At 36.9% G+C, this 53,441-nt stretch carries 45 protein-coding genes and 2 pseudogenes; 28 read left to right on the plus strand and 19 right to left on the minus strand.

Going from position 1 to position 53,441, the window contains the following annotated elements; all coding sequences use genetic code 11:
• Positions 1-240 precede the first annotated feature (240 nt).
• Positions 241-5,778 (plus strand): translocation/assembly module TamB domain-containing protein, encoded by a 5,538-nt coding sequence (locus tag H6F45_RS19430; RefSeq protein ID WP_190348127.1) that lies wholly within the window; start codon positions 241-243, stop codon positions 5,776-5,778.
• Positions 5,779-5,912: 134 nt separating this feature from the next.
• On the opposite strand, the gene H6F45_RS19435 is transcribed toward H6F45_RS19430, so the two are convergent.
• The 3 genes from H6F45_RS19435 to H6F45_RS19445 form a co-directional block, all read right to left on the minus strand.
• The gene (locus H6F45_RS19435) at positions 5,913-6,302 is read right to left on the minus strand and encodes a hypothetical protein (RefSeq protein ID WP_096565732.1); all 390 of its coding nucleotides are present in this window, start codon (positions 6,300-6,302) and stop codon (positions 5,913-5,915) included.
• A 229-nt stretch (positions 6,303-6,531) separates the two neighbouring features.
• Positions 6,532-7,458, minus strand: coding sequence for a sugar ABC transporter permease (locus H6F45_RS19440; RefSeq protein WP_096565733.1), 927 nt, complete (start codon positions 7,456-7,458; stop codon positions 6,532-6,534).
• A 1,101-nt stretch (positions 7,459-8,559) separates the two neighbouring features.
• Positions 8,560-9,948, minus strand: a complete 1,389-nt coding sequence (locus H6F45_RS19445; protein ID WP_137667420.1) for a UbiA family prenyltransferase — start codon at positions 9,946-9,948, stop codon at positions 8,560-8,562.
• A gap of 261 nt (positions 9,949-10,209) precedes the next feature.
• Between H6F45_RS19445 and uvrA the strand changes: the two genes are divergently transcribed.
• The 3 genes from uvrA (at position 10,210) to H6F45_RS19460 (ending at position 14,532) form a co-directional block, all read left to right on the plus strand.
• Positions 10,210-13,158, plus strand: a complete 2,949-nt coding sequence (gene uvrA, locus H6F45_RS19450) for an excinuclease ABC subunit UvrA (RefSeq protein ID WP_190348148.1) — start codon at positions 10,210-10,212, stop codon at positions 13,156-13,158.
• A 121-nt stretch (positions 13,159-13,279) separates the two neighbouring features.
• Positions 13,280-13,834, plus strand: coding sequence for a Uma2 family endonuclease (locus tag H6F45_RS19455; RefSeq protein WP_190348128.1), 555 nt, complete (start codon positions 13,280-13,282; stop codon positions 13,832-13,834).
• A 143-nt stretch (positions 13,835-13,977) separates the two neighbouring features.
• The gene (locus tag H6F45_RS19460) at positions 13,978-14,532 is read left to right on the plus strand and encodes a Uma2 family endonuclease (protein WP_190348129.1); all 555 of its coding nucleotides are present in this window, start codon (positions 13,978-13,980) and stop codon (positions 14,530-14,532) included.
• 1 nt (position 14,533) lies between these two features.
• Here the strand turns inward: H6F45_RS19460 and H6F45_RS19465 are convergent, their stop codons facing one another.
• Positions 14,534-14,689 (minus strand): hypothetical protein, encoded by a 156-nt coding sequence (locus H6F45_RS19465; RefSeq protein WP_190348130.1) that lies wholly within the window; start codon positions 14,687-14,689, stop codon positions 14,534-14,536.
• On the opposite strand from H6F45_RS19465, the gene H6F45_RS19470 reads away from it, so the two are divergent.
• Complete coding sequence (locus H6F45_RS19470) at positions 14,679-14,909, plus strand: hypothetical protein (protein ID WP_199301861.1); 231 nt, start codon at positions 14,679-14,681, stop codon at positions 14,907-14,909. The genes H6F45_RS19465 and H6F45_RS19470 overlap by 11 nt on opposite strands.
• Positions 14,906-15,310, plus strand: a complete 405-nt coding sequence (locus H6F45_RS19475) for a type II toxin-antitoxin system VapC family toxin (RefSeq protein WP_096565743.1) — start codon at positions 14,906-14,908, stop codon at positions 15,308-15,310. Before H6F45_RS19470 ends, H6F45_RS19475 begins: the two co-directional genes overlap by 4 nt.
• Positions 15,311-15,937: 627 nt before the next feature.
• Here H6F45_RS19475 and H6F45_RS19480 read toward each other — a convergent pair.
• Complete coding sequence (locus tag H6F45_RS19480) at positions 15,938-16,357, minus strand: DUF2358 domain-containing protein (protein ID WP_190348131.1); 420 nt, start codon at positions 16,355-16,357, stop codon at positions 15,938-15,940.
• Positions 16,358-16,601: 244 nt separating this feature from the next.
• Here H6F45_RS19480 and H6F45_RS19485 point away from each other — a divergent pair, with 244 nt between their 5' ends.
• Together H6F45_RS19485 and H6F45_RS19490 are read left to right on the plus strand one after the other, a co-directional pair.
• The gene (locus H6F45_RS19485; protein WP_190348132.1) at positions 16,602-17,462 is read left to right on the plus strand and encodes an alpha/beta hydrolase; all 861 of its coding nucleotides are present in this window, start codon (positions 16,602-16,604) and stop codon (positions 17,460-17,462) included.
• A 305-nt stretch (positions 17,463-17,767) separates the two neighbouring features.
• Positions 17,768-18,241 (plus strand): pentapeptide repeat-containing protein, encoded by a 474-nt coding sequence (locus tag H6F45_RS19490; protein ID WP_137668882.1) that lies wholly within the window; start codon positions 17,768-17,770, stop codon positions 18,239-18,241.
• Positions 18,242-18,523: 282 nt separating this feature from the next.
• Here H6F45_RS19490 and metK read toward each other — a convergent pair whose 3' ends face one another.
• Together metK and H6F45_RS19500 are read right to left on the minus strand one after the other, a co-directional pair.
• Positions 18,524-19,798: a methionine adenosyltransferase gene (gene metK / locus H6F45_RS19495; RefSeq protein WP_137668883.1), complete on the minus strand. Its 1,275-nt coding sequence runs from the start codon at positions 19,796-19,798 to the stop codon at positions 18,524-18,526.
• A gap of 215 nt (positions 19,799-20,013) precedes the next feature.
• Positions 20,014-21,018: a phosphoribulokinase gene (locus H6F45_RS19500; protein WP_096565751.1), complete on the minus strand. Its 1,005-nt coding sequence runs from the start codon at positions 21,016-21,018 to the stop codon at positions 20,014-20,016.
• A gap of 777 nt (positions 21,019-21,795) precedes the next feature.
• On the opposite strand from H6F45_RS19500, the gene petH reads away from it, so the two are divergent.
• Both petH and H6F45_RS19510 read left to right on the plus strand, forming a co-directional pair.
• A complete protein-coding gene (gene petH / locus H6F45_RS19505; RefSeq protein ID WP_190348133.1) occupies positions 21,796-23,112 on the plus strand; it encodes a ferredoxin--NADP reductase in 1,317 nt (438 codons plus the stop codon).
• Positions 23,113-23,223: 111 nt separating this feature from the next.
• Positions 23,224-24,513, plus strand: coding sequence for a homoserine dehydrogenase (locus tag H6F45_RS19510; protein ID WP_190348149.1), 1,290 nt, complete (start codon positions 23,224-23,226; stop codon positions 24,511-24,513).
• Positions 24,514-24,750: 237 nt separating this feature from the next.
• Here the strand turns inward: H6F45_RS19510 and H6F45_RS19515 are convergent, their stop codons facing one another.
• Positions 24,751-25,188, minus strand: a complete 438-nt coding sequence (locus H6F45_RS19515; protein WP_096572570.1) for a CAAD domain-containing protein — start codon at positions 25,186-25,188, stop codon at positions 24,751-24,753.
• A 225-nt stretch (positions 25,189-25,413) separates the two neighbouring features.
• Positions 25,414-25,788, minus strand: a pseudogene (locus H6F45_RS26690) (transposase); the annotation flags it as partial.
• 209 nt (positions 25,789-25,997) lie between these two features.
• Here H6F45_RS26690 and H6F45_RS19525 point away from each other — a divergent pair.
• Positions 25,998-27,734, plus strand: coding sequence for an ATP-binding protein (locus H6F45_RS19525; RefSeq protein WP_190348150.1), 1,737 nt, complete (start codon positions 25,998-26,000; stop codon positions 27,732-27,734).
• A gap of 213 nt (positions 27,735-27,947) precedes the next feature.
• On the plus strand, positions 27,948-30,278 hold the full coding sequence (pcrA, locus tag H6F45_RS19530) for a DNA helicase PcrA (protein WP_190348134.1): 2,331 nt from the start codon (positions 27,948-27,950) through the stop codon (positions 30,276-30,278).
• A 41-nt stretch (positions 30,279-30,319) separates the two neighbouring features.
• Here the strand turns inward: pcrA and H6F45_RS19535 are convergent, their stop codons facing one another.
• From H6F45_RS19535 to H6F45_RS19560, 6 genes and pseudogenes are all read right to left on the minus strand, one after another.
• The gene (locus tag H6F45_RS19535) at positions 30,320-31,906 is read right to left on the minus strand and encodes an Hsp70 family protein (RefSeq protein WP_190348135.1); all 1,587 of its coding nucleotides are present in this window, start codon (positions 31,904-31,906) and stop codon (positions 30,320-30,322) included.
• Positions 31,907-32,057: 151 nt separating this feature from the next.
• On the minus strand, positions 32,058-32,609 hold the full coding sequence (locus H6F45_RS19540) for a molecular chaperone GrpE (protein WP_190348136.1): 552 nt from the start codon (positions 32,607-32,609) through the stop codon (positions 32,058-32,060).
• A 168-nt stretch (positions 32,610-32,777) separates the two neighbouring features.
• Complete coding sequence (locus tag H6F45_RS19545) at positions 32,778-33,026, minus strand: DUF2997 domain-containing protein (protein WP_242052682.1); 249 nt, start codon at positions 33,024-33,026, stop codon at positions 32,778-32,780.
• Positions 33,027-33,401, minus strand: coding sequence for a DUF1257 domain-containing protein (locus tag H6F45_RS19550; protein ID WP_190348137.1), 375 nt, complete (start codon positions 33,399-33,401; stop codon positions 33,027-33,029).
• A 62-nt stretch (positions 33,402-33,463) separates the two neighbouring features.
• A complete protein-coding gene (locus H6F45_RS19555; RefSeq protein WP_190348138.1) occupies positions 33,464-35,053 on the minus strand; it encodes an AAA family ATPase in 1,590 nt (529 codons plus the stop codon).
• Between the two features lie 363 nt (positions 35,054-35,416).
• Positions 35,417-36,250, minus strand: a pseudogene (locus H6F45_RS19560) (formylglycine-generating enzyme family protein); the annotation flags it as partial.
• A 652-nt stretch (positions 36,251-36,902) separates the two neighbouring features.
• Between H6F45_RS19560 and H6F45_RS19565 the strand changes: the two are divergent.
• Together H6F45_RS19565 and H6F45_RS19570 are read left to right on the plus strand one after the other, a co-directional pair.
• On the plus strand, positions 36,903-37,112 hold the full coding sequence (locus tag H6F45_RS19565) for a hypothetical protein (RefSeq protein WP_096565774.1): 210 nt from the start codon (positions 36,903-36,905) through the stop codon (positions 37,110-37,112).
• A complete protein-coding gene (locus tag H6F45_RS19570) occupies positions 37,102-37,629 on the plus strand; it encodes a hypothetical protein (protein ID WP_190348140.1) in 528 nt (175 codons plus the stop codon). The genes H6F45_RS19565 and H6F45_RS19570 overlap by 11 nt, the downstream gene beginning before the upstream one ends.
• Before the next feature lie 172 nt (positions 37,630-37,801).
• Here the strand turns inward: H6F45_RS19570 and H6F45_RS19575 are convergent, their stop codons facing one another.
• Entirely contained in the window at positions 37,802-38,017 is a 216-nt protein-coding gene (locus H6F45_RS19575) for a helix-turn-helix domain-containing protein (protein WP_137667004.1), read from the minus strand.
• The gene (locus tag H6F45_RS19580; RefSeq protein WP_137667005.1) at positions 38,014-38,370 is read right to left on the minus strand and encodes a type II toxin-antitoxin system RelE/ParE family toxin; all 357 of its coding nucleotides are present in this window, start codon (positions 38,368-38,370) and stop codon (positions 38,014-38,016) included. The genes H6F45_RS19575 and H6F45_RS19580 overlap by 4 nt, the downstream gene beginning before the upstream one ends.
• A 477-nt stretch (positions 38,371-38,847) precedes the next feature.
• Here H6F45_RS19580 and H6F45_RS19585 point away from each other — a divergent pair, with 477 nt between their 5' ends.
• The 6 genes from H6F45_RS19585 (at position 38,848) to H6F45_RS19610 (ending at position 41,346) form a co-directional block, all read left to right on the plus strand.
• Positions 38,848-39,093, plus strand: a complete 246-nt coding sequence (locus H6F45_RS19585; RefSeq protein ID WP_190348141.1) for a hypothetical protein — start codon at positions 38,848-38,850, stop codon at positions 39,091-39,093.
• A complete protein-coding gene (locus H6F45_RS19590) occupies positions 39,090-39,536 on the plus strand; it encodes a type II toxin-antitoxin system VapC family toxin (protein WP_190348142.1) in 447 nt (148 codons plus the stop codon). Before H6F45_RS19585 ends, H6F45_RS19590 begins: the two co-directional genes overlap by 4 nt.
• Before the next feature lie 466 nt (positions 39,537-40,002).
• Positions 40,003-40,263: a hypothetical protein gene (locus H6F45_RS19595; RefSeq protein ID WP_096565780.1), complete on the plus strand. Its 261-nt coding sequence runs from the start codon at positions 40,003-40,005 to the stop codon at positions 40,261-40,263.
• Positions 40,263-40,655 (plus strand): type II toxin-antitoxin system VapC family toxin, encoded by a 393-nt coding sequence (locus H6F45_RS19600; RefSeq protein WP_096565782.1) that lies wholly within the window; start codon positions 40,263-40,265, stop codon positions 40,653-40,655. The genes H6F45_RS19595 and H6F45_RS19600 overlap by 1 nt, the downstream gene beginning before the upstream one ends.
• Before the next feature lie 113 nt (positions 40,656-40,768).
• The gene (locus H6F45_RS19605) at positions 40,769-40,966 is read left to right on the plus strand and encodes a hypothetical protein (RefSeq protein WP_096565784.1); all 198 of its coding nucleotides are present in this window, start codon (positions 40,769-40,771) and stop codon (positions 40,964-40,966) included.
• Complete coding sequence (locus H6F45_RS19610) at positions 40,963-41,346, plus strand: type II toxin-antitoxin system VapC family toxin (RefSeq protein ID WP_190348143.1); 384 nt, start codon at positions 40,963-40,965, stop codon at positions 41,344-41,346. The genes H6F45_RS19605 and H6F45_RS19610 overlap by 4 nt, the downstream gene beginning before the upstream one ends.
• A gap of 279 nt (positions 41,347-41,625) precedes the next feature.
• On the opposite strand, the gene modD is transcribed toward H6F45_RS19610, so the two are convergent.
• Entirely contained in the window at positions 41,626-42,468 is an 843-nt protein-coding gene (gene modD, locus H6F45_RS19615) for a ModD protein (protein WP_190348144.1), read from the minus strand.
• Positions 42,469-43,415: 947 nt separating this feature from the next.
• Between modD and H6F45_RS19620 the strand changes: the two genes are divergently transcribed.
• On the plus strand, positions 43,416-43,643 hold the full coding sequence (locus tag H6F45_RS19620; RefSeq protein WP_096565792.1) for a hypothetical protein: 228 nt from the start codon (positions 43,416-43,418) through the stop codon (positions 43,641-43,643).
• Positions 43,644-43,914: 271 nt separating this feature from the next.
• Positions 43,915-44,277, plus strand: a complete 363-nt coding sequence (locus H6F45_RS19625; protein WP_190348145.1) for a four-helix bundle copper-binding protein — start codon at positions 43,915-43,917, stop codon at positions 44,275-44,277.
• A gap of 698 nt (positions 44,278-44,975) precedes the next feature.
• Here H6F45_RS19625 and H6F45_RS19630 read toward each other — a convergent pair.
• Positions 44,976-46,565 carry a helix-turn-helix domain-containing protein gene (locus tag H6F45_RS19630; RefSeq protein ID WP_096565796.1) on the minus strand — a complete coding sequence of 530 codons (1,590 nt, stop codon included), beginning with the start codon at positions 46,563-46,565 and terminating at the stop codon, positions 44,976-44,978.
• A 753-nt stretch (positions 46,566-47,318) separates the two neighbouring features.
• Between H6F45_RS19630 and fdxB the strand changes: the two genes are divergently transcribed.
• From fdxB to H6F45_RS19660, 6 genes are all read left to right on the plus strand, one after another.
• On the plus strand, positions 47,319-47,612 hold the full coding sequence (fdxB, locus tag H6F45_RS19635) for a ferredoxin III, nif-specific (protein WP_096565798.1): 294 nt from the start codon (positions 47,319-47,321) through the stop codon (positions 47,610-47,612).
• Positions 47,613-48,231: 619 nt separating this feature from the next.
• A complete protein-coding gene (locus tag H6F45_RS19640) occupies positions 48,232-49,212 on the plus strand; it encodes a cytochrome c oxidase subunit II (protein ID WP_190348146.1) in 981 nt (326 codons plus the stop codon).
• A 161-nt stretch (positions 49,213-49,373) separates the two neighbouring features.
• The gene (ctaD, locus tag H6F45_RS19645) at positions 49,374-51,053 is read left to right on the plus strand and encodes a cytochrome c oxidase subunit I (protein WP_190348147.1); all 1,680 of its coding nucleotides are present in this window, start codon (positions 49,374-49,376) and stop codon (positions 51,051-51,053) included.
• 100 nt (positions 51,054-51,153) lie between these two features.
• Positions 51,154-51,750, plus strand: coding sequence for a heme-copper oxidase subunit III (locus H6F45_RS19650; protein WP_137667010.1), 597 nt, complete (start codon positions 51,154-51,156; stop codon positions 51,748-51,750).
• 239 nt (positions 51,751-51,989) lie between these two features.
• Positions 51,990-52,559 (plus strand): Uma2 family endonuclease, encoded by a 570-nt coding sequence (locus tag H6F45_RS19655; protein WP_137667011.1) that lies wholly within the window; start codon positions 51,990-51,992, stop codon positions 52,557-52,559.
• Between the two features lie 90 nt (positions 52,560-52,649).
• Complete coding sequence (locus H6F45_RS19660; RefSeq protein ID WP_137667012.1) at positions 52,650-53,105, plus strand: DUF29 domain-containing protein; 456 nt, start codon at positions 52,650-52,652, stop codon at positions 53,103-53,105.
• Positions 53,106-53,441: the final 336 nt, after the last annotated feature.

Raw genomic sequence — 53,441 nt, forward strand, 5'->3', positions numbered from 1 at the left:
TCGTTGTTGCTTGTTAACTTTGAGTTGGGTTTTGAATCCTAGTAGCATACAGTGATTTTACTGTAATTCTGTCACAAAGCAAAAGATGACAGGAAATTTTCAGTAAATGTGAGTATTTGTTAGTATTGGTTAAGAAAACAGTAACTAGCTACTAACCCTACCAGTGGCACAGCTAAATATTGTGCTAATTATAAGAGGATGTTTGACCACTAACTCCGGCAATTTCCATAGTGCAAACCCATGTCTAACACTTCCAAAAAAGATCAAGAAACCCCAACCGCAAGCCGCAAACGCTTATGGTTGATCATATTGAGTCGTGGTAGCATGGCGTTAGGCGCATTTTTGCTAATTGTAATCATCGGTGGTATTTGGCGTTTAAGAAATTTTATCCAAACAGAGTTAGCACCCCTAGCACAACAAAATCTTACCAATATCCTCAACCGTCCAGTTGAATTGGGAGAAGTAAAAGAATTTTCCCTCACAGGAGTTAGGTTTGCTGCTTCAGCTATCCCCCCCACACCCACGGATACAGATCGGGTGACAATAGAAGCGGTAGATGTGGGTTTTGATCCTTGGCAGTTAGTTGTTAATCGTCAATTAAAATTAGATGTTACTTTAATTAACCCAGATATTTATATTCAACAGGATAACCAAGGACGCTGGATCACTACCACTATCGCCCCACTAGAAAAACCAGGACTTATTAAAACTGATTTAGATAAACTGCGCGTTCGCAACGCCAAGTTAATATTAGTAGGAAACCAGAAAACCCAGGCAACAGGTAAAGCAGAAGCAGCAGAGAAACAAAGGAAAAATATCAATTTCCCAGTCCCCAGTTCCCAGTCCCCAATACCTGTAACATTTTCAGGACTATACGGAACTGCCCAACTGATAGAAAATAACCGACTGATTAAATTTGACGTAGCCGGAAAACCAGAGAACGGTGGTAATATTTTCCTGCAAGGAAATCTCCGCGCCCAGGCAAATTTAGAAGGTAATTTAAAGGTAAAAACGCAAGATTTATTAGCCGCAGATATTACTCGTTTGATTCAATTACCAATAAATTTACAAGCTGGTCGGGTAAATGGTGATTTACAAATTCAATTAATACCAAATCAACAAACTTTATTAGATGGTACTGCTGCTTTACAAGGGGTAACTCTACAAATTCCCCAAGTCCCACAACTATTAAGCAATACTCAGGGAAATGTCAAGTTTCAAGGATTAGCTATAGAGTTAGATAATGTAGTTAGTAATTATGGGAAAATTCCCCTTACTGCTAAAGGTTTGATTGACCGAGAAAAAGGCTTTAATTTATCAGGGCGTGTCAATGCTGTAAGTGTGTCAAATGCCCTAGAAACTCTCGAAATTAAATCACCTTTCCCTGTGAGTGGGGTAGTAAAAGCCGATTTACAGATATTAGGAAATATTGAAGAACCTGTGCTTTCAGGAACTGTGGCTAATATCAAAACTGCCAAAATTGATCAAGTTGATTTTGAGAAAGTTAGTAGTAAATTTGAGCTTTCAACTCGTGATGCTCTGCTGACTCTCAAAGATATTCAAGGCAAAACTACATTAGGGGGTGAAGTTAGCGGGGCGGGAAAAATTGCCCTGGGGAAAGTACCGCAAATCAATGTGAACTTAACTGCTAAAAATGTTCCAGGGGATGCGATCGCTAAACTTTATAATGATCATATTAACTCTACATTCAAAATTGGCACTGTTTCAGCTACAGCTAACCTCATTGGTACAGCTAACAATATTCAAACTTTTGTAAAATGGCAAGCTCCCCAAGCCACCTATGCTGCTACTGGTGAAACAATTATTAACTCAAATCGTACAGTTGATTTTCGTAATGTTGCTGTTAATATTGCTGGGAATATAATCCGGGTTTATGGTAATTATAATCCTCAAAGTTGGCAAGCTGTCGCTCAAGCTTCAGGTGTGAAATTAACACCATTTCTCAAAGAAGAACAATTAGAAAATATCTCTTTAAATAACGCAGCATTTAACGGTAAATTAATCATTTCAGGAAATTCTGAAAACTTTAAAATTACTAATATTCGTCCAGAAGATGCCAAGATTAATATTGCTGGCGGTAAAATTGCCATTTCTCGTTTTCAGTTAGAAGATAAAAACTTTATTGCTGATTTGATAGCTCAAGATGTACGCTTGGGAACAATCTTAAAACAATCTCCCCCCATTTTCAATAATCCCATCGCCGGGAAATTTACTATTGCAGGTAATACCGAAAATTTCAACTTCAATAATTTCGGTGCTATTGGTGAAGGCAGTTTAAAAGTTAATGATGGCACAATTACAGCTAAAAATATTCAAGTTAGTAATGGTCGCTACAAGGCGCAAGTTGCAGTAGAAAATGTACCTGTGCAGAGATTAGCAAATGTTCCACCTCAAATACAAGGTGCATTAGTTGGTGAGTTTAATGTTGCTGGTAATGTTGCATCTTTTCAACCTGAAACTATTCAAGCAAATGGTCAAGCAAAGTTAAATCTTGCCGGGGGAACAGTTACAGCGTCTAATATTCAACTTGCTAATGGTCGTTACCAAGCATTAGTTAATAGTTCTGGTGTACAATTAAAACGTTTAAATCAACAATTATCAGGTAAATTTGCAGGTCAGTTAAAAGTTGCTGGTATTATTGGGTCTGCGAAATTAGCTGATATTCGTGCTACTGGTCAAGTGCAATTTAGTCGAGGTATTCCGGGAATTAATTCTCCTTTAAATGCTGTAGTTTCTTGGAATGGTCAACAATTAACTATTCCCCAAGCAAGAACTCCAAATTTAAACGCCAGTGGTTATATTTTAGCCGATGCTAAACAAGTAGGTATACCAAAAATTACCCAATTAAACCTCAATGTTCAAACGCAAAATTATGACCTTAAACAATTGCCTTTGCAATTACCTAATGCGATCAATGTAGCTGGAAAAGCAGATTTTAAAGGACAAATTACCGGGAAAATCACAGCACCGAATGTTATTGGATCTTTGGGTTTGCAAAATTTGCAAGTGCAAAGCAAAATACAAAAGTTTGCCTTTGAACCATTATTAACTGGTAACATTAATTTAGTGCAAGGAAGGGGTTTAAGTTTAGATGTTGCTGGTAAAAGAGACAGACTAGCAGCTAAATTAAATGCCAATAATCAACCTAGCGCCTTTTTAGTACAGTGGCAACAAGCATCAGCTACAGGTCAATCTCAAGGCGAAAATTGGGCAGTTAAAGTTAATAATTTCCCCTTACAAGTGTTAAATTTAAACTTAAATTTAAACTTACCTAATAATCCGATTTTGGGACAAAGTGCATTAGCTGGTTTGTTAACGGGAGATTTGCAAATAAATCAAAAAACATTAGCAACGCGGGGAAATATTGCGATCGCCAAACCGCAACTTGGTAGAATTAAAGGCGATCGCTTCACCACCGAATTTCAATACAACAATAATTTAGCCACCTTAACAAACAGCGAATTTATCAACGATCAAAGTCGCTACCTGTTTGACGCTAACCTCAAACAAACTCCTCAAGGTCCCCAAGTACAAGCCAAAATTAACATCAACCAAGGCAAAATTCAAGATTTACTCACCGTTGCCCAAATATTTGAAATTCAAGATTTACAAAGAGGTTTAACACCTCCCACCTACGGTACAGCAGCAGATTTAACCACCAACCCGCGAGGTTTACCAAATCAACCTTTATTTAATCAAATTCAACGTTTAGCAGAAATTGAAGCACTTCTAGTTGCGGAAGAACAAAAACGGCTAGAATCAAAACCAATACCATATTTAAAAGACTTAAAGGGAACTTTCAACGGAGAAATTGCCATCAACACCGCTACAAAAAACGGACCAACAGCACAATTTAACTTACAAGGACAAAACTTTACTTGGGGTAGAGAAACAGAACCTAATCGGTTTTATCGTGCCGACAAAGTCATTGCTGAAGGTAGTTTTGAAAAAGGTGTTTTGCGGTTACAACCTTTACGCATCGCAGCTAAAGATAGACTCATAGCCTTTACTGGTAATGTTGGTGGTGAAGAACAATCAGGAAAATTAACAGTCGAAAAATTCCCGATTCAACTATTAAATAACTTTGTCAAAATCCCCGTAGGAATTAGCGGTAATCTTAACATTGATGCTGCTATAGCTGGTAGTATAGCCAACCCCCAAGCTAGAGGACAATTAAAAATCACAGAAGGAACACTCAATCAAAAACCAATACAGTCAGCCAACGCAGGTTTTAGTTATGCTGATGGACGTTTGAAATTTGGCAGTCAAGTCATAGCAGTAGGAAACGAACCAGTTAACATTACTGGTGATATTCCCTATAAATTACCATTTGCATCAGTAACACCAGACAACAATCAAATTACCCTAGATGTCAAAGTCAAAGATGAAGGTTTAGGATTATTAAATCTGTTCACCGATCAAATAGCTTTTGAGAACGGTGAAGGAGAAGTAGATTTAGCTGTCAGAGGAACTAGACAACAACCATTAGTTAAAGGTACTGCCTCTCTTAATAACGCCACATTTGCAGCCCAAGCTTTACAAGGTAAACTAAATAATGTGTCTGGAAAAGCCGAATTTGATTTTAATAAAGTATTAGTAGAAAACCTCAAAGGGCAGTTTAGCAATGGTAAAATAGAAGCCACAGGAGAAATACCAATTTTCAACAGTCAAAACATCCAAATAGATAAACCCTTGAGTGTGAAACTAGAACAATTAGTATTAAATCTCAAGGGATTATATCAAGGTGGTGCAAGTGGTAATTTAGAAATTACAGGTTCAGTATTACAACCAGCAATTGGTGGTGAGATAGAATTATCTAATGGTCAAGTTTTACTAACAGAATCTGATACACAAACCTTATCTCAAACAGGTTCTGATTTATCAATCATCGCCGCTAACAAGCAAAACAAAACTAGTGATCTTGAAAGCGGAATAACCAGATTAAATAATTTGCAAATCAAGCTAGGAAAAAGTGTAGAAATAGCTCGTCCACCTGTTTTTAACTTCCTAGCAACTGGTGATTTAAATGTAAGTGGTACTTTAAATAATCCTATACCCGCAGGAACTATCAGATTAACCAAAGGTGGCGTAAATTTATTTACTACCCAATTCAATTTAGCTCGTAACTATAAACATACTGCAACTTTTAAAACTTCTGATCCTCGTGATCCTGAGTTAGATATTAAACTGTTTGCTAAAGTGTTAGATGGAATCCAAACAATTGATCTCAGCAGACAAGTTTCTACAGGGTTATCAGAATTAGAAACCGTCCGCGTCGAAGCAATAGTTAAAGGTCTTGCTAGTCAACTAAATGAGAATTTAGAATTAAAAAGTAGTCCCTCACGTTCACAAACAGAAATTGTCACTTTGTTAGGAGGTGGGTTTGTAGACACCCAAGGACGTGGTGACACAACATTGGGTTTAATTAATATTGCTGGTTCGGCTGTTTTCAATAACTTTCAAGCTGCATTTAGCCAAATTGGAGATGCTTTTGGTTTAAGTGAACTGCGGATATTTCCTACCATTCTTTCTGATAAACCCGAAGCAGGTAAAAGCAACTCGACTATAGAATTAGCATTAGAAGCAGGTGTGGATATTTCTAGCAAATTTTCCTTTTCTACGATCAAAATTTTAACCGCTAGTGACCCCTTTCAATGGGGTATTAATTACAGAATTAATGATGATTTTCGTGTTCGTGCTTCCACAAATTTAACTGATGATAGTCGGGCAATTATTGAGTTTGAAAGAAGATTTTAACTGGGGACTGGGGACTGGGGACTAGGGACTAGGGACTAGGGACTAGGTAATCATTTTATTTTTCCCAATTACCAATTACCAATTACCAATTACCAATTACCAATTACCAATTACCAATTACCAAATAAATGATATTATTTTTTCTCAGCACAACCTTCTAAAACCCTATTTCCTAACATCAAAATAGCTGAATACGGGTATTTTTGATCTGACATCCCATCACTACAAGTATTAACTTTTCGCAGAATTAACATATTGTTTTCCCGACCTCTAAAGCGGTATACTCTAACTAAATCATTTGGTCTTCCTTGGGCTGTTAATGGTGCTGTATAACGGAAGATTTGCTGTTTAATTTCTGGAGAACTATAAATAATTCCCCGTTTACCAACAGTCACACTCCAAAATGGTTCTGTACCCCTAGCAACAAATTCTTCAATTTTAGATGATTGGGCAATACTCTGATTAGACACTAACACTGTTGCACCAATTCCTAAAACGACTAAAGAAGAAATTAAGGTTTTCATGGTTAGTAATTAATATTGATGTTTGAGTCTGACAAGTAAGAATACAGAACGCAAAACGCAGAATCCAGAATACAGCCAGAAAATTCCAGTAAATAATACCATAGAGGGAAGAGAGTTTTTCTGTTTACTATTGATGTTAGTGACAGAATTCCTGTAACTTTAGGTCAAGTTCGTTCTTGGTCTGTGCCGAAATAATTAAGGTTTGCTGAAAATTTTCAGCAACCCCTAATTACACACCCAAATTACCATCTTGCTGATTAATTGCTAATCGCAAAAGTGATAATCCTAAAATGATTAAAAATAACACCAAGCCCATTGTACAAGCATAGGTAAATTCTAAATTACTAAATGCCTGTTCATATAAATAGTAAACAATTGTTTTAGAACTATTCAGGGGTCCGCCTCCTGTCATAATATAAACTTCTTCAAAGACTTTAGTGGCAGAAATCGCCGAAATTACCGCTACTAAAGCTAAATAAGGCTGCATTAAAGGAATGGTAATATCTAAATGTTTGCGAATACCATCTGAACCATCAATTGCTGCTGCTTCATAAACATCAGCAGGAATAGATTGCAATCCCGCTAAATAAATTACCATGTAATATCCTAATCCTTTCCAAATAGTTACAGCCATTACACTAGCTAAAGAAATGGGGACAATTCCTAATATTTTCTCTGGACTTGTTAACCAAGGAATTCCTTCGGGAAATATACCTAAAGTTTTCAAGAATTGATTTAATAAACCGTTTTCTGCATACAACCATTTCCAAGCTATACCTGCAACAACCATTGAAATGACTACAGGTGTATAATATGCAGTTCTAAACCAATTCATACCCCGCAATTTTTGATTTACTAAAATCGCTAAAATCAAGGGAGTAATTACCAAAATTGGCACAACTCCAACAAGATAGAGAAAGGTGTTTTCTAAGGTTTTCCAAAAAACAACATCTTTCCATAAACGCAGAAAGTTGTCAAAACCGATAAATTTAGGCGCTTCTCCAATATCTTGATAGCTGGTAAAGCTGAGGTAAAATGCTTGCAGCGCAGGCCAAAAAACAGTTAAGCTTAATAAAACTAAAGCTGGTAATAAAAATAGATAAGGTGTTAGTCTCTGTTGAATAATTATCCAGTTTTTAGGTGTTAATTTATTCATCATATATTAATCAGGGAACAGTTTACAGTCAACTGTTAACAGTGAACATTGAAAACGGCTAACTGTCAACTGATAGCTGGTAAATGATAGCTGATAGCTGATATTAAGAAGTAATAAGTTAATTATGAAGATTGAATAAATGGACTATGATTCTAATACAAACTGGTGTGCCACTGAAACTGTTAGAAAAACTGTTGTTTTTTTGGTAGTAAAATTTTAGTGGTACTGATAACGTAACTAACAAAAAGTTTCTTAAAGATCAAGAACCTTGGATTTTGTTACTGTTATCTACACTTTGTTTATAACACGTACACAACTGATGGAATCTATGCGCCAGATTTTAATCCGCTTTCCCTGGCGCTTTTTCATAGCTGTAAATCAGGGAATAGGGAATAGGGAACAGGGAACAGGGAAGAAATTTATTTTTAATATCCTGACTCCTGACTCCTGACTCCTGACTCCTGACTTCTTACAAAAAATCACCTCCAGCGAAGGTCAGTCACCAGAGGATAGAATCAAAGACATTGGAATGTGGACTAGTCTTGATATCAATTTATCTTGCTCACAAACCTATGCACTCTATCGAAAGGAAAGGGTTTTGATTTATGCTTTCTACGTCGAATGAAGTATGATGATGATAATTTAGAAGTTAGGAGTGCAGTTTTGTGGTCAATTTTCAATAGTGGTGGAAACTGATACCAAAAAAAAGACCCCCGGTTATACACCGAGGGATTCTGCAAGTCGGAATTATCGCACAAAGACATTCGCGCATCTAGGATAGCAATGCAACACTGCAAATATCTGCCAAAATGCCATAAATATATAGAGATCCGATTTGATCATACCTCTGGTGAAAATTATCGTAGGTAAAATTCATGAATTGTCCCTACAAAGGTTTGGTGCTTATGCAAATTTAATTACTACCAGATGTCTATTGATGTCGGCGTACTGGTGTACTGATTTTTTTTTCAAAAATGGACAATTGACAATTGACAATTATCTTTCAGGAGAAAGTGAGAGAATTGGCTAATAGAAAATTTTTTCTTTTTTTTCTCCTGCAAATTTAAGGTTTTAAACCTTGAATTTGATAGTTGTCAATTATCAATTATCAATTATCAATTGTCTATACCAATGATGTATTGCTAACCACCCGACTGATAACAAACCTGCCAAACTCAAGGTTAAACCACTAAAGGGAATTAATAATGCAAATACTGGTAAGATTGCTCCAGCAATAGTACAAATAATGGCGGCTAAAGCAGCGTGACGATTTGCACCTAAACCATAGATGAAACCAAGTAAGATTAATGAAATCATTAACCAAGCTATTTCTGCATTCATTACCCGCGCCATATAGGTTAAAGTTAATAAGCAAGCAAAGAAAATACCCGCAGCGATCGCCAAATTTTTTAAACTCATGGGTAGGGACAAATATAAAAGCAATATCCACCACAAAAATAAGGCTGGTGCTAACAGTAATAACCGGGGTATAATCCCAGTTTTTCCTATTGGTTTGGTGGCAGTAAATACACCAAAGGGATTTCTTACAGAAACATTTTCATCAAATATCCAAGTAAATTGGGTACTGTCACCATCATTTTTAATTTCATGAGGAACTATCCCACTAGCAAAATCAGCATTTCTAAAATTAGCAATTGTTGTGAGGCGAAATTGAGAAAGTAATTGATTTGTGGCATTATAAACCCAACGGGGTCCACCTTGCGCTTGATAGCTAACTTTAATTGTGGTTTCTTGTCCTGGTTCTAAGCGAAAGGGAAAACCATAATCACCAGGGTTTATTTGTTTTAATCTTGTTCCATCTTTTTCTACTTTATAACTAGAAAGTAAGGAATAACCGTAGGGTGGTGGTGCTTCAAAGAAAAAACTATTAACATCACTTAGTGAATTGACAATTTTATAATCAGCAGTGTAATCTGTATTATAAATGGCACTGCGATTTTGCACGTTCACACTTTGGTCAATTTTAACTTGAATATTTGAACCTGCTAAGTTTAAATAGCGAGTAACTTTTTGTTTATCTGTCACCTTGACTATTTTGCCGTTAACTTGAGTAGTATAGCTATAAGGTTCTTCGATAATGTAACGCACTTGGGGCGCAATTTGTTCTAATTTATCACCTGCTACACTTTCCGCTACTTGTGCTACTTTTGCTTGTTCCCAATGATGGTAACGGTTGCTTAAAGTAGAAGTGAGGAAAAATCCCGTAACTACTAAAATTAAAATCAAGGCTAAATGTTGTAGTCCTTTGAGAAGTTGGGAATAACGAATTGACCATTCACCAAAGAAAACAGCTTGTTCGCTGGTGTTGCGTCTCAGAGAAAAACTGATGAGAGCGATCGCCACTCCCAAGGCTACAATTAAAAATACAAACAATAGTGAACCTTGAAGTAGTTGGGTACCAAACTTGATTAATTCATCAGGATGTGTTAAATCTGGTAGTCCGGGAATACCTTGAGCAATAGCAGACATGGGTAAGTATGTAGGTTTTCAGATATTTAAACAGCGTGACAGATATACTTTCCAAAAGTTTCTGCAAAAATACTAGGAAAATATTGTGAGGCTTTTTGGTTTATTCAGCATCCCCTAAATAGGTCGGCGTTAAAAATTGTCGTTATGGCAAGACAAAAGGATGCAAAGGACACAAAGGCAGAAACGAGGGAAAATCTCAAAGATCAGAAAATTACGTTATTATTAAGGACTGTTTCACTGTGTAACCTTCCCTCTGTCAATATGTCAGAACACCTAGCAACAAATTTGAGCGATCGCCTCCCCTATCCCCAAAACAACCAAAATACTATTCGCATTCGGGGCGCTAGGCAGCACAATCTCAAAAATATTGATTTGGAATTACCCCGCGATCAGTTAATTGTGTTTACTGGTGTTTCTGGTTCGGGTAAGTCTTCTTTGGCGTTTGATACGATTTTTGCAGAAGGTCAACGGCGTTATGTGGAATCTCTGAGCGCTTATGCTCGGCAATTTTTGGGTCAGTTGGATAAACCCGATGTGGAATCTATCGAGGGTTTAAGTCCTGCCATTTCCATTGACCAAAAATCAACTTCCCACAACCCCCGTTCTACAGTGGGAACTGTCACGGAAATTTATGATTATCTGCGGTTGCTTTATGGCCGTGCTGGTGAACCCCATTGTCCCCATTGCGATCGCTCTATTTCCCCCCAAACCATTGATGAGATGTGCGATCGCATCCTTGCACTTCCTGACCGCACCCGTTTTCAAATTCTTGCACCAGTCGTCAGAGGAAAAAAGGGAACTCACCGCAAACTAATTTCTAGTTTAGCCGCTCAAGGTTTTGTTCGGATCAGGGTCAATGGAGAGGTCTTGGAACTCTCAGATTCCATTGAATTGGATAAAAATATTACACATAATATAGAACTGGTTATTGACAGGCTCGTAAAAAAAGACGATATACAGGAGCGTCTAGTCGATTCTCTCACCACCTGCCTTAAGCAATCTAACGGAATAGCTATAATTCAAGTATTAAATGATACATCAGATAAGTCAGCGCAGGAGCGACAACATAGTAAGTATATAATAAATGGGGGGGAAAGTCAAGGTATTTCGGAACAAAAATTACCATCAGAAATGGTATTTTCAGAAAACTTTGCTTGTCCAGAACATGGTGCGGTAATGGAAGAATTATCACCACGTTTGTTTTCTTTTAATTCTCCCTATGGTGCTTGTTCTCACTGTCATGGAATTGGCACTTTAAGAAGGTTTTCTGAAGAATTGTTGATACCTAATCCCGAAGCACCGATTTATGCAGCGATCGCACCTTGGTCAGAAAAGGAAAATTCCTATTATTTAGAGCTATTATATACACTGGGTTTAGATTATGGATTTGAGTTACAAACTCAATGGAAGAATTTAACCAGGGAACAGCAACAAATTGTTTTACATGGAGAGGAAAAACGAACCACAGAGACACAGAGAAAGCAGAGTTTTAAAGGTGTAATTCCCATTTTGCAACGGCAATATGAGGGAGGAACAGAATTAGTTAAGCAGAAATTAGAAGAATATTTAATAGATCAACCTTGTGAAGTTTGTGGGGGGAAAAGATTAAAGCCGGAAGCTTTAGCTGTGAAATTAGGACAATATGGAATTTTAGATTTAACGAGTGTGTCAATTCGGGAATGTCGGGAAAGGGTAGAACATTTAAAATTAAGCCCCCGACAAATGCAAATTGCTGATTTAGTTTTACGGGAAGTTAAAGCTAGATTACAATTTTTATTAGATGTTGGTTTGGATTATTTAACCTTAGATCGTCCGGCAATGACATTATCAGGAGGAGAAGCACAAAGAATTAGATTAGCAACACAAATCGGTTCTGGTTTAACAGGTGTTCTGTATGTTTTGGATGAACCAAGTATCGGTTTGCATCAAAGAGATAACGGACGTTTGTTAAAAACTTTAACCAAATTACGAGACTTAGGAAACACATTAATAGTTGTCGAACACGATGAAGAAACTATTCGGGAAGCAGATCATATAGTTGATATTGGACCTGGTGCGGGTATTCATGGGGGAAATATTATTGCTCAGGGAAATATAGAAGACTTGTTAAATGCGGAAGCTTCTTTAACAGGTGCTTACCTATCAGGAAAAAGAGTAATTCATACCCCTGGAACAAGAAGAGAAGGAAACGGTAGAAGTTTAAGAATTAAAAACGCCCATCGTAACAACTTAAAAAACATAGATGTAGAAATTCCCTTAGGAAAACTGGTGGCTGTTACTGGAGTTTCTGGTTCAGGAAAATCAACTTTAATCAATGAATTACTTTATCCAGCTTTACAACATCATCTTTTAAAAAGAGTACCCTTACCAAAAGAAATAGAAGAAATTAAAGGATTAAACTGTGTAGATAAAGCCATAGTTATAGATCAATCACCCATAGGCAGAACACCCAGATCAAACCCTGCAACTTACACAGGAGTTTTTGATGTTATTAGAGAAGTATTTTCCCAAACCATCGAAGCCAAAACCAGAGGATATAAACCAGGACAATTTTCCTTCAATGTCAAAGGTGGCAGATGTGAAGCTTGTAGCGGACAAGGAGTAAACGTCATAGAAATGAACTTTTTACCAGACGTTTATGTACAATGCGAAGTTTGTAAAGGAGCAAGATATAACAGAGAAACCCTACAAGTTAAATACAAAGAAAAATCAATCTCTGACGTTTTAAACATGACAGTAGAAGAAGCATTAGCATTTTGTGAAAACATTCCCAAAGCAGTCACCAGATTACAAACATTAGTAGATGTAGGATTAGGATATGTACAATTAGGACAACCAGCCACCACATTATCAGGAGGAGAAGCGCAAAGAGTCAAACTAGCAACAGAATTATCTCGACGTGCAACCGGGAAAACATTATATTTAATAGATGAACCAACAACCGGGTTGTCTTTTTACGACGTTCATAAATTATTAGATGTTTTGCAAAGATTGGTGGATAAAGGAAATTCGATTTTAGTCATTGAACATAATTTAGACGTTATCCGTTGTGCAGATTGGGTAATAGACTTAGGACCAGAAGGAGGAGACAAAGGAGGAGAAATTATTGTTGCGGGAACACCAGAAGAAGTTGCAAAAAATCAACGTTCCTACACAGGAAAATATCTGCAACAAGTATTAAAACAATATCCACCCCAAAACCCTCTTTAACGTCTCTTCCTTCGTGTCCTTTGCGTTCTTTGCGGTTCGTTTCTTAAATCTTCAATTCTCACGCAGAGACGCAGAGACGCAAAGGAAGAATATAATCATATATATATAAGGAGAAAACCCCATGCAGCTAACAATAAAAGATGTAGAAATACTGCAACAAAACCTATCCAAAGAACAAGAAGACTATCAAATAGAACTGCAAGAAGGAAACCTCCTAGTTATGGGACCATCAGATATTGAATCAAGTGAAATAGGTGCAGAATTGATCAGATTATTAGGTAACTGGATTAAACCCCGGAACTTAGGGAGAATATTTGACTCTAGCGGTGGTTTTATTATGCCAAACACCGACCTCCGCGCACCCGATGTTTCCTTTGTTGTTGCTTCCAGATTAAAACGCACAGTTAGAGACTTTGGAAACCTAGTTCCTGATTTGGTGGTAGAAATTAAATCAAAAACTGATAGAATCGGAAAATTAGAAGATAAAGTTAAACTCTTTTTAGAACAAGGTGCAAAAATCGGCATATTAATTAATCCTGATGAAAGAACCGTAAGCGTATATCGTCCCAACGGAGAAATTGAAACATTAACAGGAGATGATAAATTAACCATTCCCGAATTACTTCCTGGTTGGGAAATAAACATCTCTGAAATTTGGCCACCTGTATTTGAATAAATTAAAAACCCTCTTTAACTTCTCTTCCTTCGTGTCCTTCGCTTCTTCGTGGTTCGTTTCAAAAAAAATCTTCAATTCTCACGCAAAGACGCAAAGACGCAAAGAAAGAGTATAATTATCAATATAGTAAAGGAGAAAAGTTTATGCAGTTAACAATAAAAGACGTAGAAATACTACAACAAAACCTAGCAAAAGAACAAGAAGACTATCAAATAGAACTGCAAGAAGGAAACCTCCTAGTTATGGGACCATCAGATATTGAATCTAGTGAAATAGGCGCTCAGTTAATACATTTGTTAAAACTGTGGGTTAATCCCCGGAACTTAGGGAGAATATTTGACTCTAGCGGTGGTTTTATTATGCCAAACACCGACCTCCGCGCACCCGATGTTTCCTTTGTTGTTGCTTCCAGATTAAAACGCACAGTTAGAGACTTTGGAAACCTAGTTCCTGATTTGGTGGTAGAAATTAAATCAAAAACTGATAGAATCGGAAAATTAGAAGATAAAGTTAAACTCTTTTTAGAACAAGGTGCAAAAATCGGCATATTAATTAATCCTGATGAAAGAACCGTAAGCGTATATCGTCCCAACGGAGAAATTGAAACATTAACAGGAGATGACAAATTAACCATTCCCGAATTATTTCCTGGTTGGGAAATAAACATCTCTGAAATTTGGCCACCTGTATTTGAATAAATTAAAAACCCTCTTTAACTTCTCTTCCTTCGTGTCCTTTGCGTCCTTTGCGGTTCGTTTCAAAAAAATCTTCAATTCTCACGCAAAGACGCAAAGAAGAGAAAGAAAGGTTATAATATCGAAATATTAAAGGAGAAAGATTAATAATGCAAACCATAAAACTAGAATCTCACATTGGTAATGATGGAATTTTACACATACCCTTACCAGAAATCAAAGATGCTGATGTAGAAGTAATTATAGTTTATCAACAAGTTCAAAAACCGCAAAAACGTCAATGGTCTTCAGAATTTTTGAGTACATTTGGAGCGTGGGAAGGAGAAGCATTAGAAAGAGCGCCCCAAGAAGAACAATTTGAAAGAGAACCATTGTTATGATTTATCTGTTAGATACCAATACTTGTATTGGTTATATTAATCGTCGCAATAACTCAATCTATCAGCGTATTACTTCTTTATCTCCAGAAGAAGTAGTTATTTGTGATATTGTAAAATTCGAGCTTTATTATGGAGCATATAATAGTTCTCGGACAGAAGAAAACCTAGCAACTCTAAACAAATTTTTTGGAGATGTTGTCAGTTTACCTTTTGATGGTAAAGCTGCTGCTATATGTGGATATCTCCGCTCTCAACTCAAAACTCAGGGAACACCCATAGGCAGTTATGATTTGCAAATTGCGGCGATCGCCCTAACTAACAACTTAACATTAGTCACCCACAACACCAGAGAATTTTCACGCATTCCCGAATTAAAATTAGAAGACTGGGAAAATGTCTAATTCCTAATATCCTGGATTTAAGAATTTACAGGATGTAAACATCAACAAAAATTCTTCCTCTCTTCCTCTCTTCCTCTCTTCCTTCGTGTCCTTCGCTTCTTCGTGGTTCGTTTCTTAAAAATCTTCAATCCTCACGCAAAGACGCAAAGACGCAAAGGAAGAAAGAGAAATTATCATATTCAGTCACCAAGTCAGCGATCGCACTCCTGAGAATTGTTTAAAAAATTCAGGACTTAAACTACCGGATAATTAAACCTTTTACAGGCTTTAACTGAAAGTAGTCAAAGTTAACAGTATTTAATTTTAATTAGGGTTTGCTGAATAAACCTAAAACCTTGATATATCAAAGGTTAGAGGCTGATAAACAGGAAAAAAGTGCAAGGGTTTTGAAGGGTATACCGGAAAAAGTGTGCATTTTTTGGGATTTCAAGAGATGGCAAAGAAATTTTCAAATCTTCTCCTGACTCCTGACTCCTGACTCCTGACTCCTATGCCCTCACGGAAAGACTTTCTCAGCAACCCCTAATTAATCAATGGTAAAAATAATCCTGAAAATCCTTAAATCCTGGACATCCTGATATGGCTTACGCCACGCTTCGCTATCAGACAAATAAAATCCTTTTTATTTCAATAAACCCCTCTCTTAAAAAACTGCTGCAAAATCTCCCCCGGTCCCCGATCCCAAGTATCAATATGTTCAAAAATCAAACCCTGATCATTTAACTTATAAGTGGAATAACCATTAAAAAATAACCGCGCTTTCCAAGGAACACGCAACACACCCCGCACCGTCCACGTTGCTAAAATTGTACTTTCATCAGTTTGAGAAACATCATGTAAATCAAAAGCAAGTTCCGTAAAAAATAACTGTCCGTGAAAACGCAACGTCCAAAAAATAATCCGATAATTAAACTTACCCTTAAATTTATTCACCGGGTCACGAAAAAAGATATCCTCAGAATAAATATCATAAGAAATATCCTGCTCAAATAAGGTCGGTAAATCTTGCTTGAGAATCTCAATTGTTTGTTTTGTTTCTAATTTCATCACTGAAGTTATACCTTAAAAATCTTTCTTAAATGTTTTTCCAATCTTTACCGCTCAAAATTCCATCGCTGCCGCAATGTTTTTTCTTGACTTGAGAACCTGACTATCAGTTTTCGTTCACCAGACACCTCGTATTTTTACTCTACTCATTGACAACCTAACTTTTTATAGATGTTCTCACGAAAAATACTTTGTATAATTGCTCTTAATGAAAATTACAGAAGTTTTTAATCTATCAAATGTTATGTCTATCATCGAAAATTCCTGGACACACGCTTACATCACCACCAATGGCATCAAATTACATTATGTCACCCAAGGGGACGGACCGTTAATGTTAATGTTGCATGGTTTTCCAGAATTTTGGTACTCGTGGCGGCATCAAATACCCCCATTTTCTCAAGATTACCACGTTGTTGCTCTTGATTTGCGTGGTTATAACGATAGTGATAAACCTCAATCGCAGTCTGCTTATGTGATGGATGAATTTGTTAAAGACATAAAAGGAGTAATCAAAGGTTTAGGATATGAAAGTTGTATTTTAGTCGCTCATGATTGGGGTGGTGCGATCGCTTGGAATTTTGCCTACGCTCACCCTGACATGGTAGAAAAATTAATCATACTCAACCTCCCCCATCCCGCCAAATTTGCTCAAGGTTTAAGCACACCCCAACAATTATTACGTAGTTATTATATTTTCTTATTTCAACTGCCGTTGCTTCCTGAACTAATCCTGCAAGCTTCAGACTACGAAGCTATAGCCAAAGCTATTCAAGGTACAGCTTTTAATAAAAATGCCTTCACAAAAGCAGACATTGAAGCCTATAAAGACGCAGCCGCAAAACGAGGTGCAATGACAGCCATGTTGAACTATTACCGTAACATTTTTCAACAGGGTATCCTCCACAAACATTGGAGTATTCTGGAAGTTCCTACCCTGATGATTTGGGGAGAACATGACACCGCACTAGGTAAAGAACTTACCTATGGTACACAAGAATACGTCAGAAACTTACAAATCAAATATATTCCTAATTCTGGTCATTGGGTACAACAAGAACAGCCAGAATTAGTCATAGAGTATATGCGCGAATTTCTTGGCTAAAACCACCTATTTATTAATAGTAAACAATACTCATTTACTTCTACAACAAAACTATGCTCAATGATACAAGTTAAAAATATTTAACACAAAATTTAACATTAGCTTAACATTAGCAATTTTCCAAAATTCAGTATTTAGAAATAGCTAAGACCTAACCCCAGTCATAGTTATAGCATTACTCACCAACGGTTAAAACATCACATCTAATTTGTGAGATAAATCAACATTCTTGAGCCATTTAGTGAGATAATAAAGTTGTGAGGAAAATGAACGGGTACTATTATCTAAAAGGAAGGGGGAATATTATGAAACGCCAGCTATTAGCCGCTATAGCCTTAGCCGCTCCCCTGTTTTTTGTTAACTCAGTACAAGCAGGAAATACCCAAGACCTACAAAAACTTTTATCCACTGGGGAATGTCCTAAATGTCAACTCTCAGGAGTTAACCTCAGAGGCGCTCATTTAATTGGTGCAGACTTACGAGGAGCAAACCTCCGGGGTGCTAACTTACAAGAAGCCAACCTCGAAGGTGCAGACTTAACAGGGGCAAATTTAACAGGTGCAAATTTAACATCTGCTTTTGTTACTAATGTCAATTTAAAACAAGCGAATCTTAATAATGCAAATCTCACCAATGCGATTATTAATGATTCCAACGTCTATCAAGCATCAATGAATAATCTCACCATTACTGATGCAGAAATCTATAATACTGCCATTGGTGTAGGTGGAGAAAATGCAGAAATTCCTGATTGGGATGACGTTGTTAAGGGTAATTAAGTAGGGTTTGCTGAATAAACCTAAAACCTTGATATATCAAAGGTTAGAGGCTGATAAACACAGAAATTAGTGCAAGGGTTTTGAAGGGTATACCGGAAAAAGTGTGCATTTTTTGGGATTTCAAGAGATGGCAAAGAAATTTTCAAATCTCCTCCTGACTCCTGACTCCTGACTCCTGACTCCTATGCCCTCACGGAAAGACTTTCTCAGCAAACCCTAAGTAATAGATGCAAATAAGATACCCGCTTTCTTAAAGAAAGTGGGTATCTGGGTTTGATCGTTCTAAGTTAATGCAGGTGCGATCGCTTCAGAAAGATACTTATTCGCCGCCTGCTTCAAAACCTCTACCTTATCAGTCCGTTCCCAAGGTAAATCTAAATCAGAACGTCCCAAGTGACCATAAGCTGCAACGTCCTGATAAAAACGTCCGCCTCTTTCACTAGGTAAGTTGCGTAAATTGAAAGTGTGGATAATTCCTGCTGGACGCAGTTCAAAGTTATCTTTGACTAATTGCAGTAAGATTTCATCATCAACCTTACCAGTGCCAAAGGTATCCACAAAAATACTTACAGGTCTGGCTACACCAATAGCATAACTTAACTGGACTTCGCATTTTTCAGCTAAACCCGCAGCCACAATATTTTTCGCCGCATAACGAGCCGCATAAGCCGCAGAACGGTCTACCTTTGTGGGGTCTTTACCAGAGAAAGCACCACCACCATGTCGGGAATAACCACCGTAGGTATCAACAATGATTTTCCGTCCTGTCAGTCCAGAATCTCCTTGAGGTCCACCAATCACAAATTTACCAGTGGGATTGACTAAAAACCGTGTATCCTCAGTTGGTTTAACTGCAATATCGCCAAACACAGGCATGACTACCGCAGTCCACAGGTCTTCTTTAATCTTAGCTTGCACCGCCGCATCATCCGTAATATCCCCAATATTAGGTGTATGCTGGGTGGAAATTAAGATTGTATCAATACCTACAGGTTTACCATCTTCATAAACTACGGTAACTTGGGTTTTACCATCAGGTCGCAAGTATGGCAAATCTCCAGTTTTCCGCACTGCTGCCAATCTTCGGGCAATGCGATGAGCTAAACTAATGGGTAAAGGCATCAATTCTGGTGTTTCGTTACAAGCAAAACCGAACATGATACCTTGATCACCAGCACCAATTTTATCAAATAGTTCTTCACTATCAGCACTACGGGTTTCGTGGGCAGTATTTACACCTTGGGCAATATCCGGTGACTGCTCATCCAAAGCTACGAGTACACTGGCACTATTGGCAGAAAAGCCGTTAACTGCGTCAGTATAACCAATTTCCGCGATTTTTTTACGAGCCAGATTGACAAAATTTACATTGGCTTTTGTGGTAATTTCTCCAGTAATTAATACTAATCCAGTATTAACAACTACTTCAGCCGCCACCCGGCTACTAGGGTCCTGTGTCAACAAAGCATCCAGAATAGTATCAGAGATTTGATCACAGATTTTATCTGGATGACCTTCAGTTACAGACTCGGAGGTAAATAAATAGCGTCGAGACAAAGGAAAATCCTCCTGGAATAACTGGAATAATTTTATTCACTGACTAAATTTGGTTATTTTAGTTTCAGCTACTCATTTCTCAAATCATAACCATATTGACACAGAGAACAGGGAACAGGGAACAGGGAACAGGGAAAAAATTTACTTTCTCCACAACAAAAAAGGGGTACACCCACAGATGCAACCCCTTTTTGTGTTTAACAACATTGCTGGTTCTAGACTTGAGCCGCTAACTTTGCTTCCTTAGCTGTCAATTGTTCATAAACAGCACGCATTTTTAAACCTGTCAACACTTGGAACAAACCAGTTCCATTATTAGAACCTGGATATTCACGGTGTTGCAGTAATAAGTGAGTCATCTCACCTGTGTATTTGGTAGATGTGTTGCTCAGATGGTTTTCGATGTAAATTACTTCGTCCAGGTTGTCAAACTGACCATCTACTTCTAAAACAGATACATAACGACCGTAGTACACATCAGAACCGTAGTAAAGCTGCATACCAGGGTAAGAACAGGTCAGTTTGCGTCCACAAGGAGTCCACTGAATGGTTGAACCTTCATCAAACAAGTATGCTGGATCAAACCCTTCCTTACCTTCTTTTTGTAACATCCGTACCCGCAATACTTTGCGCTCGGTATCATTTTTGATCAAGTTTGTGGGTAATACCTGTAAAACCACATCCGCAAATTCTCTTTGTGGTTCAATGAACTTTTCAAAGTCAGGTTTACGAGAATTGATTTGGGCTAATACATCTTCATAGCGGTGTCCACGTTCCGCCATATCTCGTTGAATCTTCCAGGCAATTTTGACTTCATCACTGATGTCAAAGTAAACACTGAAGTCTAGTAAGGCTCTCACCCGCTCATCATATAGAGGATGCAGCCCCTCAACTACTATAATGTGGTTGGGCTTAATCCGTTCTGGAGGATCAATCATGCCGGTTTCGTGGTTATAAATCGGCTTATCAACGGCATTACCTTCTTTTAGAGCTTTGATTTGCTCATACATGAGGTCAAAATTGTTTGCCCTGGGATCGAGTGCAGTGATACCAGTTTCTTTGCGTTGTTTACGATCAAGGCAATGATAGTCATCCAAGCAGATAACTGTCATTAATTCTTCACCAAATAAGTCGATCAACCGACGCAAAAACGTAGACTTACCGCACCCAGAGTCTCCAGCTACTCCAATCAATACCACGCGTTCCGGCTTACTTGTCATAAATCTCCTCTAAATACTAAAAAGATGACCAAATCAATATTTTTTTCACACAACAGATTTTTGAAGCTAGAGGTTTTACTCTAAGGGTAAAACCCTGCGTTCTTTTTATCCAGCATAAATACAGCATATCAGGGTAGTGATCAACATAGTCCTGTTAACTACTGATTTCTACTATCCTGAGTTCTGGACTGGTAAGTATTTAATCCTAGTGGTATACTAGATTTTAACAGAAAGATGTATTTTGTAACAGGCGTTGCTGTTAAAAACAATTGAATGGTGTAACAGTCTTATTCAACCATATTTTAGTTGACAATCGGCAACAGCAAACAGGCAATATTGATCTTTTTCCTAGCTCCTGGCTTCCGACTCCTGAATTCTCACATATTTGCCTGTTGAAAACTACTAAAGGGTATGTATAATCAGAAAAATAATAAATTTAAATAAATTATTTCGTTTTATAGCGTAAATAATGACTATTATATGTTATTAGGAGAAGCAATAAGTATGTAATTAGTAAAAAAAAGTTTAAATTGATTTACTATTAACATTCTGTCAAAGACTTATCATCTACCTTAGAAGATGAACAGGTGTGTTGGATACCATACCTAATATAGTCTTTGCCGAGTGTACTGAGCAGGGCATCATTTTCATGATGCTGTTTTCTCACATTGTCAGTTTTATGCTTTTATGCAACGAAAATCCGGTAAACTTAAAGCTGACAATATGATGGGAATTTTTTTGATAAACGGTTAAGTAAATATTGGAGTGGTAGAACGAATGTACAATCAAGGTGCTGTTGAGGGTGCTGCCAACATAGAATCAGGTAGCCGCGTCTTCGTATACGAAGTGGTGGGTCTGCGTCAGAATCAAGAATCTGATCAAACGAACTACCCTATTCGTAAAAGTGGCAGTGTATTCATCAGAGTACCTTACAACCGCATGAATCAAGAAATGCGAAGGATCACTCGTCTAGGCGGTAAAATTGTTAGCATTCAGCCTATATCGGTGCTACAGCCAGTTAATGGTCAAGGAGCCGTAGACAGTGCTAACAGAGAAGTCAGCGAGCCAGTGACACCTGTAAATGCTAACAATGAGGAGATTGGTAAAGACGCACCCGTGAGTACCAGTAGCGAAGCCAAAGGTTTCGCTAAACCATCTAAGGATAAAAAAGGTAACACGATGACTCAAGCGAAAGCCAAACACGCTGATGTTCCTGTGAACACTTATCGTCCTAATGCTCCTTTTATCGGTAAGGTAATCTCTAATGAGCCGTTAGTAAAAGAAGGCGGAATTGGTATTGTTCAGCATATCAAGTTTGACTTGACAGGTAGTAACTTAAACTACGTAGAAGGTCAAAGTATTGGTATTATTCCCCCTGGTATAGACAAAAAAGGCAAGCCCGAAAAGCTGAGGCTTTATTCTATTGCTTCCACTCGGCATGGTGATGATGTAGACGACAAGACAGTATCATTGTGTGTTCGTCAATTGGAATATAAAGATCCAGCAAGTGGCGAAACAGTTTATGGTGTTTGCTCTACCTATTTAACTCAGATTAAACCCGGTGATGAAGTAAAAATCACTGGTCCTGTGGGTAAGGAAATGCTATTACCTGAAGACACTGATACTAATGTAATCATGTTAGCTACAGGGACAGGTATTGCTCCTATGCGTGCATATCTGTGGCGGATGTTTAAAGATGCAGAAAGAGCAGCCAACCCAGAATATCAATTCAATGGATTTGCTTGGTTGCTGTTTGGTGTACCTAAGACGGCAAACATTCTCTATCATGAAGAATTGGAAGAGATGCAGGCTAAATATCCTGATAACTTCCGTTTGACCTATGCTATCAGTCGGGAACAACAAAACGCTCAAGGTGGCAGAATGTACATCCAAGACCGTGTAGCAGAAAACGCTGATGAACTGTGGCAGTTGATTAAAAATGAAAAAACCCATACTTACATCTGCGGTTTACGTGGTATGGAAGATGGTATTGATGCCGCTTTGTCCGCTGCTGCTGCTAAGGAAGGTGTGAACTGGAGTGATTATCAGAAAGGCATGAAAAAAGAAGGCCGCTGGCACGTGGAAACCTACTAATGTGGTCAATGCTCAATAGTAATTTAATTCCAAATTCTCAGCTTTAAGTTTGTAGGTGGGGCGATGCCCTGCCTACAATTGTTTTGTGTATATCGTTTGGGCGCAAAATCTGTGGGTGTTAAACTAGGAATATTAGGATTAGGTACTGTGGGAACGGGGACTGTACAATTGTTGCAGGACTTGGAAGGTCGTCACCCACTGTTGCAGGAAATCGAAATTTATCGCGTGGGAGTGCGATCGCTTGATAAACACCGAGATGTAGAACTAGCATCGGGGGTAGTGACTACGGATCTAGAAGCAATTGTCAATGATCCAGATATAGATATAATTGTGGAAGTCATGGGAGGATTAGAACCAGCGCGATCGCTGATCCTCACTGCTATTAAAAATGGTAAGCACGTAGTCACAGCTAACAAAGCTGCTATTTCCCGATTTGGGGCAGAAATATTTACCGCTGCCAACGCATCTGGGGTATATGTGATGCTAGAAGCTTCTGTTGGTGGTGGTATCCCTGTGATTCAACCCCTCAAACAGTCTTTAAGCGTTAATAAGATTCATACTATCACTGGCATTGTTAACGGTACAACTAACTACATCCTTAGCCGGATGCAAACGGAAGGCGGCGACTTCAACGATGTTTTGGCTGATGCTCAACGTTTAGGTTATGCAGAAGCTGACCCTACCGCTGACGTTGATGGCTTGGATGCGGCTGATAAAATTGCTATTTTGGCATCTTTAGGTTTTGGCGATCGCATCAACTTGCAAGATGTCTATTGTGAAGGCATTCGCCAAGTCAGTAAGACCGATATTACCTATGCTGCTAAATTAGGATTTGTGATTAAATTATTGGCGATCGCCAAAGGCCAAATCGGTGATAATTCTCAGCTATCAGTGAGAGTCCATCCTACTTTAGTACCCCAAACTCATCCTTTAGCTAGTATCAATGGTGTTTATAATGCCATTCTTGTGGAAGGAGAACCCATTGGCCAAGTGATGTTTTTTGGACCTGGTGCTGGTGCTGGTGCTACTGCTAGTGCTGTCTGCTCAGATATTTTAAATCTGGTAGCGGCGTTGAAAACTAATACCCCCAAAGTAAATCCCTTATTAGCTTGTGGACATCAACATTACTGTCAAATAGCGCCAATTTCTGAACTTGTTACCCGATTTTACACTCGTTTCCTCAGCAAAGACCATCCCGGAGTCATCGGTAAATTAGGAACTTGCTTTGGTAAATATGGCGTGAGTTTAGAGTCAGTCGTACAAACCGGTTTTCAGGAAGAATTAGCAGAAATTGTCGTTGTCACCCACGATGTGAAAGAGGGCGACTTTAGACAAGCTTTAGCTGAAATTCAAACCCTGGAAGCAATAGATAGCATTCCTAGCATTTTACGAGTGCTTTGAAGAGATAGGTGACTGGGGACTGGTGACTGGGGACTGGGGACTGGGGACTGGGGACTGGTGACTGGGGACTGGGGACTGGGGAAGAAAATTAAAAGTCAAAAGTCAAAAAATAGGGAACAGGGAGCAGCGAACAGGGAACAGGGAACAGGGAGCAAGAAATATTTATTTTGCTCCTGCCTCCTGCCTCCTGCCTCCTGCCTCCTGCCTTTTGCCTCCTGCCTCCTGACTGCTTAAAAATTAAGATTCCGAAGAGTCTTTACCTACAACTTGTGATTTGAGGGTTGTAATTTCACTGGTTAACTCTTGCCGAGTTGAAGCTTTGAGTAAATAGCGATACACAAACCAGGCAGAATAACCAATACCAATCAATTCAAAGGTAGGTGCTACCAAGGGAATACCATTGAGAGAATCTAGTACAGCCAGTAAAACCTTAACAGTGACAATTGCTGTAATCACTAAACCAATGCTAATTATAGGCTGCTTGTATTGATTAAAGAAGTTACCCACATAGTCAGGTAATGTGCCTAAAAAGCCAGAAACTTGCTGCCCATATTTGAGCCATTGCTCTTGAGACTGTACAGGAGGCTGTAGTTTGGTGATGCTTCCTGCTTGGGTGTTGATATCTGGGATTGTTGTTTCTTTTGACTTGGTTTCTGTATATTCTGGTTCTTGCATTTTCACTTCCATAATTTTGACAGTGGAGTTTTCTTAATCCTCACTATTCTGACCACAAGACTGTTTACTAAGCAATGGACTATTTCTCACTATTAAAGCTATATTCAGCCAGATTCGTCAATTGGCTTTTTCATCTTGATTTTAATATGTAACAATTTTTAGGTTTGTTCAAATAGACTAGACATTATTGACGCTCCCCACCTTAAAAGGACGGGGATTCTTGCTTCAATGAGCAACCATGCCCAAACTTGTTACCAAATCTGGGTAGAGGGTCATCTCTCCACAAGCGTTAACACTTCGGCTTCGCTCAGTGTAAAAAGTTTCCGTCCGCCCGACGGTACTTAAATCATAGCCTGTCTGTTTTAGTGCCTTCGCTAAAATATTGATTGCAGCGTTGTGGTCCCGATCAAGAACACACCCACAGTTACAAACATGAGTTCTAACTGACAGTGATTTTTTGACAATTTCTCCACAATTAGCACAATTTTGAGAAGTATATTGTGGTGTAACTGGTACAACCACACGCCCGTAAATCTTCCCAAAATATTCTAACCATTGAGTAAACAGCGACCAACTAACATCACTAATTGACTTGGCTAATACGATAAAGTATCTCCACCAAGTTACGATAATTTATCGGGCGTGGTTTTGGCTCACTCGATTTTCTTATAAGTCCATGCTATTATCTGGAAAAGAATGATTTAATCCTGTTATCCAAAAGGATAAATGATAATTTAATCATATTTAAAGTCATTATCAAGGTTAAACTTGGTTGGTGATATTTGTAGGAAGGTTAAGAAAATGCTGGGATACCAGATCAAAAGCTTTACCTTGTTGACAAAAGTTGGGAAAGCAAAAAAGTGTCAACTCAAGAGCCAAAAATAGATGAACTTCCAACAATAGAATTTCCCTCCCGTGGGAAACTTAAAGCTAGTTCATGGCGTATCCATCAAAAAATTGGCTATGGCTACTTTGTAGCTATTGGAATAGGCTTTTTTGGTTCCTTGACGGGGTTAGTGCTGGCCAACTACTACCGAGGCAGAGAAGTCCGACAGTTCCATCAAGCTAAACAGCAAGAACAACTACTGAATAATTATAAAAATGCCATATTTGAGGCACAGTTGCATAGCGCGAATTTAGTGGCTGTTTTAGAAAATACACAAAAGCGAACCCAGAAAAAAGATGAATTACTGACTTCTTTTGCTGAAGCTCAAAAATTAGACACAAAAATCAGCGCATATATTAGCAGTAAGCCCGAGACTTTAGCTGCCAATAGCAACACTTTACAAACTTTATTATCAGATTATTCTAGTAATTTTAAAGCTTATATTGAGCAAGTAGAAAAAATTTTACAAAAACTTGATAATAATGCTTTACAGTCTGAACAAGTAGAAACTGTACGCAAAGAGTTACTGGAAGTTATGAACAGTAACACTGTCGAGGATCTAGATAATTTATCAAATAAGTTGACGAGAATTTTAAGAACGGCGCAAGAACAAGAACAGGATAGGCAAAACGATGTAGAGGAAGCGAGATTTGTAGAAAGAACAATTTTTATAGTCAGTATGCTGCTATCTGTGGCTATTGCAGCTGTGGTAGCTTGGCGTACCAGTCGAGCGATCGCTGAACCTGTAATTACTGTCACTCAAGTAGCTGAACAAGTGGCCAAAAAATCTAATTTCGATTTACGCGCTCCCATCACTACTGATGATGAAATTGGCTTGCTGGCTAAATCTCTCAATCGCTTGATTGAGCGAGTATCTGAACGCACTAAACAACTCGAACAAGCCAAAGAATTAGCTGAAGCTGCCAGCACAGCAAAAAGTCAATTTCTCGCTAATGTCAGTCACGAGTTACGCACACCGTTAAATGCAGTTATTGGTTTAAGTCAACTTTTGCAAGATGATGCTGCTGATTTTGCTGCATCCCCAGATTTTATCACTGATTTAGAAACTATCAATTCTGCCGGTAGACATTTACTAAAACTCATTAACGATATCCTGGATGTGTCAAAAATCGAAGCTGGGAAAATGACTCTTTACCCAGAGACATTTGATATTACAAATTTGATTAATAATGTTGTTCTCACAGTTAAACCAGCTATGGAAAAAAATGGCAATACTTTACAGGTGGACTGTGATGATAATCTAGGGACAATGTATACTGATCAAACCAGGATGCAACAAATATTATTAAACTTACTCAGTAATGCGGCTAAATTTACCACTAACGGCAAAGTGACTTTGACGGTTAAGCATGAAAAAATCAAATTACGTCAAGACGCGCCCTTGAGTGTAATTAGTTTTACTGTAACTGATACAGGAATTGGAATGTCCCCTAGTCAGCAGCAGCAGCTATTTCAACCTTTTACCCAAGGAGATAATTCCACTACGAGGAAATATGGCGGTACTGGGTTAGGATTGGCTATTAGCCGTCATTTTTGTCAAATGATGGGGGGTGAGATTATTGTCAAAAGTCAGCTTGGTGCTGGTTCAACCTTTAAAGTCAATTTACCTTTGACGGTGCAGGTGACAGGTGACAGGTGACAGGTGACAGGTGACAGGTGATGGGTGATGGGTGATGGGTGATAGAGTTAAGAGTTAAGAGTTAAGAGTTAAGAGTTAAGAGTTAAGAGTTAAGAGTTTGTTGGAATCTGATATTTCTTGACCCAAGTTGCTGAGGATATTGTAGTCTGACCAATAGCTACAATTGATAAATGTCATTTTACAGATATCACTGCATCGCTCTTTCACACACCTATGACTACAAATATTGATTTTCTCAGCCATCTTAACCCCAGTCAACGCATAGCAGTTGAACACTATTGCGGACCGTTATTAGTTGTCGCTGGTGCGGGTTCTGGTAAAACTCGTGCGCTTACCTACCGTATCGCTAATTTGATTCTGCAAAACCGTGTTAACCCTGAAAACATTTTAGCGGTGACTTTCACTAACAAAGCTGCACGGGAAATGAAAGATAGGATTCAAAGGTTATTTGCTGAACAATTAGCAATTTCTCAACATGGTCAAAAGTTTGATTTATTACCAGAATATGAACAAACTCAATTGATATCTAAAGTTTATCGCACTACTATCAAAAATATGTGGTGTGGCACTTTTCATAGTCTTTTTTCTCGCATTCTCCGCTTTGACATCGAAAAATATCAAGATGAAAAAGGACGACGTTGGAATAAAAACTTTTCCATTTTTGATGAGTCTGATGTCCAAAGCTTAATCAAAGAAATTGTTACTAAAGAACTTAATTTAGATAGTAAAAAATTTGATCCTAAATCTGTGCGTTACGCCATTAGTAATGCAAAAAACCAAGGTTTATCACCCCAGGAATTTGAACGGGAACATCCAAATTATCGGGGTCGGGTAATTGCTGATGTTTATAATCTTTACCAAGATAGATTAGCACAAAATAACGCTTTGGATTTTGATGATTTAATTTTAATCCCCACGAGATTATTTCAACAAAATGAACAAGTTTTAGGTTATTGGCATCGCAAGTTCTGTCATATTTTAGTAGATGAATATCAAGACACAAACCGCACTCAATATGAATTGATTCGTCTGTTAGTAACTAATGGTGAAAACAGAAAGAGTGAGTGGAATTGGCAAAATCGGTCTGTGTTTGTGGTGGGTGATGCTGACCAATCTATTTACAGTTTTAGAATGGCTGATTTTACCATATTACTTGAATTTCAACAAGATTTTGGCGATGGTTTAGAGGATGATGATACCAGAACAATGGTAAAATTAGAAGAAAACTATCGCTCTTGTGAAAATATCCTCCAAGCTGCTAATGAACTAATAGAAAATAACACCCAACGTATTGATAAAATTCTCAGAGCTACACGGGATGCAGGGGAAGCAATTTATTGTTATAAAGCAGATGATGAAATAGCAGAAGCAGATTTTGTGATTAATCAAATTCGCACTTTAGAACATCAAAACCCGGAATTAAATTGGGGTAGTTTTGCTATTCTTTATCGCACTAACGCCCAATCTCGACCTTTTGAAGAATTATTAGTAAAATATCAAATTCCTTATACAGTTGTCGGGGGAATGAAATTTTATGACCGCAAAGAAATTAAAGATGTTGTTGCTTATTTAAGAGCAATTAATAATCCAGCGGATACTGTTAGTTTATTAAGAGTTATTAATACTCCTCGTCGGGGAATTGGTAAAGCTACTATTGACGCTTTGATGAATGCTTCCCAACAATTAGGTACAACTTTATGGGAAATATTAAGTGATGAAACATCAGTAAATACTTTAGCTGGACGTGCGGCTAAGTCTGTCAATGGTTTTGCTAGTATAATTCAGAAATGGCAAGAACAAATTACAAAAATTCCCGGTTCTGAGATTTTAGAAGGAATTTTAGATGATTCTAACTATATTCGGGATTTGATGGAACAGGGAACGGATGAAGCTGATAATAGAATCAGTAACGTCAAAGAATTGTTTAACGCTATCACTCAATTTGAAGACGATAATAAAGGTGATGATATTTCCTTGCAAGCGTTTTTACAAAGTGCGGCGTTAAGTTCTGATTTAGATAATTTAAAAGAAGGACAAACAGCAGTTTCTTTAATGACTTTGCACGCTTCTAAAGGTTTAGAATTTCCTGTAGTATTTTTAGTTGGGTTAGAACAGGGTTTATTTCCTGGTTATCGTTCTTTGCAAGATCCCGCATCTTTAGAAGAAGAGAGACGTTTGTGTTATGTGGGGATAACACGCGCTAAGGAAAGATTGTATTTATCCCATGCCAGAGAAAGAAGGTTGTATGGTACTAGAGAACCAGCTTTGCGATCGCAATTTTTGGAAGAACTACCCCCAGATTTATTAACCACCAAACGGAAAAATACCCGTACTTTCACTAAATCACCATCAGCAAAAACAAATAATCAAAGCATATCAGAAAATTGGCAAGTAGGCGAAAAAGTATTACATAAAACTTTTGGTATTGGTGAAATTACTCATGTCTTTGGAACGGGTAATAAGATATCTGTAGCGATTAAATTTGCTAGTTTAGGTCAAAAAATAATTGATCCGAAAGTAGCGCAGTTGCAAAGGATGGAATAAAAGGGACTGGGGACAATTGACTGGCGCTTAGAGATATTATCTTACCTCAATTTATAAATTTCACCTCTATTAACTAATATCTCTGCTGTTAATAAATCCTTAACAGTTGCTAACAAAATCCGACGAGAATCAACTTCAAATAATACTGATATTCTATCAAATCCTGCTGCGCTTGGAGGGTTAAGTTTTGCTACACATACCTGTTGATGTTGGGTATCTAAGGAACGGTAACTTTCTTGATGTTGGAGAGTGCTAGAAGTCATTCTACCTGAAGCGTCAAAAGCTATTTCTGTTTGTGTCATATCACCTAATTCCCCAATATCTAAACGAATTTCTGTTTGTCCATTATTTGCTGTTTGTAAGGTTAACCATTGGGAACTTTGACAAGGATATTTTGTACCTTTGGTAAATATAGGATGATAAATATAACTTTTGCTGTAATTATCCCATAAACGAATCGCATAACTATGACGCAAAAAATCATCTATTTCTGTAATTTGCGTAATTGCTAACGCACCATGACATACAGCATCAAAGGGTTTATTTAATTTTACCTTACTTTTACCAAAATAAGAAATAATTAATTGTTGAACTGCGGGAATTAAACAACTTCCTCCTACTAATAAAATCTGTTCAATATCATTTTTAGCAATACCTTTTCTGAGTGCAAAGGTTAAAACCTCATCTAACACATCCCGTAACTGTTGTAAAAATTGTCGATATTCTAAAATTTCTTCTAATTTTTCACGGGTAATTTTTAACTCATAAGACATAAAAGATTCATCATCAAACCAACTTTCGGAAGCAGTTTGATTTTTAGAAAGTTGAATTTTTAAACGTTCAGCAATTTCTAAAAGATTTTGATAACTGATTTTACCAACTTGTTCAGGTGTGAGATTTTGAGAACGTAAATAATCATCAACTATCCAAACATCAATATCTTCACCACCTACATAAGCTTCTGATTTGGCTAAAACCTCAGCACGTAAGTTATGATTATCATGGGAATTATTAACAGTTCTCACTAAACTTAAATCCAGAGTTCCCCCACCAAAATCTACAACTAAAATTAATTTACCAGGAGATTTTACAGCATAACCTAAAGCTGCGGCGGTAGATTCATCTATAATAGAAACATGGGGAACATTTAATTTATTACCTAACTCTCGAAACCAATCTAAATAACGTTCAAAAGCACCAACAGGAACGGTAAAAACTAAATGACTAGGTTCTATATTCTGCTGTTTAATTTCCTGCCAAATAGTTTGGATAAACAACTCAGAAACAGCAACAGAATTATAACTAATTCCATCAATTTGACGTGGTGGTGGTTGATAATCTCCAGCTAAATCACGTTTAAACTTTTTAAATAATCTTTCTGGGGGATAATTTTGAGAAAGTCCTAAACGTTGACTTCTCACACCTTCACCTAATATAATATTATGACCTGATTTAATAAACATTAAACTAGGAATAACCGGATATTCTAATCTTTCACCTTGAGAAGTAACACCCACAAATACACGGGATAAATTAGGGAAACGTAAACTTTTAGGTTGTTGGGTATCAACTTCTAAAATACTAATTACAGTATTACTCGTACCAAAATCAATTGCAATAGTAGTCATAAATTTAGGAGTCAGGAGTCAGGAGTCAGGAGTCAGGAGTCAGGAGTCAGGAGTCAGAATAATAAATCAATATAATTAACTTCTCTTTATCTTCTTTGCGTCTACCCTTCGGGATCTCCTGACGGAGATTGCGTTTTTGCGTGAGATATATTCAATTATTATTAAAACCTCCTGGTAAAGTGCGACTAACTTTTGCAGGATAGAGAACTTGATCACCATTTTGATAACCAATAAACCGAATATAAACTAAATCACCTTCTTGAATATCATCACTATCAGCTTGATGTATTTGGGGATTATAATTAACCTGTTCCCAAGTTTCCCCAATCACAGTATAACCCCAACTGTCCATTAAATTATCTAAAGATGTAAATAGGGAAACGATATTTTTAGCAGGTAAGTCAGGTTTTGTTAAAGCCATTTTTTTGACTGTGGGATAATTACTAAGTAAGGTTTGCAGTTGGGTAAAGGTTTCATTTTGAAAATCAGTTTTTAATTGTTGAGATTGTTGTTTTAATTCTTCCCGCAGTCGTTGACATTGTAACTCTAAATCTTTGATTTTCTGTTCTGTATCTGTTGAGGTGGTAGGTTTATGATTAATAGATGTATTTTTTTGAGTATCGGGAAATAGGAAACGCAAAATAATATAAATAATGATAGCGAGAATTAGACCAAAACCGATATGATTAATTTGTTCTAGCATATTATTTATTGATTTTAGTGATGTTGATGTAGTTAGTTTATTATTCTCGTTCCTCGTTCGCAGTCTCCAGACTGGGAATGCTATTTTAGAGGTTCTACCTCTATTTTATAACGAGGCAGAGCCTCTTTTTGCATTCCTTGTCAGAGACAAGGAACGAGGAATGATTAATTATTGTTGTTGTAAAGTTTGATTTTCAGCGATATTAATATTCTCTTCTCCTTCGTAATATTCAGGTAATAATTCCTGAGATTCTATTTCACCTAAAGATTTTTCTAAACTTTTTGTAGTTTCCACACAACTAGAACCTGTGGCATTTAAAACCCGTTCCACAATTTTACCATCTTTACCAATGCGATATTCAATCTTTTGATATTCTGCCATGATGATTTTTCCTGGTTGATAATAAACAAACAACATCTAAACCCATTTACCAATAACAACCCGCACCGTACCATCTGCTAAAACTTCCTCTTCCTCTACATTAAAACCCTCAGTTTGTATGGTTTCCATCAAAGTTTTATGGGCGTATGTTTGACTAATTTTATTAATAAAATCTTGTTGATTAATTTCCGCACCCCAAAAATCTGCAACTAATTCATAAATTCCTCCCTGTTGACGAAAACCTAAATCATAACCATTAGCTTGTTTAATCACATATTCAGCATTGGTTTTATTACCCATATAACCACGAACCTGAGAATTTAACTCAACTTGATAACCTAACTCTTGCAATATTTGATAGAGAACATCACCATTTTTAATTTGTACTTTGATAGTTGTAAAATGAGACATAAAAAATCAACTCCTTTTTTCATTTATGAATTATCAATTGTCAATTATCAATTATCAATTATTTAATCCACCTCCAACGGACCCAAACCTTGCTGCTGAGAATAAACCTTTAACTCTTCCATTAACAGTGTATCAATAGAAGCCGTTCTTGCGCCAGCTTCCGCCGCCCAACGTTTTAAACTGGTAATTTGTTCCTTAGCAATAGCCGCCAAAGGTACAGTTTCCGATATGGCATCTAAAATATCTTCTGTGTTAAAATCTCGCCTATTTCCAGCAACCAAACTACCAAAAGCGCGGTGCATACCATCAATAATTACTTGTTGAATTTCTGCACCGCTAAAGTTTTCGGTATTTCTGGCAAGTTTCTGTAAATCAAATTCTCGCAGTCGGGAAGGGCGAACTTTTTGAATGTGGACTTTAAAAATATCATGGCGTTCATTTTCTGTAGGTAAATTTAAAAAGAATATTTCATCAAATCGCCCTTTTCTTAATAACTCTGCTGGTAATATTTGCACATTATTAGCAGTAGCCACCATAAACACCGGACTGGTTTTTTCTTGCATCCAAGTTATTAATGTTCCAAATACTCGGCGCGATGTTCCTGAATCACCATCAACCCCGCTATTAATATTACCAAATGCTTTATCTATTTCATCCATCCACAATACACAGGGTGATATTGCTTCTGCTAATTGTATCATTTGGCGAATGCGATTTTCACTTTCTCCGACTATGCCCCCAAATAATCTACCCACGTCTAAACGTAACAGTGGTAAACGCCATTCATGGGCGATAGTTTTGGCTGATAATGATTTTCCTGTTCCTTGTATTCCTACTAATAAAACGCCTTTCGGGTTGGGTATGCCATAACGTCGTGCTTCTTCGGTAAAAGCATCTTGACGCATTCGCACCCACTGTTTAAGATTTTCCAAACCACCGACGTTTTTTAATGATTCATTGGCGGTGTAAAATTCTAAGATTCCGGTTTGGCGAACTGCTTGTTTTTTCTCTTCTAAAACTCGATCAATATCTGTTTCGTTGACTTGTCCTTTGGCTGCTAAAGCGGCGGCTAAAACTCTTCTAATTCTGGCGCGACTTAATCCTTGACAGGCTTTGATTAATTGTTCTTTTCCTAGTCCATTTAAGTTAAGTTTTTCGGGGACTATTAATTGATGAATTAAATAATCTATTTCTTGGATGTTGGGTAAGGGAAAATCAATTACTGTAATTTCTTCTTGTAGTTCTGGGGGAATGGTTAAAGTATGACTGGTGAGGATGAGGGTTTGGCGTGTGCGTTTGAGTTGACGGGTGAGGTTTTTGATAGCACGAATTACGGGAGCATTTTTTTCAGTGTCGGGGTTTTTGAGGATAAAATGTATGTCTCGCAATACAAAAATTGTGGTTGTATTTTCTGGGGTTTTGGTAATTCTTGATAATGCACCCATGACTGAACCTTTATCAGTTCCGTTGTCATCCCAACCGGTGACGATATCCCATAATAATAGTTGTCGTGGTGTCTGGGATATTTGGGTGAGTTGTTGGAGGACTTGTTCTATTGGTTCTTCTTCGACTCCGACTATATATAGTAGGGGATAGCGGGCGCGAAGCATGAGGTCTATTTGTTGGAGTAGTTGTTGATGGGGGTTATTCATTATGTATAAATAGGGGGATTAGTTGTTAGTTGATTGGGTTTTTATTTCGCGCAAAGATGCAAAGAATAAGATAAATGTCTGATAGCGTAGCGTGGCGTTAGCCATATCAGGATAACCAGGATTTGAGGATGTACAGGATGTGATTGTTTAATTATTGGTTAGTTGTTGATGATTAGTATAGAGAAAAGTGAATATTTATGAAGTGAGATGGAAGAATAAATATATGAATCTCATCTATCAACCATCAAATTACAATCCTGTCAATCCTTTAATCCTGGATATCCTGATTCAGACAAAAAAATTTTCACTGCGCGAGATAGGTAAGACAAAAAAAGAGCAAGAAGGCAAAAGCGCATAGTGCTACTAAGTCCTCGCCACACCACTACACACAACCCTAAAACCAACAGTGCCGTACCTGCTAGAGAGGGAGGGGCTGTAGTCGCGAGAAGCAGAACAGCAATTCACAGAACGGTTGCCCCACGAACCACCGCGCAGCAGCCTATAATTCACAGAACGGTTGCTCCACGAACCACCGCGCAGCACCTTATCGGTATTTTCTTTAGTGTCTAGCCATGCGCTTCCATCTGTCAGCGCACCTTTATAGCTATTATGCCAAATGTCTTGACACAACTCCGAGACATTGCCGTGCATATCGTATAAGCCAAAATTATTCGCTACTCCAAAGCTGCCTACTTCTGTTGTTGCTTGTCGGTAAATTCCTTTAAAATCTAATTTACCATCATAGTTAGCTAAATCCGTTGTAATCGTCTCTCCAAAGTGGAATGGTGTTGTTGTCCTCGCTCGACAAGCATATTCCCATTCAGCTTCACTAGGTAATCTATAGTTTTTTCCTGTCCTTTGACTGAACTTTTCACAGAAAGCTATTGCATCATTCCAACTAACTCTTTCAACAGGACGATTACTACCATTGAAAAAAGAAGGGTTAGTTCCCATAATAGCTTGATATTGTGCCTGTGTTACTGGATATTTTCCCATGAAGAAACTAGGAACAGAAACCTGATGTTGGGGACTTTCTTCATTATTATGATAATTTTCTGGTGAACCCATCATAAAAGTACCACCTGGAATTGCAGCCATTTCCAATTTTACACCATTACCCAAATCTTCTATGAAATATCTGGCTATACGCGGCTGTCGTTGAATGATTTCCCCACATTCATTGACTGTGACTACTTCAATTTGTTCTAGTTTTAAACCTTCTTGATTAGGTTTTTGTAATATTTGTTTAATTCTTAGTTCTGTTCTTTTCTTTAATATTAAATAAGCCGCATTTTGAATATCCCAAGATTCATCCTTTAAACCTGCAATTACTAAATCTAAACCCTGTTCTCCATAATTCAATGCTTGCTCAAGTGCAGCAATTCTCACCTTGGCATCTGGATTTTTCAACCGTAACTTTACCCCATCAATACCACCTAAAACCGCCGCACTTTCTAGTGATGGACTATTACCACCAAGCACAGCATCGTATTCTCGCGGTTGTTGTGGATTATTCATGATTGGTTAATAGTTGGTTTCATGTATACTGTATCTAAAATAGCATATTTGAGTAACTTTGTTATTTGTTTACATAATTTTAATATTGTCTGAATCAGGTGGTTATCGAGTTTCGACTACGCTCAACTACCGCGACTTGTACTGAGCGACATTGAGACAAATAGAAACTTGACGAAATTGAAAATATAGCCTAATATAAAGAGTTTAAGAAGTTCCAAGAGTAAGAGGGTAAAAGCGCCAATAGCTACTGAGTCCTGGAAGATACGACTACACGGAAACCCATGATGAAGCTCCTAATGTTAAAATATTATATCAGGATGTCTATATATTTATGGGTAAAAAATATGACATTAAACAAATTGATGCCATTGCTAGAGAATTTAGTATGTCAGAGAAATTAAGAAAAGCATTTGGTAAATTTATCGAGATAGAAAAAAGAAATGGTTATGGTGGAACTTTAAATGATAGAGGTGATTTTACATATCAGGAACTTAGACAAAAAGCTAAAGAATTTTTAGAGGATATTGATTATGACTCCTAAAACATCTCTTGCTAATTCTATACAAAATCTGAATCAAATTATTCAACCAATTATCGGCGAAACTTGCCATCAAATTGGATTTAGTTATGGTGATGAATTAATATTAGACTTTGGTGAAATGCAACCTTATAATCATCCTAAGTTAAAACACTTAAACAAAGGAAGCTGGCAACTTTTCACTAGGGCAACACCTTGGAGTTTAACGTTCGGAAATCTTCTGTCTGGAATTCATTCATTTATTTTAGATATACACCCAAATAATGAATTTGTTGAAAGATTGTTACAGCAGTTAGAAAATACAAAGCTGACTAATTTTGCCCTTGGTGGCAATCATGATTTTACACTCACTTTATCATTTGAGGGTGAGGATAATTGTAATTATAAATTTATTTTAGAACCAGATTTAGAAGATGATTCTGGTCTTGCTTACTGGGAATTATTAATGCCAAATGAGCAAATTTTGATAGTAGGACCTGGACAATTTTGGGAATGTAAATCAATTCATGAATGTGATTAATTTTGACTTTACTGATCTATCTAATTCTACACCTTCAATTAGATCATGAGCAGCTTCCGACATTTATATACTTTCAGCCTTAACTTGTCACCAATAACCCCAACCCCCTTCCCGCAAGCGATGAGGGGGATTATGATAAGCTGTTACACAGCTAAATTGTATCATCCTAATATTATTCTAAACTTTGTCCACTTTCTAAATGAGATATTTCGCTTTGCGATAACTCCAAACTAGCAGCTAATTCTGATTGTGATAAACCCAATTTTTTACCTAATTGTTGAAGTGTAATTTCTTCTAACCTTATTTCAGAAGTTCTTGTAGCAATAATTTCTTTTCTTTCTTGAGAAAGTTGATTTAATTCTTCAGATAAAGTTGTATATTTTTTCATGATTTTTCTTCCTTGAGTGTCTGCAAATATTCTCTATACCGTTCATCTGCTATGGGAATATTTTCTTTATACCATTTTTTATTACCAGCTTTGTTACCTCCAACTAATAAAATCGCTTGTCTTTTAGGATCAAATGCAAATAAAATCCGCCAAGGTTCTCCTTGATATTGAATACGCAGTTCTTTCATATTGCTGAAATCAGAACCTTGTAAAGTATCAACTCTTGGTCTTCCTAAACTGGGTCCAAATTCTGCTAAAATACCTAATACAGCAAATGCTTCATTTTGAAATCCCTGTTCTTGTTGATAAAACCAACTTCTAAAATCTGGATCGAATATTATATTCCATTCCATAAATATAATTAACTTATTCTATTTTATCTCCATCAGTAGTACATTAATCTGAATCAATTTTTTGTTTGATATGTCCTCTATTAAATATACCATATTTGGGTAATTTTGCTAGTTGTTTAGATAAATTCAATATTGTCAGAATCAGGATGTCCAGGATTTAAGGATGTACAGGATGTGATTGGATGATTATTTGTTGTGTGATGAAAGTTGTGGTTGTCTGAATCAGGATGTCCAGGATTTGAGGATGTACAGGATGTGATTGTTTAATTATTGGTTAGGTGTTGATGATTGTTATAGGGAAAGGTAAATATTTATTAAGTGTGATGTAAGAATCAATACATAAACAACAGTGATTAACCATCAAATAATCATCCTGTTAATCCTATAATCCTGGGTATCCTGATTCTGACAGTTGACAGATTATAATTAAAATACAGTACAATATTGCCTATAACCTAGTAAATGAAATAAACAATTATGAATGTACAACTTGTTGACTCGCTTGTAGAAATTGTTTCCAAATTAACTCCCGAAGATCAAGAACTTTTTTTATCTAAACTTTCTCATAGAAATATAATTCCATCAGCAGAACAACAAAATTTAACATCAGCAGAAAAAGCCGCAAAATTTCAAGAATGGTTATCTCAATTTCCTCAAAGTAGTATTACCCTATCAGATGAAGCATTGCGTCGAGAAAATATTTATGATGATAGAGGGATATGAAAAGCTATTTACTTGATACGAATATTATTCTTAGATTTGCAAATTCTCAATCTCAGGAATACAATCTGATACGGAATACTATTTCTGAAATTTTATTACGAGGTGGTCAATGTTTTATTACCTCTCAAGTAATCATTGAATTTTGGGTTGTTGCTACTCGTCCTGTCAATGTTAATGGCTTAGGATGGACTGTAGAACAAACAACTCAAGCAGTACAAATGTTAATAAGTCAATTTGATTTACTAGCAGAAACACCAGATGTATTTTCTATTTGGTTGAACTTAGTAACAACATATAATATTTCTGGTAAACGAACTCACGATATACACATATTAGCAGTGATGATTGCTCATAATATCAGCCATGTTTTAACTTTAAATCCCAAAGATTTTATAGATGTTCCTGAAATTACAATTATTCATCCTCAAAATATTAATAGCTAAGAATATAGCATATTATTGTCAGAATCAGGATGTCCAGGATTTGAGGATGTACAGGATGTGATTGTTTAATTATTGGTTAGGTTTTGATGATTGTGATAGGGAAAGGTAAATATTTATTAAGTGTGATGTAAGAATCAATACATAAACAACAGTGATTAACCATCAAATAATCATCCTGTTAATCCTATAATCCTGCTTATCCTGATTCAGACAAAAGGTTAATTTTTATGAAATTACTGTAATAATCAATACATCATTCACGTCTAGTAATTATCAAATAATCATCCTGTTAATCCTCTAATCCTGGTTATCCTGATTCAGACAAAATATTAAGTTAATACTCATTAACCATCAAAGAATCATCCTGTTAATCCTTAAATTCTGGTTATTCTGATTCAGACAATATGTTACAATCGGAATAGAGGTAAAAGCAAAAATTCCGTAATTAAATTGATCAGAAAAGACAATGCAACAAATTAATTTTGATGCTCGTGTAGATGAAAATGGTTGTTTATATCTGAAACTTCCCCCAAATTTTGCCGGGATGGAAATAACAGGAAAACTTTTATATCAAGTTCATCCTATTTCCTTACCCAATCACAAAGAGAATAAAATTGATATTAATCTTGTTCGGAGTATTTGTCATCAGATTAGAAATTTACCAGTTCTTGATAGCAGAACTCCTGATGAAATCATCGGTTATAACGAGTTTGGAATCCCAGAATAATGGTTATTGATACTTCTGCTATCATGGCAATTATTTATGCTGAACCTGAAGAATTGATATTTATTGAACTTATTAACAAAAGTGCAGAATGTTTACTTTCTTCTCCAGGTTATGTAGAAGCATCCATTGTTTTAGGTACTAAACATGGTCAGCAAGGTGTAGAAAATCTTAACTTATTAATTGCAGCATTGTCTATAACTATTGTACCTTTTACTGTAGAACAGGCACAATTAGCAAGTGCAGCATTTTTGAAATTTGGTAAAGGCCGTCATCCCGCAAAACTGAATATGGGAGATTGCTTTTCTTATGCTTTAGCAAAATCTAACAATCAACCTTTATTATTTAAAGGTAATGATTTCATTCACACCGATATTGAGCAAGTTAATTATTAATTGATGCTATATTTGATGTAGAAAATAATCATCCTGTTAATCCTTTAATCCTGGTTATCCTGATTCAAACAATATGTTACAATTTGAATTAAGAGAAACAGGAGCATAAAACTATGCCATTAATCAAAATACCAAAACATTATCTTGTATCTCAAGATGAAGATTCAATTACAGTAGATGTACCAGAATCAATGTTATCATATTGGCAAAAAGACTATGAAAAAATTAGTAAAGCTAAAGGTATTTTAAAACATAAAAAATCAGCTATGTTAGCTCATTTAGATCATCTGCGTCAGGAGTGGGATAAATGAGATATCTTTATGATACAAATATTTTTATCTACTATTTAGCTGATGATATAATAGCTGATTCATGGTTTGCAGAAGAATTTGTTAATGTACACGAAATTCTACTTTCACCGATTATCCGCATTGAATTACTGAGTTTTACTGGCTTATCAAAAGAGGAGGAACAGTCTATTGAAAATTTACTATCTCAGTTTAACACAGTTCCATTATCACAAGAGATTGAAAATAAAACCATCCAATTAAAGCGAAATTACAAAATTAAACTTCCTGATGCAATTATCGCTGCTACAGCAATAAATCAAAACGCTATTTTAGTAACAAGAAATATTAGTGATTTTCAGGCAAGTACAGAATTAAAAATAGTAAATCCTTTTGCTAATTGATTAATCCTATAATCCTGGTTATTATCTCGACTTACTTCGACATAGTTCGACTACGCTCACTAACCGCTCAGTACAAGTCGCGGTAGTTGAGCGTAGTCGAAACTCGATAACCACCTGATTCAGACAAATGTAAAATTTTGACTTTTGACTTTTGACTTTTGACTTCCCGATGGGAGTCCTGATTCAGACAAAATATGAAGTTAATAGTCATTTGTTAATCCCATAATCCTGGTTGTTATAGATTTGGGACAAGGAGAAGCAGAAGTATTAGCATTAGGATTACCTCCGTTTCATCTTCGCACCAATATCAGCAGGTTTACCAAAATACGGGTAACTTGTCACCAAAATATCTACCCCTGTGCTGGCATAATTCCTGACATTTTCTAAATTAATTCCACCTGCTGCTGCTAATTTTAAACCTGGATATTTCTGCTTTAATTCTGTAACCAAACTACCTAGTTCTACAGTAGGAATTTTATCAAATTGAATTAAATCAACTCCTGCTTCAGCCACCATCCAAGCATCGGTTTCTGTTTCCACTTCAATAGCAATTTTTTGTTCTGGAAATCGTTTTCTCATTTGGTTGATACGTTCACTTATTTCTGCAATACTATCTATAAATAGTAGGTGTTGTTTAAAAATCAAAACTGTTTCTGAAAGTCCTAAACGATGGGGAGTAGCACCACCAGCTAAAATTGCTTTCATGGAAATAATTCTCGTACCAGGAAAGCATTTGCGAGTGGTGACAACTGCCACATCAGAATTTACATTTTTAGCAGCATCAACCAATTCTTTTGCACGGGTAGCAATACCAGAAGCGTATTCCATTAAATTTAACGCTACTCTCCAACCAATATGTAAAGCTTCCGCACAACCACTAGCTTTGAGAATTAATTGCTGTGATGTTAAACAAGTTCCACTTTCTAGTAAATATTCAACTTTTGCACCGCATTTTTCAAATACTCTTGCTGCTTCTTCTGTTGCACAAATAGTCATGGTGTGACGGGTAGAAAATTCAATTTCTCCTAATTCTTTACCTATATTTAATCCATAGGTAGTTAAATCGAGAAATGGGACATCTTCTGCAATTAATTGTGCTATTTCTTCATCAGAAAAGAACATTCTCATATCAGATCCGTTGGAATAGTTATATTATCTGTGAGGGTAGTCAAAAGGCAAGAGGCAAGAGTGAAGAGGAGAAAGTTGATTATCAGTAATTAACTGGACTTGATATCATTTATTTTGTCCGTTGGAATAGGGAACATATCTGTTTGAGGGGGGAACAGGAGGGAGATGGGGAGGTAAATAACCCAATCACCAGTCACCAATCACCAATCACTATCATATACTGTTGCCCCTAGTTGAATTGCGATCGCAATTACATCTTTATTACTGCTATATAAAACCTAGACAAAACTAGACTTTACTTTCTACTTCAACGGGAGCATGGGAGCAGTTATCCCTCAGTAGACTTTCACGCCTTAGCCAGACGCGATCGTGTTCCAATTAAGTTTCTGAAAAAGACTACCACCATCATTGCTTGGTTTTCGCGTCGGCAATAGTCTCAATTCAATACTTGATATCACCGTATTATATATCAAGTAGTTGATTTTTTCCTAAAAATATATTGATTTTTGTCAATATAAGTATAGTTTTGTCTATGAAATTGTCAACTTAGGACTTGCTCTCCCCATGAACGCAGAGACAATTACTCAGCTACTGGTGATTTTGTTGAGGCTGGTAATAGACATCTCTGGTAATGAAATGTGCATAACCGGAAACCCATTCGTAGGGACAATTCATGAATTGTCCCTACATTGATTTTCAGAGAGGTTTAATGGGTAATGTTCCTCTCTAACCAGCAATTGATCTTATTTATACACCAAACTACTATATAGTAGTACAGTAATTTATTTAGTCTGAGAGTGTGGAATACTCTACCACAAACATCGGTTAGCACAACTGGGGAACATTTGACAATTTTGAAAACAATCTGTTACATTTATTTACATAAAGCAATAAAAGTTAAGACACAAAAGTTAAGACACAATAAAAACACGAGGTTAAAGATGACTATCTTAATTGCATTATTAGTTGTAGGTTGGGTTGCTGCTTCTGTGATTGGTTCTTTGGCTTACTTCATGGGTGAACAAAGCAAGCCTATCCATGAACGGAACTGGCGTTCTGAGTCTTTTGCACAGTTGGCTAAGTCTATTACTGGGATGGAAATTGATTACAGCGATCGCACTCCTGCCTATGCGATGGATGCTTATGCCAGTCGCACTCTACCCCAATAGTAGTATATAACGCTTAATCAAATGCCCATAGATCCCTGTCTTCTTCAAGAAGTCGGGGATTTGAATATTCAACGGTTTTCTTTTCCAATAGAAATTACTGCCAAAGTAGCAAGAAAGATTCTGATTTTGTTGTTAGTATTCATTGTCGGAATTATCGGCTGATCAATTCAGGGCTTCCCCTATTATTTACCCTGGAAACATCGGTAGTTAATGTGGTTATTAGTCTAATTCATGACTATAAATACGCATCAAAAAATCAGGAGTATTTGCTATGATGATGATGATGACTGAATCCATGACTACGGAAATGCAAACTTGCATGAATGCTTGCATGGAATGTCATAAAATATGCTTGGAAACCATGACTTACTGCATGAGCAAAGGTGGTAGGTACATGGATATGGGCATGATGAGCATAATGCGTGACTGCTCTGAAATGTGCATGATGTGTACAAATATGATGATGAGTGGTTCTGAATTTATGGAACGCACTTGTATGCTGTGTGCGGAAATGTGCGATCGCTGTGCTGCTGCTTGTGAAACCATCGGTGATGACAGCAAAATGAGAGATTGCGCCGCAGCTTGTCGTAGATGTGCGGAAACTTGCCGATCAATGCAAATGGCGCGTGCTTAATTTGAATAACTAGCAGATTAACTATTATCAATTTATCTGCAACCTATTGAGGCGCTCAGGCTGTGGTGGTTTGGGCGCTGATCAATTGAAAATTGACAATTGATAATTGTTTCATTCAACGTTTAATATCACTACCATAAATTGTCTGATTTGTCAATGCCCCTATTTCTCACCCGCAAACAACAGCAGAGAATTTTGGTAAATCTCGTGTCAGGATTTTTTGATAAATTTTTGATTTTTTGGGTTATTTCTTTTTTGGCTATCCCTGAAGCGTTTATCAGTCAAGGCTTGTGAACTTGTGCTAAAAGATACATCTTAAAAATAGGCACAATAGGACAATTTACAAATTCTCTTAAATCATAGCAGATGGCTGAAAGTATTGCAAGCTCGTTAATAAATAAAAATAATTCTCAATTAAATCTTAAGAAAACATAAAGGGAGAATTTGGAAACTTATATATTTTAAAACTGTTTCTAGATTTTGATAAGATTTAATTATTAGAAAACACTCAATAGCGATCGCAGTTTACCTACCGATAGATCCCCGACTTCTCTAAGAAGTCGAGGATCTGGGTATTAGTTACTTAAATAGGACTTATGCAAGATTGAACTAAAAACCTAATTCTTACGTAGGGGTAATTCATGAATTACCCCTACTTTAAATTACCCCTACTTTCGTTCTGTTTTGCACAAGTCCTGTTAAAGAATATTCAGCACCCTCCTTAATAAAGCTTGATCTTCAGGTTTAGGTTTCAGACGACCATTTTCCACATCACGAATCCAACTTTGACTTTTACCTGTTAACTTTGCTAATTCTCTTTGGGAGATATTGATACTTTTGCGGGCTTGAGATACTTGTTCAGCTAATAAATTATCCGTAGTTTTGACGGTTTTTTTACTTCTCACATTACGCCGCTTTTTTTTCTCAGCATCTGCACTGATATTTTCCCATTCTGGTGGTAATTCAAAAGATAAAATCCGGGCATTCATCAACATATTCCACTTACCACGGGGACCGCTATCTGTAAGTCGATGATCACCACCACCGTCATTGATCCAAAACTCTAAAGCCTCATCGGGATCTTCGGGAATATCAACTAATTTTGCCCATAACGGTTGGATTTCTATGGGGTAGGTAACAGGATCAAAAATTGGCTTAACTCCAGAATGATTGAGAACTTCCAAATCATTTTCAAAAGTTCGTAATAACCGCTTCCGTTCATCTCGTAATCTAGAAGCTAAGTTAATTTTTTCCTCACCATAAGCAACACGCAGTAAAGTAGGAACAGTAATCCGTTGTTCTCTACCCATCTTGGTTTTAAAAAGTAACCATAACATCAATCTGACTGCGCCTTCATGTTGCTGCCACAGACTCATAACAGTAGTTAACAGCGTTTTCGGCAGACTACCATATTGATAGAAACCAGTCCGTTCTTTACAGCCTTGTTTATTTAAAAAATGCTGCGCCCAAAGACCGGCTTTAACTTTAAATGTCAACCCAACTAAATATTTACATCCCTGTGCATCTTCCTGAAAATGATGATGAATATCTGTTAAATGCCACAAAGGACTTTCTTTAACAGAAAAACCGGGAACTTTACCTCTTGCTTGCCAGTCAATAGAAACAACCAGAGAGCAAGCTTGTTGAACGATGTTTTTAATTAAACATAACTTGGCGGTTTTGTTGAGGTCTTTACGTTTTTCTAATCCCAAGTATGCTTCAAATTGTCGCTCATCAATTGAAAACTCTTGTTCCCAGGGTTGATCTAAAGTTGTAGCATAGGCAGCAAAAATCAGATGAATACAAGCAGCTCGAAGATCAAGATTTTCAATTGTTGGTAAATTTTTAGCCCGGTTACTAACTTGAAATGAGTCCTGAAGCTGAAAAGAAATTGCACCCCGACCTTGATTAACTTGTCGGCTATAGTGTAAATTACCTGCTGCATCTGTTTCCCATTGTAATGATTTACGTTGTGCTAATAAGTTGCAAGCTTCCCAAATAACTATTGCCGAAGCAAAGGGATGATTCTTGCCATTAGAAAACAAATTAGGACTGGTAGGTTCTCGCGCTTCAACTTTGCATCTGCCTTTTTTTGCTTGCCAGGGTATGGGGGAATTTGTAGGACAAGCAATTACACATTGCGGTTCTGGATAATAACCCTCACAATTGTTACAAAGACAAGGATCAATCCAATATTCGTTATTTTCGATTTTGATTGCACCCGTAGGACATTGGGGGCGGCAGTTATCACATCCATCGCAATTTTTGTTAGGAATTGTATAAGGCATAAGGCTGCTTCCTAGTCTAATTGCTGAGATGTTTGGCTCAAGTCTACCCTCGATGTCTCGTCTTGATTCATAACTTGCTACCAAATTATCTCCATGACAAGATCAGTTATTCAGTTAACAGTTATTGTCTTTGAGTATTGACTGTTCACTGTTGATTTTTACCTGTCACCTCTTTGGGACTTTGAAAGTAAGGCTTCATTGCTTCTTCATTAACTATACATTTCATAAAGATTTCGCTAAGTTTGTTCATAATGAGCTTGGAGAATTTTTTTAATATTTGTGTTCTGCTTTCACAGGAAATCTTGACAAAAACTGTTTTTAAATAACATCATAAAAATTGGAAATTGTTTTTAATTAGTTAATGTTTAAATTACTGTTCACTAACTGTTTACTTCTGATTGTTGATTATTTAGTATCTGCAAATACTGTCAAAATTATTACTTTAACCTTATGGACTATTTTCTACTTGTTGATTTTTGCGAAAACCTATCAATAAAAATATCAGGATATAAATTATCTTTATCTGAAAAATAACTGGATTTTCTCTTTGAATACTAAGGATCGAGTAGAGACTTTTTTAATAAAAAATTGCATCTAGCCTAGAAAATTATTCGAGATAAATTGACATGATTTTTCAAGTCAGCAAAACTTGATAAAAAAGTTAACTTTTATCAGCAAAATGCCAAAATATTAGGCTACTATTAAGAGTAAATCACCAAGAAAATTGTAAGCGAAATTGCTGAGGTTAGATTCATGGCAACATTAACAGGATTGACATTTGGCGGTAAGTCTTGGACACCTAAATTTGTTACAGAAATTGACAAGGATAAATGTATTGGTTGTGGCAGATGTATTAAAGTATGTGGTTACACAGTTTTAGGGTTGATGGCATTGAATGAAGAAGGTGAATTTGTAGAAGATGAAGATGATGAAGAAATTGAACGCAAGGTGATGGTAGTTGCTCACCCAGAAAACTGTATTGGTTGTGAAGCTTGTTCTCGTATTTGTCCCAAAAATTGTTATTCCCATACAACATTAGACCAGTAATACCTATGGGCATCAACTACAGTCAGTAAGTTACAAGGAGAAAAGAAATTGTTTAACTCCTGACATCAGCATCACTGATTGATGAAAGTTCATTTAGAGGGGAATACTCAATCCTTACCTAACTTTACCTAATTAGTTAAAAAAATATTAAAAATTTTAGGATTAACAAAAACATAGATTTAAACTTGTTAGGGTTCATTACCTTAATGATAAAATTATGGTGATTTTAATGAGAAGTTCACCAAAATCTAAAATCCCATGACTGATTAATTCTGTTGCCATAATTAATCATAAAAAAGGCTAATTGTATATAAATTGGGTTTTTGAGTCAAGGTAAACAGGAGACAAAATATAATTTGTAATATTTTTGTAATATTTGTGAGAAAGATGTGAAAAAAATCTGGAAGTTTACCCAATTTTGATGACTTACAAGTTAGAACGGTAATAAGTAAAAATTGAGGAGTCAGGAGTCAGGAAAAAAGGTGACAGGTGACAGGTGACAGGTGACAGTAAGAAGAGAATGGTATCTCATGTTCAAGAATGAATTTTTCTTCTTCTAGGACCCATACCCGACACCCAACTTCCACTGATAATTGTTAATTGATAAAGAGCAGGTAGTATGCAAAAAGTTCCTGTGTCATTGTGGACACTATTAGCGGGGATGTTCATTGCCCCTATTAGTATTTGGATAGGTCAACATCATCATTTATTACCAGAACAAGCATCACAACAAGCGCCTTTGGTGGACGGCTTTTTTAATGTCATGTTTACCATTGCGATCGCACTATTTTTAATAGTGGAAGGCACAATCTTAATTTTCCTATTTGTCTACCGTCGTCGTACTGGAGACAATAGTGATGGTGTACCGATAGAAGGCAACTTGGCATTAGAAATATTTTGGACAGCTATTCCCAGTGTCATTGTCATTGGTTTAGGTATCTACAGCGTAGATGTTTATAACCAAATGGGAGGTTTAGAACCGGGTACTCATCCTCATCATGTTGCTCATGTTTCTGGTACGGCAATGGCAGCTAGTATGAATGATAATTCTCAATCTCAATCTTTAGCTGCTCCTAATATTGGCATCGGTGCAAGTCCCCAAACTAAAAATAACCCAGCAGACTTGGTAGTTGATGTTAAAGGAATACAATTTGCGTGGTTATTTAACTATCCTGAAACCGGTATTGTTGCAGGAGAACTTCATGTTCCCGTCGGTGCAGATGTGCAGTTAAATTTATCCGCAGATGATGTTATTCATTCCTTCTGGGTTCCCCAATTTCGGTTAAAACAAGATGCAATTCCTGGTGTACCCACAGAACTAAGATTTGTAGCTACAAAACCAGGTGTTTATCCCGTAGTTTGTGCAGAATTATGTGGTGGTTATCATGGTTCAATGCGGACACAAGTTGTAGTTCACAGTCCGGAAGATTTTAATAACTGGTTAACCGAAAATCAGTTGGCACAAAAACAAGAACCACAGCAAATTATAGCAGTCAATCCTGATAATTTATCACCTTCTGAATTTCTTGAACCTTATGTTCAGGAAATGGGAATAAATGCAGAGAATATGCAGTCATTAGTAGAAGAAGGGAATAGGTAATAGGTAATAGGTAATAGGTAATAGGTAATAGGTAATAGGTAATAGGAAAGAAATGATCTGATGATTTATTCTTAATTATCCTGACTCCTGACTCCTGACTCCTGACTCCTGACTCCTGACTCCTGAAAAACCAAAATCTAAAATCTAAAATCCAAAATCGCATGACCCAAACAGAATTTTCACCCAACATACCACCAGATAATAGTCAACAAAAGACTTTACTGGTTGCCCATACTCAACATCTCCAAGCTTGGAAATGGTATGATTATTTCACCTTTAATATTGATCACAAAGTGATTGGTATTCAATATTTGGTGACAGCATTTATATTTTATTTAATTGGTGGTTTGATGGCCGTGGCTATCCGCACCGAGTTAGCCACACCAGACTCCGACTTACTTGATCCAAATCTGTATAATGCCTTCATGACAAATCACGGAACAATCATGATCTTTCTCTGGATTGTTCCTAGCGCGATCGGTGGTTTTGGTAATTATTTAGTACCCTTAATGGTAGGTGCTAGAGATATGGCATTTCCTAAATTAAATGCCATTGCTTTTTGGTTAAACCCCCCCGCAGGATTACTATTATTAGGTAGCTTCTTTTTCGGTGGTTCTCAATCTGGATGGACAGCTTACCCACCACTAAGTTTAATCACCGCTAACACCGCGCAAACAATGTGGATATTAGCGATAGTCTTAGTAGGAACATCCTCAATTTTAGGATCAATAAACTTCGTCATCACCATTTTAATGATGAAAGTTCCCAGCATGAAATGGGATCAAATTCCTTTATTTTGTTGGGCAATTTTAGCAACATCCATCCTGGCACTTTTATCTACACCAGTCTTAGCAGCAGGATTAATTTTACTGCTCTTTGATATTAACTTTGGCACATCATTCTTCAAACCAGATGCAGGTGGTAACGTCATTATTTACCAACATTTATTCTGGTTTTATTCCCACCCCGCAGTTTATTTAATGATCCTGCCAATTTTTGGGATCATGTCAGAAGTAATTCCCGTTCATGCACGAAAACCGATATTTGGATATAAAGCGATCGCCTATTCCAGCGTTGCTATTTGCGTCGTTGGTTTATTCGTTTGGGTACACCATATGTTCACCAGTGGAACACCCGGATGGATGCGAATGTTCTTCACCATTTCCACATTAATAGTAGCCGTTCCCACAGGAGTCAAAATATTCGGTTGGGTGGCAACTTTATGGGGTGGAAAAATTCGGTTTACCAGCGCCATGTTATTCGCCATTGGTTTATTATCAATGTTCGTCATGGGTGGTTTAAGCGGCGTAACAATGGGAACAGCACCCTTTGACGTTCACGTTCACGATACCTATTATGTAGTGGGACATTTCCACTACGTTTTATTTGGTGGTTCAGTCTTTGGAATTTACGCCGGAATCTATCATTGGTTCCCCAAAATCACCGGCAGAATGATCAACGAAACCTGGGGAAGAGTTCACTTTGCTCTCACATTTATTGGCACAAACTTAACATTTTTACCCATGCACGAACTCGGATTACAAGGAATGCCACGCCGAGTTGCCATGTATGACCCCCAATTTACCAGCTTAAACCAACTTTGCACCATCGGCGCATTCATTTTGGGTATTTCCGTCATTCCCTTCGCTTACAACATCATTAATAGCTGGCTAAAAGGAGAATTTGCAGGAGATAACCCCTGGGAAGCATTGAGCTTAGAATGGACCACCAGTTCCCCACCAATAATTGAAAACTGGGAAGTTTTACCCGTAGTCACTCATGGTCCTTATGACTATGGCCATAACCATGATAAATCATCAGTAACAGAGACTGTAGCTTAAAACTTAGAGGTACGCGAAGGTAAGCAGAGTATTTTAAAACTAATTCTTTGCGCCTTTGCGTCTTTGCGTGAGACAAATCAGAATTTATTAGGAAAATAGCATGACAGCAATTACAACCAGCGAAAATCACACCAGTGAACACGAACAACACCCAGATTTAAGAGTTTGGGGACTATTAACTTTTTTAATTTCTGAATCATTAATGTTTGGTGGATTTTTTGCCACCTACTTATTTTTTAAAGGTACTACCGCAGTCTGGCCACCAGAAGGAACAGAAGTAGAATTATTAGTACCCACCGTTAACACCATCATCCTCGTTTCTAGTAGTTTTATCATTCATTTCGGTGATAAAGCAATCAAAAAAAATAGCGTTGGTTGGATGCGGTTTTGGTACTTCATTACTTTTTTAATGGGTGCAGTATTTCTAGTAGGGCAAGTTTATGAATACATGAACTTAGGTTATGGTTTAACTACCAATGTTTTCGCTAACTGCTTTTATTTAATGACAGGTTTTCACGGACTTCATGTATTTGTGGGACTGTTATTAATTTTAGGTGTTTTTGTGCGGTCTTTCGGTCCCAATCATTATAATTCAATGCAACATACTGGCATTGAAATGGCGGAAATTTACTGGCACTTTGTTGATATAATTTGGATTATTCTTTTTACTTTGGTTTATCTGATGAATGCTTTTTAAGTTGGTAATGGGTAATGGGTAATGGGTAATTATTAACTCTTTACCTTTTACCTGATTATACATCTTTCACAACTGTGAAAACATCATCCAATCACATCCTGTAAATCCTTAAATCCTGGACATCCTGATTCTGACAATTAAAATCCTGAAAATCCTTAAATCCTGGACATCCTGATTCTGACAATTAGCCGTAATTCTGCTATAATCATAATGACTTCAAGATAATCGGTGACAGTATAATGATTACCACTGTTGAGCGTCGTTATAGTTTAGATGAATATCGCGCCATTGAAGAAAAAGCTGAAACACGCAATGAGTATCATGATGGAGAAATTGTACCCATGCCAGGAGGATCACTCAACCACAGCCGTATCGGTGGTAATATTTTTGCATTTCTAAAATTTCTGCTCCGTGATAGTCAGTTTGAGCCAATTAATAGTGATTTACGGTTATGGATTCCTGAATATAAACGCGGATTATATCCAGATGTGATGGTTTTTGATGGTGAACCACAATTAAATGAAAATCGCAATGATGAAGTTTTAAATCCTACTTTAATTATAGAAGTATTATCCCCCTCTACCGCAGATTATGACCACAAAGACAAGTTTAGAATGTATCGTTCAATTAGCATTTTTTGTGAATATTTATTAGTTGCACAAGATGAAGTTTTTATAGAAAAATATAGTAAACAATCTCAAGGTTGGTTATTCAGTGATTTTAATAATTTAGAAAAATCTATTTCTTTAGAGTCAATTGGGGTTGAATTACCGATAGCAGAAATTTATCGCGGTGTTGTTTTTGATTAGATCCCCGACTTCTCAGATCAATCCTATAATTCATGATAAAGTTATCAAAGAAGTCGGGGATATTGGAGTTCAAAATATGAGAGAAAGATTATGAAAACTACATTACTAAATTTATCAGAATCTCTCTACAACCAAGATTTTCATCTTTGGGTAGAATCAACTATCAAAATATTACAACAAAAAAGATTTGATCAATTAGATATCGAAAATTTAATTGCTGAAATAGAAAGCATGGGGAATAATGATAAAAAATCAGTTAAAAGTAACCTGAGAATTTTATTAATGCACTTACTCAAATGGCAATATCAACCAGAAAAAAGGACAAATAGCTGGCGTACAACAATTAAAGAACATCGTAACAGATTAGAGGATGATTTTGCAGATAGTCCTAGTTTAAGGAATTACTATTTAGAAATATTCAATGAATGTTATCAAAAAGCGAGAGACTTAGCTGCTTCAGAAACAGGTTTATCTATATCTGTGTTTCCTGGGGAATGTCCTTTTAATACTGACTTGGTTCTCAAATCTGATTTTTTACCAGAATAAGATGCAGGTTTTTACTAATATTTTCAACACCCAAAATGTGTCTTCTGGGATTATAAGCCAAAACATGGGTTCGGCGTTTCTGTGCATTGATACCAACATTCTCGCATTTAAAGTGGATGTTTGAGTGGTTTATTTGACACACTACCTTTGATTTTGCCACTCTTCAGATGTACGGAATCTGTTCAAAATTCCAATAGGAGTCCTATATTTAGGGGTTGCTGAGAAAGTCTTTCCGTGAGGGCATAGGAGTCAGGAGTCAGGAGTCAGGAGTCAGGAGGAGATTTGAAAATTTCTTTGCCATCTCTTGAAATCCCAAAAAATGCACACTTTTTCCGG

The sequence above is a fragment of the Sphaerospermopsis sp. FACHB-1194 genome, from assembly GCF_014696235.1.
GTDB lineage: Bacteria > Cyanobacteriota > Cyanobacteriia > Cyanobacteriales > Nostocaceae > Sphaerospermopsis > Sphaerospermopsis kisseleviana.

What these genes read in the sequence shown, in the direction of transcription:
- H6F45_RS19515 (WP_096572570.1), bottom strand. Translation starts at nt 25,188, where the DNA reads ATGCAAGAACCAGAATATACAGAAACCAAGTCAAAAGAAACAACAATC.
- H6F45_RS19535 (WP_190348135.1), bottom strand. Translation starts at nt 31,906, where the DNA reads ATGACTACTATTGCAATTGATTTTGGTACGAGTAATACTGTAATTAGT.
- H6F45_RS19480 (WP_190348131.1), bottom strand. Translation starts at nt 16,357, where the DNA reads ATGAAATTAGAAACAAAACAAACAATTGAGATTCTCAAGCAAGATTTA.
- uvrA (WP_190348148.1), top strand. Translation starts at nt 10,210, where the DNA reads ATGTCAGAACACCTAGCAACAAATTTGAGCGATCGCCTCCCCTATCCC.
- H6F45_RS19555 (WP_190348138.1), bottom strand. Translation starts at nt 35,053, where the DNA reads ATGAATAACCCCCATCAACAACTACTCCAACAAATAGACCTCATGCTT.
- H6F45_RS19595 (WP_096565780.1), top strand. Translation starts at nt 40,003, where the DNA reads ATGCAACAAATTAATTTTGATGCTCGTGTAGATGAAAATGGTTGTTTA.
- H6F45_RS19500 (WP_096565751.1), bottom strand. Translation starts at nt 21,018, where the DNA reads ATGACAAGTAAGCCGGAACGCGTGGTATTGATTGGAGTAGCTGGAGAC.
- H6F45_RS19540 (WP_190348136.1), bottom strand. Translation starts at nt 32,609, where the DNA reads ATGCTAGAACAAATTAATCATATCGGTTTTGGTCTAATTCTCGCTATC.
- H6F45_RS19620 (WP_096565792.1), top strand. Translation starts at nt 43,416, where the DNA reads ATGACTATCTTAATTGCATTATTAGTTGTAGGTTGGGTTGCTGCTTCT.
- ctaD (WP_190348147.1), top strand. Translation starts at nt 49,374, where the DNA reads ATGACCCAAACAGAATTTTCACCCAACATACCACCAGATAATAGTCAA.
- H6F45_RS19600 (WP_096565782.1), top strand. Translation starts at nt 40,263, where the DNA reads ATGGTTATTGATACTTCTGCTATCATGGCAATTATTTATGCTGAACCT.
- H6F45_RS19435 (WP_096565732.1), bottom strand. Translation starts at nt 6,302, where the DNA reads ATGAAAACCTTAATTTCTTCTTTAGTCGTTTTAGGAATTGGTGCAACA.
- H6F45_RS19580 (WP_137667005.1), bottom strand. Translation starts at nt 38,370, where the DNA reads ATGGAATGGAATATAATATTCGATCCAGATTTTAGAAGTTGGTTTTAT.
- H6F45_RS19430 (WP_190348127.1), top strand. Translation starts at nt 241, where the DNA reads ATGTCTAACACTTCCAAAAAAGATCAAGAAACCCCAACCGCAAGCCGC.
- H6F45_RS19655 (WP_137667011.1), top strand. Translation starts at nt 51,990, where the DNA reads ATGATTACCACTGTTGAGCGTCGTTATAGTTTAGATGAATATCGCGCC.
- H6F45_RS19490 (WP_137668882.1), top strand. Translation starts at nt 17,768, where the DNA reads ATGAAACGCCAGCTATTAGCCGCTATAGCCTTAGCCGCTCCCCTGTTT.
- H6F45_RS19455 (WP_190348128.1), top strand. Translation starts at nt 13,280, where the DNA reads ATGCAGCTAACAATAAAAGATGTAGAAATACTGCAACAAAACCTATCC.
- H6F45_RS19460 (WP_190348129.1), top strand. Translation starts at nt 13,978, where the DNA reads ATGCAGTTAACAATAAAAGACGTAGAAATACTACAACAAAACCTAGCA.
- H6F45_RS19465 (WP_190348130.1), bottom strand. Translation starts at nt 14,689, where the DNA reads ATGGTTTGCATTATTAATCTTTCTCCTTTAATATTTCGATATTATAAC.
- pcrA (WP_190348134.1), top strand. Translation starts at nt 27,948, where the DNA reads ATGACTACAAATATTGATTTTCTCAGCCATCTTAACCCCAGTCAACGC.
- H6F45_RS19475 (WP_096565743.1), top strand. Translation starts at nt 14,906, where the DNA reads ATGATTTATCTGTTAGATACCAATACTTGTATTGGTTATATTAATCGT.
- H6F45_RS19625 (WP_190348145.1), top strand. Translation starts at nt 43,915, where the DNA reads ATGATGATGATGATGACTGAATCCATGACTACGGAAATGCAAACTTGC.
- fdxB (WP_096565798.1), top strand. Translation starts at nt 47,319, where the DNA reads ATGGCAACATTAACAGGATTGACATTTGGCGGTAAGTCTTGGACACCT.
- H6F45_RS19605 (WP_096565784.1), top strand. Translation starts at nt 40,769, where the DNA reads ATGCCATTAATCAAAATACCAAAACATTATCTTGTATCTCAAGATGAA.
- H6F45_RS19440 (WP_096565733.1), bottom strand. Translation starts at nt 7,458, where the DNA reads ATGAATAAATTAACACCTAAAAACTGGATAATTATTCAACAGAGACTA.
- H6F45_RS19565 (WP_096565774.1), top strand. Translation starts at nt 36,903, where the DNA reads ATGGGTAAAAAATATGACATTAAACAAATTGATGCCATTGCTAGAGAA.
- H6F45_RS19630 (WP_096565796.1), bottom strand. Translation starts at nt 46,565, where the DNA reads ATGCCTTATACAATTCCTAACAAAAATTGCGATGGATGTGATAACTGC.
- H6F45_RS19610 (WP_190348143.1), top strand. Translation starts at nt 40,963, where the DNA reads ATGAGATATCTTTATGATACAAATATTTTTATCTACTATTTAGCTGAT.
- H6F45_RS19575 (WP_137667004.1), bottom strand. Translation starts at nt 38,017, where the DNA reads ATGAAAAAATATACAACTTTATCTGAAGAATTAAATCAACTTTCTCAA.
- petH (WP_190348133.1), top strand. Translation starts at nt 21,796, where the DNA reads ATGTACAATCAAGGTGCTGTTGAGGGTGCTGCCAACATAGAATCAGGT.
- H6F45_RS19445 (WP_137667420.1), bottom strand. Translation starts at nt 9,948, where the DNA reads ATGTCTGCTATTGCTCAAGGTATTCCCGGACTACCAGATTTAACACAT.
- H6F45_RS19585 (WP_190348141.1), top strand. Translation starts at nt 38,848, where the DNA reads ATGAATGTACAACTTGTTGACTCGCTTGTAGAAATTGTTTCCAAATTA.
- H6F45_RS19570 (WP_190348140.1), top strand. Translation starts at nt 37,102, where the DNA reads ATGACTCCTAAAACATCTCTTGCTAATTCTATACAAAATCTGAATCAA.
- H6F45_RS19470 (WP_199301861.1), top strand. Translation starts at nt 14,679, where the DNA reads ATGCAAACCATAAAACTAGAATCTCACATTGGTAATGATGGAATTTTA.
- H6F45_RS19660 (WP_137667012.1), top strand. Translation starts at nt 52,650, where the DNA reads ATGAAAACTACATTACTAAATTTATCAGAATCTCTCTACAACCAAGAT.
- H6F45_RS19550 (WP_190348137.1), bottom strand. Translation starts at nt 33,401, where the DNA reads ATGTCTCATTTTACAACTATCAAAGTACAAATTAAAAATGGTGATGTT.
- H6F45_RS19545 (WP_242052682.1), bottom strand. Translation starts at nt 33,026, where the DNA reads ATGTTGTTTGTTTATTATCAACCAGGAAAAATCATCATGGCAGAATAT.
- H6F45_RS19650 (WP_137667010.1), top strand. Translation starts at nt 51,154, where the DNA reads ATGACAGCAATTACAACCAGCGAAAATCACACCAGTGAACACGAACAA.
- H6F45_RS19640 (WP_190348146.1), top strand. Translation starts at nt 48,232, where the DNA reads ATGCAAAAAGTTCCTGTGTCATTGTGGACACTATTAGCGGGGATGTTC.
- H6F45_RS19485 (WP_190348132.1), top strand. Translation starts at nt 16,602, where the DNA reads ATGTCTATCATCGAAAATTCCTGGACACACGCTTACATCACCACCAAT.
- modD (WP_190348144.1), bottom strand. Translation starts at nt 42,468, where the DNA reads ATGTTCTTTTCTGATGAAGAAATAGCACAATTAATTGCAGAAGATGTC.
- H6F45_RS19590 (WP_190348142.1), top strand. Translation starts at nt 39,090, where the DNA reads ATGAAAAGCTATTTACTTGATACGAATATTATTCTTAGATTTGCAAAT.